The sequence below is a fragment of the Mesorhizobium sp. P2_D1 genome (assembly GCF_056404455.1).
In genome coordinates this window covers 1-57671 of record NZ_JBFUDZ010000016.1, presented here as the reverse complement: position 1 = coordinate 57671, position 57671 = coordinate 1, and the positions used below count along the sequence as shown (strand labels likewise).

Sequence of the window (57671 nt, the reverse complement as noted above, 5' to 3'; positions counted from 1 at the left end):
CCAAGCCCGCGCATACCGTGGCGCGCAACGTCGTGCTCGTGCACGGAGCGTGGGCGGACGGATCGAGCTGGGCCGAGGTGATCCCGCTCCTTCAGGCAGCCGGCCTTAGAGTAACCGCGGTGCAGAATCCGCTGACGTCGCTGGCAGACTCGGTCGCGGAGACGCGACGGGCGCTGGCGCTGCAGGATGGGCCAACCGTGCTGGTAGCGCATTCCTGGGCCGGCACCGTCATCAGCGAAACGGGGACTGATCCCAAGGTCACATCGCTGGTCTATGTGGCTGCACGAGCACCGGATGCAGGTGAGGACTTCGTCGCTCTTTCGGCAAAGTTTCCCGCAGGACCCGTTCGAGCCGGCATCCAGGTGAATGATGGCTTCACCAGATTGTCCGAAGACTCATTCCTGAAATACTTCGCGAACGGCGTCGCGCCCCGGCAAGCCAAGATCCTGTATGCGGTTCAGGAGCCCACCGCTGCGACCATCTTCGGCGGACGAACCACCGAGGCTGCATGGCATTCCAAGCCATCGTTCTATGCGGTGTCGAAGCAGGACAAGACGATCAACCCTGATCTCGAACGGTTTCTCGCCAAGCGCATGCATGCGACGACGGTGGAGATCGATGCGGGCCACCTGTCGCTGGTTTCCCATCCCAAGGAGGTCGCCGACCTCATTCTGGCTGCCGCGGGCCGATGACATTGGATTTGTCCCGGCGAAGCTATGCGGACGGGCCTGACGGCCTGGGCGGGCCGTCCCGGCGACGGCCCGCCTGCCGCGCGCAGCATCCACATGCTGGTCGCGCCCACTGCACTGATGTTGCCCAAACCAGCCCGCCATCGGGCGCCCGGCGATGAGCTTGGCGACGTCACCGGGCAACGCTCGGTGCCGACGCCTTTTGGGCGCAAGGACCGGACATTCGAGGCAATGGGCGCAAAGTCATTTCGGAGACACTGAAAGAAAATCCGGCAATACGGCGACGTTCATCGCTCGAGCCGTTCCGACTAACGTTGCCAGGAAGGTCATCGGCTGAGGCATGGGTATCGTTCGGTTCGCGTTGCGATTTCCGCACACGTTCTATGTGCTGGCTGCCTTGATTCTCTTTCTCGGCGGCGTCGCAAGTCGCGAGATGCGGTTGGACGTCTTTCCGGAAATCAACATTCCGGTGGTGACTGTAATCTGGAGCTATGGCGGCCTCAGCACGCCGGAGATGGAACAGCGTGTCACCACGTACAGCCAGTATGCGATCAGCTCCAACGTCAATGGCATCAAGAACATCGAGGCGCAGACCTTAGGGGGGCTGTCGGTCCAGAAGATCTATTTTCAACAGGATGTGAATCTCGATCTCGCGATCGCGCAGATCGTTTCGGCCACAAACGCCATTCGTGCCCTCCTGCCGCCGGGTATCCAGGCACCGCTCGTGGTGCAGTTCAATGCCTCCAGCGTGCCGGTCCTGCAGATCAGCCTGAGCTCGGACACACTCAACGAACAGCAGCTCTACGACTACGGCATCTATCGGATCCGCCAGCAGCTGGCCCCGATCCCGGGCGTCACACTGCCGACTCCGGCGGGCGGGAAATATCGCCAGATCATGGTCGACCTCGACCCGTCGAAGCTCCTGGCCAAGGGTCTGACACCGCTCGACGTCGTCAACGCGGTCAACGCCCAGAACCTGACTTTGCCGTCGGGCACGGCCAAGATCGGCAACACACAGTATGTCGTGCGCACCAACGCCACGCCAGCAACCATCGATGAGCTCAACGATATTCCGATCAAGGTCGTGAATGGCGCTACGGTGTTCGTCAAGGATGTCGGCCAAGTCCATGACGGATGGCTCGTTCAGCAGAACATCGTTCGCGAGAACGGCCGGCATTCGGTGCTGCTCAGCATCATCAAGAACGGCAATGCCTCGACGCTGGAGGTAGTCGATGCCGTTCGGGATGCCTTGAAGACGGCGCGTGCCGCGGCGCCTCCCGGCATGGAAATCAAAGAGCTCTTCGACCAGTCGGTGTTCGTCAAGCAATCGATCGCCGGCGTGCTGCGGGAGGGCGTGATCGCTGCCGCGCTCACCGCTCTGATGATCCTGCTGTTTCTGGGATCGTGGCGATCGACGCTGGTCGTCATGATCTCGATCCCGCTTGCGATCCTGTCGTCGGTCGTGGCGCTGTATTTCCTGGGCGAAACGCTCAATACGATGACGCTGGGGGGCCTGGCGCTGGCGATTGGCATCCTCGTCGACGATTCGACGGTGACGCTCGAGAACACCCATCGCCTGCTCACCGAGGAAAGACAGACGCTGCCGCAGGCGACGCTGCATGGAGCCGCCGGTATCGCCGTGCCGACCCTGGTGTCGACGCTGGCCATAAGCTGCGTGTTCACATCAGTGGTCTTTCTGGAAGGTCCGGCAAAATATCTGTTCACGCCGCTCGGTCTTGCCGTGGTGTTCGCGATGCTCGCATCCTATGGCCTTTCGCGAACGCTCACTCCGATCACCATCGGATTGCTGCTCAAAAGCGAACGCCACGGCGCCCCGACGGGCTGGTTCGGCAGGTTTCACACCAGGTTCGAACGTGGTTTCGAGACCATGCGCCTGCACTATGCCGAGTTGCTGGCCGTACTCCTCAGGCGCCGGTTCATCGTTCCCGTCATTGCAGCCCTGGTGCTCGCGTTGGGCGCTGTACTGACGATGCTCGTCGGTCGCGATTTCTTTCCCATGATCGACGGCGGCCAGATCCAACTCCATGTTCGGGCCCCCGCGGGAACCCGGATCGAGGAGACGGAAAAGATCTTCCAGGCTGTCGAGGACAAGATCCGCGAGATCGTTCCTGATCGCGACCTCCAGCTTGTCGTCGACAACATCGGCCTGCCGGCGCGTTCCTACAATTTGGCGTTCACGGATGGATCGACCATCGGCGTGAATGACGGTGTGATCCAGGTCGCATTGAAAGACGGCCACGCGCCGACTGCCGACTATGTGCGCAAGCTGCGCACGGCGCTGCCAAGCGCCTTTCCAGACGTTCTGTTCTACTTCCAGTCGGCCGACATCGTCACGCAGATCCTCAATTTTGGACTGCCGGCGCAGATCGATGTCCGTACGGTCGGCTATGACCGCGTCACCAATCTGCGGGTTGCATCGGAGTTGCGGCGCCGCATCGCCGCCATTCCCGGCGTGGTCGACGCACACCTGCAGCAGGAAGTCGACGCGCCGGCGTTCTATGCCGACATCGATCGCACGCGGGCGGCGCAGCTCGGCCTCAATGCCAGCACGATCGCCAACAACATCAATGTGAGCCTGAGTTCCTCCGAGCAGGTGTCGCCTAACTTCTGGACCGACCCGACCACGGGCATTCCCTACTACCTCGCCGTTCAGACACCGGAAAACAAGATCGCGTCATTGAACGATCTCGGCAACACGCCTGTGTCCTCAACCATCAACACCGCAGGCGCACAGGTTCCCGGGCAACTCAGCAACGTCGCGACGTTCAAGCGCGACAGTCTCCCGACAAACGCCAACCAGGCGAACGTCCAGCCAGTCTACGAAGTCTACGCAAGCGTCCAGGGTCGCGATCTGGGAGGTGTCTCCAGCCAGATCAGCACGATCGTCGCCGACCTGCAGAAGCAGCTTTCGCCCGGAAACACCATCCAGGTCATAGGGCAGATCCAGAGCATGAACGATGCCTTCTGGGATCTCGGCATCGGCATCCTGTTCGCCGCCGTGTTCGTCTATCTGCTGATGGTCGTGAACTATCAGAACTTCGGCGACCCCTTCGTCGTCATCCTTGCCTTGCCGGCGACCTTTTGCGGCATCGTGACGATGTTGTTCATCACGGGCACGACGCTCAACGTGCCCTCACTGATGGGTGCGATCATGGCGGTCGGGGTTGCTTCGGCCAATTCCATCCTGCTCGTGACCTTCGCCCGGGACCAGCAGTTGGCAGGCAAGTCCGCGTTCGACGCCGCGATCGACGCCGGCCACACCCGGATCAGACCTGTGCTTATGACCGCGGCCGCGATGATCGTCGGCATGGTTCCCATGGCGATCGGCGGAGCGGGCGAAGAGCAGAATGCCGCACTGGCGCGCGCGGTCATCGGGGGACTTTTGTTTGCAACGCCCACGACTCTCCTCGTCGTGCCGTACCTGTTCGCGATGCTGCGTAGCGGACAGGACGGCAAGACGGCTCACGGCGTCTTCGAAGAGGAAATCGCATGAAACCGAGGCACCGTTTGGATCAGGACGACGACACGGTGATGGATGATGCAATGAAGCGGCCGCCGCGCCGAGGCGGAGGCCGGCTGCTTGCATTGGGCGCGCTCGCTCTGCTGATGACGGGACTGGCCTATGGCGCCCAAGGGTACTATTCGCGCAACCAGGAACTCGCGGCTTCGGCCAAACAGGCGCGTGACTTCATTCCGCTGGTGCGTGTTGCGGCGGTAAGGCCGAGCGACGACATCGTGAAAGTCAGTCTGCCCGCCACCACAACTGCCTTCGACGTCGCCGACATCTTCGCGCGAGCCAGCGGCTATATCGAGACGCGCGAGGCCGATATCGGGGACAAGGTCAAGAAGGGACAGTTGCTAGCCAAGATTGCCGTGCCGGAACTCGATGACCAGATTTTGCAGGCCCAGGCAACCTTGGGACAGTTCAAGGCGGCGCTGCAACAAGCACAAGCCAATCTCGATCTCGCCAAGGTGACGTGGCAACGAGACAAACCCCTGGTGGACCAGGGCTGGATCACCAAGGAACAGGGTACGATCGACGTCCAAACCCTCAAGGCACAGGAGGCGGCTGTCGGCGTTGCGCAGGCCAACGTGAATGCGCAGCAGGACCAGTTGCGCGTTCTCGACCAGCAACAGGCCTACCAGCAGGTGGTCGCCCCGTTCGACGGCGTCATCACTCAACGCAACGTCGACATCGGCAGCCTGGTGCAGGCCGACACGACCAACAGCACTTTCCTGTTCGCCATCATGCAGGGGGATGTGATCCGTGCCCAGGTCTACGTCCCCCAGGACCAGGCCTTTGGACTGACCCCGGGGGTCAAGGCCGTGCTCCAGGTCCCCGAAATCCCCGGCCGTACCTTCCCCGGCACGGTGACGCGGATTGCCGATGCGCTGGCACCGGGCACACGGACCTTGCTGACCGAAATCGACATTCCGAACCCTGACGGTGTTCTCACGCCCGGCACCTATTGTACTGTCGAGCTCCAGATCCCGCGCAAGACACCCAGCTTTTCCGTGTCCGCAGATGCGATAATTTTCAACGCGGATGGTTTGCAGGTTGCCGTGGTCGAGAACGGCATTGCGCATATCCGGAAAATATCGGTGGCGCGCGATCTCGGAACGGAGGTCGAGGTCCGTGACGGCGTCAAACAAGGCGACCTTGTGATCCTGAATCCGCCGGTCGAACTTGCCGAGGGCAACAAGGTGCAGATCAGCCCGGCCGCCGTCGGGCCAGCTTAGTTCAGGTCCGGACGCCCGGGGTGCAAATGAAGTCCATTTCCCCCTTGGTGCCGTACATGCATCGCGAATTGGCGATCCATACTATGTCATACATCGATGATACCTTGATATACTACATATTACTTCCGCTAGTTGCTAGTTAAGCAGTGCRGGACGAGAACGGAAGCGGCGAGATCAACTTCGCAACCCGAAAGTTCCCGAGTGCCTGTGGCTCGGAATGCGCGGTGAACAAATCGCCGCCATCCTCATCGAAAAGGATATCTAATCATGCGTTCTATCCCTCTGAAGGCGGTGCTTGCCGCGATGATCGTCACCGTTCCGCTCACCGGCGCCTTTGCCGCCTCGTCGCACGGGGGAGACCGCGATGGCGGTCGCGACCGTGGCGATCACAGCAGCAATTACAGCGACTTCTCCCAGAATGGGTGGTTTGACGGCATCAATTCGTTCAAGGCCCATCCGGCTGAAGGCAAGAACTTCCTCCAGCAGCTCAAGGGTGAATGAGAAGGTTCCACCGTCTCGCCGCAGCCCCGCCGTCTCTCAGGAGCGGCGCGGGTCTGCAGCGTGAAGCCTCATGAACATGTCACAGGCGCGCCGCCTGTCGATCAAGGCAGGCATGTTGCTCGAGGCAGGCATGTTTTCCGACTTCCCACGCCGCCGAACGAGATCATCAAAATGGAGCGCCGCGATAAAGCCCTTCGACCTGGCGGTTCGTTCGCATCGTCCGCCGGCATCGACTCGATCCGACTGAGTTTGGCTCAACTGTCTTTGGGATGACGAATTGGAAAATGCTGCCATGCGGAACATCGGGTGTGGCCCAGAGCCGACCGCCGTGGGCTGCGACGATAGAGCGGCATATCCACAGCCCCAATCCCATGCCCTCGCGCTTGGTCGTAAACAGGGGATCGAAGATGCGATCGATAAGTGCTGGATCGAGCCCTGTGCCCGAGTCCCCGACTGCAACCAGCACATCGCCATTCTTGTCGAGTTGGGTGACGATGCGCAGCTTTCGCTGCCGGTCCTGCACCATGCTCATCGCCTCGATGCCGTTCGCGACGAGGTTGGCGACGACCCGCTCCAGTTGACAGCGATCGCCCCTGATGGGCTCCAGGTTCTCAGCGAGGTCCACCTCGACCGTGATGCGATGATGGCGCAGATCGAGGCTCACGAGATTGAGGAGACCTCTGATCAAGTCGTTGATGTCGAGGTTGTTCGGTACGGGCGGGGATTTTCGAGCAAGATCCCGAACGCCTCTGACGACATCGGCGGCGCGAAGGCTGTTGCCGATAATCCGTTCAATGGCCCGTTTCACCTCATCGAGATTCGCTGGATCTCTCGTCAACCACCGCAAGGCGGTTTCCGCGTTTGTCAGTATTGCGGTAAGTGGCTGATTCACTTCATGCGCAATGCACACCGCGCGCTCGCCTATCGTTGTCGATTGGGTGCTAAACATAAGCTGCGGACTCCTGCGCCAAGAGGGTTCGATTTGGTCGTGGGCGGTACCTAGGGCTGCGGGCGATCGATCCGCCTGACCTTGCAAACGCGCGCGCCAAGACTATTCCGCTGCCGGGGAGGAAATGTTCCGGAGCGTTCGGTGTGAGGAAGCCACGCGAATGTCCCAATTCTGACTCCCTCCAGCGTGCCGATTGCCGTACTCCATGCCATGGAACTATCCGCTCTATGAGCTGTGAGGCGAGTTCAGCGTTGCAAATAGCTGTAAATATTCGCGCCCAAGACAGGCTGTGAATAGGCACATGCTTGGGGCATCGCTCCAGGCGCCTGGCGCGAGCACGAAAGAGCCACGGGTTTGAAGGCGGACCGCGACTGGCTTGCAGAACTCAGTTGGTCGAGCTCAGTTCGTCGAGAAGTCGGCGCGCGGCAACCAGATCTTGGGTTCCAAATCCCTCTTTGAACCGCTGATAGATGTGGTCGAGCATGGAGCGGGCGTCCCCGCTCCGGCCGTGTTCCCGCCACACACGTGCCAGAGGAATTGCAGCTCTCAACTCCCAGCCCAGGGCGGATTGCTTGCGGGCACGATCGATCGAGCGGAGCAGCGAACCCTCTGCTGCAGGAAGGTCCGGTCTCGGCCGCGCCAGCAGGATTTCGCCTCGGGCTCGCAGCAGGTCGGGCAACCAGAGTATCTCTCCGACTTGCTCCGCATGCGCCACAGCCTCGTCTATGGTGGCCAGCGCTTCCTCCGGCCGACCGGAAAGGGCCAGGCCCTCGGCCAAGGCACGCGATGCCGGCAACGTCACGATGCGGTACCGATTGGCATCCATCGCTTTCAGTCCTGCCCGCAGGATTTCGACGCCCGATGCCGCATCGCCGCGCGCGACCATGAATTCACCTTTCAGCGCGAGGCCAACGGCGTGATAGGGGGCAAGGGAGTATTTGATAGCCTGCTCGATTACGATTTCGGTATGCTCTTCCGCTGCTTTAAGATCGCCACTCCAGTGGAGAACAGGGATGAGATAGATGAGAGCAATGCAAGATGAGACCGGGTGATCGTAGCCTTGCGCAGTCTTGATCCCCTGACGTGCAATTTTGCAACCCTGATCCGCGAAGCCGCACAGCCACAGAGACCTGGCGAGCGTTGCGAGCCCTGATGCACGGTGGTCGTGGCCAAAGAAGCTCACCCTCCCCAGCTTGAAATCTGACGCAAGCCTCATGCCTTGTTTGCAGTGACGCAGCGCAGCCGCCTGATTGCCGGTTAGATGATACGATCCACCCAAGATCCATTCGGTCATTGCGTTTTCGGTCGGGCCGCCGCTCGCCTTGGCAACGGTGTCGCTTCGTTTGGCCGCCGCCAAGGCGCCGCTGAAGTCGCCCTGGCGCGTGAGAAAAATGTAGAGTCCAGAAAGCAACTGGAGTTGACGTCCTCCATCCCGCAAAGTCTCGGAGAGGTCCAGGCCGCRCTCGATGCCGGCCCTGACTTCCAAGCTGTTGCCGCGGGCGTACATGGCTGACATCGCCAGAGCTCCCTGGAGCTCCAGTTCCAGTTGCATCCCGTGATCCGTCTCGTGCAGCGAGCCCAGTGCTCGCCGGCACCATTGTTGACACTCATCCAGCAGTGAAAGCCCCAGGAATAACGCAGCCCCATGAGCAGCCAGCTTAATGGCGATGGAACGGTCGCCCGAGCTTGAAAAACTCCACGCGAGCGCTTTGCGGACGTTGCCGATGTGCGGAGCGTAGGCGGCTACGTTGTGGGCATCAAAAGCCGACCCTTTGGCCAAGCCATGCTCCAGCAAGTCGACGAAGTGGCAAGCGTGACGTCTTTCGGCCGCATCCGCCTCCCCGCCTTCCGCGAGCTTGGCCGCGGCATAGGCGCGTGTTGTGTCCAGGAGCCTGTAGTAAGCAGGCCCGCTTGTCGACAATACCCCCATGAGAGACTTGTCGATCAGGCTGGCGATCGTGTTGGTGACCATTTGCGTCTCGCCATCGCCCCCGGCGACTGCATGCGCCGCCGCCAGCGTGAATTGGCCAACGAATACGGACAGCCTGCAGAGGGTTCTCTGCTCATCCGCTGACAGGAGCCTGAAGCTCCAGTCGAGCATGGCCTGCAGCGTCTGATGCCGGGGCGACGCGCATCGCCGGCCCTGCAGGAACAGCCCGGCGCCGCTGTCCAGGAGATCGGCGGTTCCTTGAATACCGTTGGTGCCCACACGACTGGCAACCAGCTCGATCGCCAGAGCAATTCCATCAAGCCGGCGGCAGATATTCGCAACGATTGGAGCTTCGGTGTCGCTGAGCTCGGCACGGTGCCCGCTCGATCCCGCCCGCTCCATGAAAAGCTGGACGGCGGGCGAAGCCAGCGCCTGAACGGCAGATGGCGTGTCGTTAGGCGGACTGTCGAGATGCATCAGCAAATGCACATACTCGCCCTCAACGCGCAACGACTCGCGACTGGTCGTCAACAAGTGCAGCGACGGCACTGCGCGAAAGAGGCGTTCGCACAGCGGCGCAGCCGTCTCGATCACATGTTCGCAATTGTCAAGAACGACAAGGGTCCGCTTATCGGCCAGGAAGGCGCTTATGTACGGCTCGGGGTCGGGCCCCTGGACAAAGCAGCCGAGTGCCGATGCGACGGCAGCGGGAACGTCTGCTGGAGCGGTGAGCGAACCGAGATCAACGAAGCAAACCGCATCGTCGCCTAATTCCCGACGCAGCGCGTGGCCGACCGCGACGGCGACGGTCGTCTTTCCTATTCCGCCTGGCCCGACCACACTGACGAAGCGTCGCGACAACAGCAGCGAGGAAAGGGTGGCGACGGTCTCGTCCCGTCCGACCAGCAGTTGCAAGGGCGCCGGGAGACTCGGAGGCAGCACGGGACCGGCAGGAGCGACAATCAGGTCGGTGCCGTCCGCGTTTGAGCGCCGAACCGGTGCAACGAAAGTGTAGCCCCGGCCGGGAACATTGACGATGTATCGAGACCCGTCTTTGCCGTCTGCCAGCACTCTGCGAATGGCGGCGATGTGCACACGAAGATTGGCTTCCTCGACGAAGACGCCCGGCCAAACGAGATCGATCAGTTCTCGCCCGCTCACGATCTCCCCCGCTCGGTCGGTCAACGCAATCAGAACGTCAAGCGCGCGGCCGCCAATAGCGACCGGTGTGCCATCCTTGACCAGCAATCGCTCAGCCCCGATCAAGCGGTACGAGCCGAAAGACAGGATTTCGCCGATCCCTAATTCACCGCCACTAGCCATGACAGTCGTCCTGGGCGCTGCCAGCCTCATGCTCGAAGATCCGGGCGATCTTCTTTGCATCTTTTTGCGACCTTTAACTCGCCGGGACCGGCGCTCCGGGATCATATTGGGCCGTGTCCGAAAGACGTGGCGAACCGGAGGCGCCAGCGCATCTTGGTGCCGTGCTCTGCGCGAAGCGAAGAAACCGCAATTCTCTCGGCGGCAGCATGTGCAATGTCATTGTGCCTAGTTCCTTGTTGATGGACTCCATTCGAGGCTGAAAGGCGCGACCGGCGGCAAGGGATCTTGCTCCGGCACGTCTGCATTGGACCGATCCTGTCGCTGGCAGGTCCACTTTCTGACGATGTCTTCGGCGGAAGTATAGGCATTGAGCTTGCCGCGATCGACAAGGATCATGGCAGCGGTCGCGAAAATCGATGTCGATATCGAGAAAATACGGAAAAGCGCGTCCTCCGTGGCCCTGCCCAGCGGAGACGCTTCACTGGCTGAGCCGGAGCAGCGAACGCCGTTTCGGTCACCCACCAAGCCGAAAACGAAGGGCAAATCTCCTTCGGCCACGCTCCAGTCGAGAATGTCCTGCAACATCGACACCGATGATACCGCTCCCAGCCCCCCTCTATTGCGATCGGGCAGAATGTCTTTCTGCGCGCTGCCGCGGAGAGAAGCGCAAGGATAAAGGAAGCGTGTCCGAGCCTCCATTCTGGCTTGGTACAGTTTCGTATTCGTTCGGCGGGTTGGACCACTACTTAGGTCTATCCAAAATAGCCCTGAGGCTAGTTGTGGGAGCAGGTGCCGAGCGCAGCAACTCGGCCATTCTGACCAAATCGGCCAGGGATTGCGCGCCCATCCTTCTCATGACTTGAGCACGATAAATCTTAACCGTGGATTCTACCACGCCAATCCTTCCAGCAACCTGCTTGTTCATCAATCCTGCTGTCACCAGATCCATCACCTCGCGTTCGCGCTCGCTCAGCGTCTGAAATCGGGTGAACGTCTCGATCGCCCGCCGATTGCTATCGAGGCGCATGCCGTCCAGCTCGATGGCCCTTGTGACGGCATCCAGCATTTCCTGTTCGCGAAACGGCTTCGTCAGAAAGTCGACTGCACCAGCCTTCATGGCTCTCACCGCCATCGGCACGTCGGCGTGGCCGGTCATGAATATGATTGGTATACGGACGCCGGCTGCGACAAGGCGAGCCTGAAAGTCGAGACCGCTGATGCCGGGCATACGAATGTCCAGCACGAAGCAGCTCGCAAGGTCGGGCAGTTCCATGTTCAACAGCTCGGTCGGAGACGAGAAGGCCTGGCTCTGCAAACCGACGGATTCCAACAAGTCGACTAGCCCTTCGCGCATCGCAACATCGTCTTCGACGATGAAGACGAATGCATTTTGGGTAGTCCCAGCATAGATGGGGGCAGCCACCGGACGGGCATATGACTGCGTCGGCTCCAGCAGCAGGCGTTCATAATCTCTGGTCATTAGATCACTTGTCATCATTACTCCCCATGCGATGAGGCCAAAACGGCCAGGGCAACCGCCGCAAGCAATGCTGAAGCATCGAAGGGCTTTCGAAAGAACCCATGATGACCTTCAGCAGCTGCGCGCCTTTGGTCTGCGGCTTCATGGCGCGCCGTTATGAAAATGACGGGCAAGTCGGGGCGCACAATTCGCGCACGCCGGCGAAGCTCGAAGCCGTCGACAACTGGCATGCCGATATCGGCAATCAGGCAATCTATCTTACGCAACTCGTCGCGTTCGAGGAAAGACTGAGGGGATGAGAACAGACGCACCGAGTGCCCCGCCGACTCCAGGAGATCCTCGATCGACTCGAGGACCCGAACGTCGTCATCGACAACCGCGATCGTTGATTTCCGTACAGTTTTCATTTCGAAGATGTTCCTGCGCGCCGAGAATGGGTTACTGGTACTTGCAGCCTTTGGGCGATCCTCACGAGATCGGCCAGCGATGCTGCCTGCATCTTGTGCATGATCTTGCCGCGGTGGATTTGCAGCGTCACCTCACTGATCCCAAGTTCGGCAGCTGCCTGCTTGTTGAGCAGACCGCTGACGACCAGCGGCAGAACCTGGCGTTCGCGGGAGGTCAAGGAGGATAGCCGGCGCTGTAGCGCCACAAGCTCGGCCCGCTCCAGGCGGACGCCGCAATCCCGATCGATTGCCGTGTGGATGGACTTCATCAACTCGGTTTCGCTGAACGGCTTGGTGAGGAAGTCCACGGCGCCGCGCTGGATGGCGCGTACAGAAGATGGAATGTCGCCGTGTCCGGTGATGAAGACGATAGGCGGATGTTGCTCGTGGCCGGTCTGTTTCTGGAATTCCAGCCCGTTGATGTCCGGCAGTTCGACATCGAGGATCAGGCAACCGGGCAGGTCCGGCCGGGGAAAAGCTAGATATTCGGCAATCGAGTTGAAGGCAACGGAAGCCAGGCCTCTTGCCGCCAGAAGGTCGCACAGCGCCACGCATATGCGCTTGTCGTCATCAACGATGAAAATGATACAGTCGTCCTGGGTCATGCCGCATCGCCCGATTGGATCGGCAGCGTAAACGAGAACACCGTTCCCCTTGGCTCGATGCTCTCTGCCCAAAGCCGGCCGTCGTGTGATTCCAGTATCGAGCGACAGATTGCCAGGCCCATACCCATCCCCTCCGCCTTCGTGGTGAAGAACGGTTCGAAAATTCGTTCTGGTTCGGCAATTCCGTCGCCGTTGTCGCGGACGTCGACCAGGATCGCGTTCTCCCCATAGCGACGTGATCCAAACTTCAGTGATTTCGACACGTCGGTTGTCGACTTCATTGCCTCGATCCCGTTGCGGACCAGATTGACCAGCACCTGCTGCATCTGCACGCGGTCGGCGAGCACCAGCGGCAGCGCCGGATCGAGATCCGTCCCAACGAAGATGTCCTGCGAGACTATTTCGTCGAACAAAAGCTGACGCACCTCGCCGATCACCTCGTTGAGATTGATTGAAGTTCTGGACGAGGCGGTCTGTGTGAAGAGTGCTCGTATTCGGCTGACGACCTCGGCCGCGGCCATGGAATCGCGAACGATTCGCTCCGCGGCAATGCGTGCCCGCTGCAGGTTTGGAGGATCCGCCGACAGCCAGCGTTGGCAGGCATGACTGTCGGTGATGACAGCCGCCAAGGGCTGATTGACCTCATGCGCGATCGAGGCCGACAGCTCGGCGAGGCTCGCAAGCTGCGAAGCGCGCGAAAGCTTTTCCTGGGTCGCACGAACGGCGTCATGTGCTCTCATCTCGTCATCGATGTCGATGATGACGCCGTACCATTTCACGATGCGGCCATCGTCGTCCCGAAGTGGCAGGGCGCGATTGTCAACCCAGCGATAGACGCTGTCGCCCCGGCGGTTGCGGTACCGCATGGCGAAAGGCTCCCCGGTCTTCAATGAGTGCATCAGGTTTCTCTTTACAGCCTCCAAGTCGTCGGGATGCATAAGGCGTCCAAGTGCCCCATCCAGCCTGGAACCCTCCTTGGGCTGACTGGGGTCGATCTTGCGGCCGTAGTAGGTTTCCAACTGCTTGTTGATGTAGGCTGGTTCGCCCTCGGGAGTGACGGACCAGACGAGCGTCGGTATGGTGTCGATAAGTTGCTGGAGTTCATACTGTCTGGCTCGCAATGCCTCCTCGGTCCGCTTGCGATCGTCGATGTCGGTGTTGCTCCCGAACCACTGGACCACAGTGCCGGAGGCATCGCGCACTGGCTCGCCTTGGAAAAGGAACCAGCGGTACTGGCCATCGAAGCGGCGTAGCCGGGCCTCGATCTCGCCCGGCGCACCAGTTGCCAGGAGAGATCGCCAGTATTCGACAAGCCGGTCCCGATCGTCCGAATGTATGGCGGCAGTCCAACCCCAGCCGGCTGCCTGCTCCTGAGACAGCGCCGTGTATTCGTGCCATCTCCGGCTCAGGAATTGGGTGGAACCGTCTGGGCGGGCGGACCAGACCAGTGTCGGAAGGGTGTCGATCAGCCGCTGGAGCTGGAACTCTCTGGCCTCCAAAGCCTGTTCCACTTTCTTCAAGTCATCGATATCGAGCAGGACACCATACCACCCGATGAACTTGCCGTTCCGATCGAACCGGGGCCGAGCCGCGACACGGAACCAGCGATAAGTCCCATCGTGGCGACGAAGCCGGCATGCGCCATGGAATTCCTGGCCATTCTCCAGGCATTGCGACATGAGGCCTGCAGTTCGGTCGAAGTCCTCCGGATGAATAACCTGCCGGCAAGGGAGATTGCTGGTGTCGACGGTGCCGAGATAGGCCCGAAGGCTCGTGCTCACCTCGGTTAACCGGCCTTCCGTGTCGACGATCCATGCCGGTCCGGGAATGCTCTCCAAGAACTCATGCGCGTCATACCCAGTGCGATCCAACGCACCCTGCCCTTGCGGCCCTTGAATGAGAAAGCCGGTCAAGATCGCAGTCGCGGCGAGGAGGGTCAAACTCACGTAAATATTGGGTCCGGCGGTCTCAACCAATTCGCTGGACAGCCAGAATACCGACAAGCCGGCGCCGGAAATGGCTATTGTCGAGCCATACTTCCGCAGCGGCGGCTTTGCTTTCATTTTTGGACACCTCCGGACGCAGCTACTGCTGCCGCGTAAATCGGCATCAGGACCTCGCCCTGCCAGAAGACGACACGATCGGTCCCCCGAGATATCGGACTTCTACCACACTATATCAGAACAGCATGCCACCCAGGCATAATGGAAAGATGTGATAGACGGCCGGTCGCCCGCCGCTGCCGTAACACCAGGGGTGATAACCGCAAGGAAGGGCCAGCCGCAGCAAAGCAGACAAAGCCGTCCACAAACCAGCGGGTATGCTGCTGTCGAACGCGATGGAAGGCGGCCCAAGAATGGCACGTAGATGAATGTCGGGCTGGCGGCGACCTGTCGGAGTCGGTCACGATGTGAACGTCTACGACTGACGTCTTCCAAGATCGAAGCCACCAATTTTCTGCGGTAGCGGTTGCCGGCGGAATACGAAGAGGAGACTACACAAATGGGCTGCAATCGAGCGCTGGTGCAGATTTCATCCATTGGCGCCGGCGTTTTCTTGTCGATCTGTCTCGCCGGCACCGTAGCGACCGCTGCAGCCAAAGACCAGGACACCGTGGCAAGCGTGGTTGCCGACCAGGTGCGAAGCCAAGGCTTCCCTTGCAGAAATCCAAGTTCTGCCAAGCGCATTGCGGCCGAGTCCGTACCAAATCAGACCGCCTACCTGCTCCGATGCGAAGGGACAACCTACCGGGTGCTCTTGATTCCAGATCAGGCAGCTGAAGTGGCCAGAGTTGACTGAAGCCTTACGCGGGCCTCCCGCGAGGTGACATGTCGACAATCGACGTGGTCGATCTCGAAAGCCACTGCGTCGCGCCGCTAGTAGCCTTCGCAGTCTTGCCGACAAAGGCACAAACCGGAAGCAACAAGTACCAGCCTAGTAAATCGGCTTGATCGGAAGCTAATCAGCGAGGCTAGCGCATCCGATCGGCCGTACGCCGGATAGACGGTTCCGCACGAGGAACACGCCACGGCGCCAGGACCAAAGCCTCGCACGGGTCGCGACCATGTCAACTTTCAACATCCTCCGCAGGCACCGCGCCGTGCTGCTTTTCTCCGCCGTCCTCGTAGCGCCGCTCGTCGCTGGGGTCGCTCTGAACGCGAGTTTGGCCGATACGAAAATGGCCTCCTCCCCGGATGCCTCCGCCAATCGCGCTCCGGCCACCTCCTATGCTCCGATCGTTGCGGCCGACAAACCGGCAGTGGTGACGATCACGTCGATCATGAAAACTTCATCGGCGCCCGATGGCCAAGCCCAGCCCTCGGACAGCGGTCTGTCGTCCGATGAACGGCTGCCTCGATTCTTCAGCAATCGAGGGATTCCGGCGCCCAAGGCACCACCGCAGGGAGCGACGCAACTGGCAGAGGCCCTCGGCTCCGGCTTCATCATCAGTTCAGACGGCACCATCGTCACCAACAACCATGTCATCGACGGAGCTTCGGATATCATGGTGACGCTGGACGATGGAACCGAGCTGCCGGCAACCCTTGTCGGCCGCGACGCAAAATCAGACCTTGCGGTCCTGAAAATAAGGGCTGGGAAGCCTCTTCCCACTGTTGCCTGGGGCGATTCCGACAGACTCAGGGCAGGCGACCCGATTCTGGCGATTGGCAATCCGTTCGGCATCGGAACGACAGTCACTGCGGGAATCGTTTCCGCCCGCGGGCGCGACCTCAACAGTGGTCCCTACGACGATTTCCTTCAGATCGACGCGCCGATCAACCACGGCAATTCGGGTGGACCTCTCGTCGACACCAACGGCACTGTCGTCGGTATCAACACCGCGATCTACTCGCCCAATGGCGGCAGCGTCGGCGTCGGATTTGCGATCCCTTCCAATGAGGCCGAAAAGATCGTCGCCAAGCTGGTGAAGAACGGTTCGATCGAACATGGGCTGCTCGGCATCGAGATGCAGCCGGTCACAACGGACCTCGCCAACGCCCTCGGCCTGCCGACGCCTGAAGGTGCTTTGGTCGCTGATGTCGGCGACGGATCGCCCGCCGCTCATGCCGGCATCGAGACCGGCGACGTCATCACCGGATTTGCCGGTCAAACCATCAACGAGCCCAAGACCCTGTCTCGAGCCGTGGCGGATCTCGTGCCGGGAAAAAGGGAGGTACTGTCCGTTTGGCGCAATGGGAAGACAGTTGCGTTGTCGGTGGTCATCGGCGGCAATGACGCCAGCGTCAAACCGGTGGCCACAATCAACTCTGCACAGCCGCTGCATTCCAGTTTTCCAACACTTGGTCTGGCGCTTGGTGACCTCGATCGAACCGTTCGCCAGGCCTTGAATGTGCCTTCACAGGTTTATGGTGCCGTGGTCGAGGGTGTCGATCCGGACCAGCCGGCAGCCACCTCCGGCATCGAATTGGGCGACATCATCATCTCGGTCAATGGCGTGCCGGTGAAGACGGCGAAGGACACCAGCCAAGCCATTAGTGTCGCAGCAAAATCCAGCAAGAAGTCGGCGCTGCTGCTGGTCAAGCGCGGCGACCAGCAGACGTTCATCGCTGTGCCATGCGGCAATGGTTGAAATGTGCGGATGCCAAAACCGCCGGAATGGTACGTCATATTGACGCGAAACGATTTCAGTCTCCTGAGGGGACGAAATGCGGTCACCGAGTTGCCCCCTCGGCGAGAGCGATCAAGCGGAAGTGGCGGATCGGGCGGAGAAAACTCGCCCGTCAATTGCGCCAGAACCCAGATCTCCGATCAAGGCCGGGGAAGGTGAGAGCCAGAACGAAGTCTCGATCGAAGAGCGCCGACTTCAGGGTCGAATTTCAAGGACTGCGCAATTCCCAGCCAGGCCGGGTCCCAGCCAGCCGGGCCGTCCAGGGCCTATCCAAGGCTCCGCTGGTAAGCACTCGGCGTCAGGCCGGTCGCCTTGCGAAAAGCGGCCGTGAATGAGCTGGTTTCGCTGTATCCGACAGTCAATCCGATGTCCGTCACCGAATGAGCCCGCGTCGCAAGGAGACCTTTGGCATGCTCGATTCGACGGTTGATATGATACCGATGCGGAGGCATCCCAAAAGAAAGCTTGAAGGCGCGGCAAAAATAACATGGGCTCAACCGGGAAAGCTCCGCGAGAGTGGCGAGCGGTACCGGTTCGCCCAAATGGGCCTCGATATGGGCCTTTACTACCCGCTCCTGCCAAGCCGCAAGTCCCCCTCGAAGCTGAGGTTCGGCTCTCGGCGTTCTCTCGTGGAAACGGACCAACTCATGAGCCAGGACGATGCCCAGTGCTTCCAGGTAACGCCAATTCTCCAGGTTTGGACTTTCGAGCGACCTCATCAGTTTGAGGGCGGTGCCCAAAAGCGTTGCGTCCTCAAAGAAGAGCTTCGCAACGAACGTCACATCGGTCATGCCAGCGTTGGACGGAACTTGCAGCTTGGCAGGATCAAGATAGACAAACATGAGACGCGCAGCCGTCCGCGGCGCATGCCATTCGAGATATTCGCGACCGGCGGGCACCAAGGTAAGCCGGCGACCAAAATCCCGCAGTTTCGACCGGGGCAAACCTTCGACGAAGGTGTCACCGTCTCGGCGCGTGCCCTGCTCGTAGACCACCAGCAAGTGCATGGGCGCGCGAAACCGGAATTCGAATTTGTCATGACCGGCGGCTTGGACCACCTCGGCAACTATCCCATCCGAAATCACCGTGCGACTGCTCACCGCGTCGCCTGAAGATATCTCGACACGGCAATCGGCCCCATCGGCGCTCCGGCGCCCGAACTGCGCATGCGCCACGGAGTTGGTACGCTGTGCCTTTCCGCCGTTGAACGGAGCGCGCCAATCCGCCGACAAGAATGGGTCCGTTTGCTCCGGTCGCCGAGCATTGGCCGCGAAGGCAGCAATCGCGGGTAAATCGATGTCGCGGGAGGCAGGATTCATCAACATGGCTTGGCGCACATCCTTCGGGTTATCCCATCTGATGTCAGCGTAGAGCGCCGGTGATGATTTACTCCATTCTACATCCGTAGGTGGACTTAGAGTATTGGTCTGAACTGCTCATACTTTGGTTTGTGATTGGACGTCGCGATCGATTGTAATGGTGCATGTACCGAGCGGACCAATGGGCCGGTTCTTCAATTGCGGCCGATCCCAGGTGATTGGTCGATTTGGCGCGGCTGTGCGTCAGGTCTTGATGACCTTGAGCGGGGTCCCCTGCTTGGCCTGGGCTTTTTGACGTTCCGCGCGAAATCCGCAAGCTGGATGCAAAGCCGGCAAGAACGACGAAGCACCGGCAGCAAAAGCCACTAGGTTGTGGGTGGGCGTTGCGATCGGTGGTTTCGATCCGTTTTCGTCACCATCGTGGCAGCGCTCCAACTCGTGCCAGATTGGTTCTCCGGGCCCCTCCCACGCCCGCCGATCGATTGTGAAGGCGCTCCTCCCCCCGGGAGCGTTTCTCACCGCTCGAGTTCTTGGGCCGATGACATGTCGTCATCGGCCCATTTTTCCCTCCTGTCTTCCGAGCAGGCACCGATTCACGGTCGATCGCCGGAGCGTTGCCGGCGTCGGGACCTTCGGCGATGCGACTTGCTTGCGGCGCGATGCATCGCGCGGTTTCGGAGACAAGATCCGACGTCGCAACTGACGCTCGTCTGTCGCAGGTGGGGCCAACTCAAGTCGACGGGGCGGTCAAGTCAGCCTCAACCGCAATCACCGCGTCGTGAGGGGCGCAACACCTCCCATCAAAACCGGTTCATGCCTGAAAAAAGATCGGTCGGGGGATACTTGTCCCCGTCGTTATCGAGCTGCGATGCCGGCTTCTTGGCCGATCCGGTTGTCGGTACTTCACCGTGCCTCGGCAACGAAGTGTGGTTGCCGTTCGTTTTTCGTTCGACACGATCGAACTTTGCCTGCATGCGTCCTGGAGGCGAGGCTGCGGCAGCGGCCCAAGCGGTTGACAGAAGGACTGCCGCGATTGCAGCCCCTATTGAAAGAGAACCCATGCGATTCACCTGTTGTGTCGTTCTGTTGCACAGCGCGGCAAAATTCGAATTGGCGATAGAGATATCGCTCATGCCCGCAATCCTTATATAGGTTTCGAAATACGCTATGAACCGCTATACAAAACACATTAGGCATGGTTGCAATTGTTTAGTTACTTAATCTTCAAGTATCATTCCACACATAAGAAATTATCTGGCGCATAAGGCCAGCAGTTATTCCTGCCGCCAGCTTTCGCCGATTGGCCCGCGGTCCTCGCGTGGCGGCTTCGTCCCTGGCCGCGGGGCCTGGACAGACCCATGCACGGCGCGGCGCGCGATCAGTCGAAGATCGGCTTTCCGATTCCGTTCGAAAAAATGTTGCCGAGATAGAAGTGGAGTTGTGCACGCACGCCGATGTCGCGGCCCGAACTCGCATTGATCGGAACGATCGCCTCCACCCCGAGTTGAGCGTACTCGCCCACCCAGATCACGCCAGGATTGATCGTGCCGGTGGTCTGTCCAGCCGACGGCCCGTTCAGCGGCGTCTGCATCGCGAATTCCACCAGCGGCACCAAACCCTCGGCGAAGCGATGAGCATTACCCTTGTCAGTGGAATGCACATTGGTCAGCAGGCTGTATTCCAGGGCAAAGCCCCATTGCAAGATGTCTGGGTTGTCGACCGTGGTGGCGCCGGTCACCGTGGTGGATTCGGTTGGCAGTGCGACTCCTAGGGTCGCGGTAACGTTGACCGGACGCAGCCATGCCAGCGAATCCGACAGATCGCCGAAGCCCTTGCCGACGTAGAGGGTCGGTGTMAGCGTCGAGAACGACTTGGCACCGACGTCGGACGATCCGGTGCCGCCCAGCGCCAGCGTACCGCCTGCCGAGAACACGAACTCGTCCTCGGCACTGGAATAGAGTTCATATTGGGTGCCGAGCACCAAATCGTCGAAGCCCGAGCGCGTGCTCCCCCGATCGACCATGCGGTAGTTTGCGGTGAACGACACCGACCAATCCGGGGTGATGAGCTTGCTGTAGGAGAAAGGAAAGTCGATCTCGCGCGAGCCGGTGTCGGGCAACTGCATCAATTGGGGAAAATTGACGAAGTCAGCCGGGGTGGGAACCACGGTCGCAAGCGTTGAGGGGAAGAAACGGTCCCCAACGTAGGACGCCGATGCTTCCGAACATGCAACGAGAGGCACCAGGAAGCTGGGCACCACAAGGTACCACGCCCGGTTAGCCATCCCACTCTCCTGCTTGACGCGCCCGACGCCGGTCGCATCGTCGACTATGGGCTTCGCTTGCATCCACTGGCTGTAGGAACTGGGGATGATCATCCCTTTGGCCCTTCACGCAAGGAACGATGCGCTTGGGGCGTGGATGAGACTGGGTCGGTTCAGTCCGGGCATCGTCTTTCTCCGCAAACCAAAGCAAGGCGATCACCAGGTCTGAATAGATGGCGAAGAAAATCAGAAACGATCTGGCGACCACGTCCGCGGTTGAGGCCGCGAGCACGGCGAAAAGGCACAGCGGTCCCGTCATGGCGAGGAACTCGAACCAGTGCGTCTTGCCGATACGGTCGCGCCACGACAACGCTTCGATGATCGCCGAGTCGAGTGGGTCGGTGCCGGCAGAGATCGCGGGGCCAGGCACCGAAGCATGCCAACGGCGGCCCAGAGGGAAGAAGCATCCGAGTTGGACTGTGCCCATTGCTCTCGGCTTCCAGGCCGTCGCCTCGCGAGCTGCGGGTCTAACTGGTCGAACCGCAATCCCCTTCCAGGGTGGCGTGAGATTCACGTGCGTCGTCGAGCCGCCAATGGCGATGCCCTGCTCCGTGAGGGCTGTTCCGGTCGCCAGCAGCGCGCGCCCGCCTCCAGCGGCGGACTTGTGAGGCCGCATCGATTTCCAGGATGCCATGCGTTCAAATCCTCGGATTGAGCGCCGAATGTTGCGTCCAAGCAAAGAAATGTCTTTTGCAAATGCCGCCCCAATTCGAACTTCGCCCGTTGCACCGATTGGCTTCTTCAATTGGTTTCCAGGCGAAGCCGGGGGCAAGCGTGCCCAATCGCGGATCGCGCAGCGACCCCAACTGTGTTCGTCGTTCTCGTCAGAAACGGTGTCCGTCGGACGCCTCCCGACAGACAATCCAAAGTAACTTCTTTGCCATTTGGGTTATGCAGCCATACCAATGGATTATTCATGCCAACGGCAAAATCTATGCATGCTTCCCCGACCGCGAAGGAGCAAAAGAATGAAATGTTTGAACTGCGTAGGTGCGGTGAAAATACCTCACCAGTACTACTTCTGCTCCCAGGAATGTTTCGGAGAGACAACCCGTAACACCAATTGGAGGATGTTGAGCGATGGCCTTCCGCCTACTGGTTTTCCTGCTGGTGGCCAGCCCCGCACTGGCCCAGGACCACAGTTCCCACGTCCCCATTGGCCCTCCCGAGGGCAATTACGGCCAGGGGCACGAGAAGTGGCACAGCATCTACATGGGGATGCATAACACGCTGGGTGGCTCATGCTGCAACGGCGGCGACTGTCGGCCAACGGTTGCCAAGTTTGAGGAGGGAAAGTGGTGGGGCAAACTCAACGGAGTATGGACGCCGATCGAGCCATCCAAAAGGGTGCCTGAACACCCGTACTCATGGAACGAAACGGCCCACATTTGCGCGGCTGGGAACAGCGTCTACTGCTTCATACCCCCTGACAACGGGACCTGAACCTCTCGCCTAGCTGGCTGGGTGCCTCGTTTCGGAGAAGAGGTCGCCCTGCTCGGGTTCCACAGGCGGTGTTTTTGCGCCTCGCAAGCCACCCAGGAATTTGCCGAGCCGCTCAAGATACAAGTAGACCACCGGTGTCGTGTAGAGTGTGAGAATCTGCGACAGCGCCAAGCCACCCACGATCGTGTAGCCGAGCGGCTGGCGGATTTCCGATCCGGCGCCGGTGCCCAGCATCATCGGCACGCCGCCGAGCATCGCCGCCATGGTGGTCATCAGGATCGGCCTGAAACGTATGGTGCAAGCGCGGTAGATTGCCTCCTGTGGGCTGAGACCTTCGGTCCTCTCGACCTCGAGCGCAAAGTCGACAAGCATGATGCCGTTCTTCTTGACGATGCCAATCAGCAGGATAACGCCGATCATGGCGATGACGCTGAAATCCATATGGACCGCCATGAGCAAGAACAAGGCGCCGATAGCGGCTGAAGGCAGCGTCGATAGAATGGTGATCGGATGGATCAGGCTCTCATAGAGCACCCCAAGGATGATGTAGATCACCACCAGCGCCACTCCGATCAGGATTGGTGTGCCTGACAGCGCCGATTGAAAGGCTTGCGCGTTGCCCTGGAGGCTGGTTGCAAGCGAAGCAGGCTTTCCGGCATCGCGTTCGAACTGCTGGATAGCTGCGACCGCATCTCCAAGCGCCGCCCCGGGTTTTAGATTGAAGGAGATCGTGACCGCCGGAAACATGCCTTGATGATTGATCACGATCGGCGCAGCCTTCGTCATGCTGGTCACCAGGGCGCTTAATGGCACCTGCTGCCCTGTCGAAGAATTCAGATAGATATCCTTGAGCGCCTCGGGACCGTACTGGAATTCCGGGCTGACCTCGAGAACAACGTGATACTGATTGAGCTGTGTGAACATTGTGGAGACGATGCGCTGGCCGAAAGCATCGTCGAGCGTGTTGTCGATCGTCGACGGGAGGATTCCGAAACTCGACGCGACTTCGCGATTGACGGTCACATCGAGCAGTGGTCCTGCATTCTCCTGATCGGTGGCCACGTCAACGATTCCCGGCATGGCTCTAAGCTTGTCGAGGAATATCGGTGCCCAATGGTTGAGCTCGTTGGAATCGGCATCGGTCAGAGTATATTGATACTGCGTCTTCGAGACCCGACCGCCGACAGTGATGTCCTGTGCCGCTTGCATGTAAAGCGTTATGCCTTGAATCTTGGCGAGTTGGGATGACAGCCGGCTGATCACCTGATCGGCGCTGACGTCACGTTGGTTGTTTGGCTTCAAGGCAATGTACATTGTCCCGCGATTGAGCGTGCTCCCGCCAGTCGCTCCTATCGAGGCTCCGACCGAAGCTACCGCCGGATCCTTAAGCACAATGTCGGTTACCGCCTGCTGACGCTCGGACATGGCCGGGAACGAAATATCCTGGTCGGCCTCGGTGACGCCGATAATCAAGCCGGTGTCTTGTTGCGGGAAGAAACCCTTCGGGATGATGACGTAGAGATAGCCGGTGACAGCAATCGTTCCGAGCATGACGAGCAGCGTCACGAAAGTGTGCCGCAGGACGATCCTTAGGCCCCGTTCATACAATCCAAGCAGCGCGTCGAAGCCGCTTTCGCAAATATTATAGAGCCGCCCGTGCCTGACGTTGGCCTCATTCTTGAGCAGACGCGCGCACATCATTGGCGTCAGCGTGAGCGAGACCACCAGCGACAGGATCAGTGAAACGCTCACCGTTACCGCGAATTCCTGGAAGAGTTCGCCGACATAGCCTCCCATCAGAAATAGTGGAATGAACACTGCGATGAGCGACAGCGTAATCGAAATGATGGTGAAGCCGATTTCGCTCGAGCCCTTGAGCGCAGCTTCCATCGGAGTGAGGCCATCTTCGATGTGACGGACGATGTTCTCGATCACGACGACTGCATCGTCGACGACGAACCCGACCGCGATCGACAAGGCCATGAGCGACAGATTGTCGAGGCTGTAACCAAGCACATAGAGCACGGCGAAAGTACCGACGAGCGAGAGGGGCACGGTTATTGCGGGAATGACCGTTGCCCAGAAATTGCGCAGGAACAGGAATATCACCATCACCACCAGGGCGACGGTCAGCATCAACGTGAACCGCACGTCCGCGACCGAGGCACGGATGGTTTGGGTGCGGTCTGAAACGACCGATACCTTGATGCCGGGCGGGATCGACGCCTGCAGCTGGGGCAGCAGAGCCTGAATGCGGCCAACCGTCTCGATCACATTGGCACCGGGCAGACGCCGGATAGCCAGCAAGATGGCGGGCTTCTTGTCGTACCAGGCGGCGACAAAGTGGTTCTCCGGCCCGTCTATCGCGGTGCCGATGTCGCGGATGCGTACAGGGGAGCCATTGCGATAGGCGACGATAACATCATTGTAGGCGTCAGGTTTGAGCAGTTGGTCGTTTGTGTTGAGCGTGAAGGTTTGACGCGGGCTATTGAGCGTGCCCTTCGCAATATCGACATTGGCCTCGCCGAGCACGTTGCGAACATCTTCAAGGCCAATGCCGCGGGCCGCGGCCGCTTGCGGATTGACCTGCACACGGATCGCCGGCTTCTGCTGGCCGCCAATGCCAACAAGACCCACGCCGGAGATTTGCGAGATCTTCGGCAGCAGGATGTTTTCCGCGTAGGCATCGACCGTCGTCAGTGGAAGGGTGTCGGATGTCAGCGCGAGCACCAGGATCGGAGTATCCGCCGGATTGACCTTACGGATGGTCGGCGGATAGGGGATGCCCAGCGGCAGATCTGGGCTTGCGGCATTGATCGCCGACAGCACGTCAACCGCGGCGCTGTCGACGCTGCGGCTGAGGTCGAACTGAACGGTGAGTTGTGTGCTGCCTAGCGCGCTGGTTGAAGACAGCTGGGTCACGCCGGGGAGTTGGCTTATCTGCTGTTCAAGCGGGGTGGCTACCGACGACGCCATGGTTTCGGGATCGGCGCCGGGCAACTGGGCTGACACCTGGATCGTCGGAAAGTTGACGTTCGGCAATGATGCGACTGGCAGAAGCCGGTAGGTAGCCAGCCCACACAGCAGCAGACCCGCCATCAGCAGGCCTGTCGCGATCGGCCGGCGAATAAAAGGGGCCGAGACATTCACGGGATTGCCTGCTGCACTGCGCTTTGCAGGGCGGCTTCATCAGCGGCTTTGCCCCGCAGCACTTGAACGGGGACGCCCTCCACGAGCTTGTATTGCCCGTCGACCACGACCGTTTCGTTCGCCTCGAGACCCGAATCGATAAGGGCTTGTCCCTCGGTCAACTGGGCAACAGTGACAGGCCGTATCCGCGCGGTTCCATCAGGTGCGATCACGTAGACATAGGAGCCATTTGGACCTTGCTGCACTGCCGACCCGGCTACCGTCAGCCCCCCAGTGCGGGTATCAAGAAGCAAACGTACATTCACCAGTGCACCCGGCCAGAGTTGGTTCCCAGCGTTCGGAAACGTGGCTCGGAGGCGGATCGTGCCCGTCGTCTGGACAATCTGGTTGTCGAGAAGCAAAAGTTTGCCTTCGTCGAGCTTGGTCTTGTCGTCCTGGCTGTACGCAAAGACCGTTAGCTGCCCCTTGGCCATCTGCTTCTGGATTTGCGGGAGCGTTTCCTCGGGCAGCGTAAAGATCAACGAGATCGGCTGGACCTGCGCAACGTCGACCAGACCAAAAGTATCGGTCGGGTGAATGATATTGCCTTCATCGATTTGCCGGATACCCGTTACACCGTCGATCGGCGAGGTCAGACGGGTGTAGCTCAGATTGATCTGCTCGGCCTGCAGCAGAGCCTCGTCTGCCTTGATTGTCGCCTGGAGCTGGATCACTGCGGCCTTCTGCGTGGCTACCAGTTGGGAAGTGGCAAAGCCCTTCGCCAGCAGTGGCGTGTAACGGTCCAGGTCTGCCTGCGCATTGACGAGCAGCGCCTGGTCGCGATCGCGCGTGGCGGTTATCTGATCGATTTGTGCCTGATAGGGATCTGGGTCGATCTGCGCCAGCAGATCGCCTTTTTTCACGGTCTGGCCTTGCGTGAATGTGATCTTCGTAATCGGTCCTGAGATCAGGCTGTGCACGACCACGTTGTTGTAGGCGATCACCGTTCCTACGCCGCGAAGGTAGATCGGCACATCGTGACTGGCTACCTTTCCGGCAATGACCGGAACCGCCGAGGCAGGAACGGAGACCGCCGCAGGTTCGGAATGGTCGTAGACGTGTTTGGCTGCAAGCCCAACGCCGCCGATCATGATCAGCAGCGCAGCAACAATGAAGGGTCGCTTGCGCATTGAGGGCTCCTACGACAGCGGCTCTTAAGGGATCAGTTCTTTCAGCAGCCGGATGTCGACGGCGTGCCGCTCATGCCCGTCAGCCCCGTGCTGCCACATGATGTGCCTGATACATTGAGCATAGGAATCGCTACCTGTGGATTTGTTACCGGATCGGCCAACGCGGGTGTTGGAATGCCAATTGGCGAACTCACTCCCAAATTGCTGAGTTCCGAAGACCCAAGCGGAATCCCAACTGCGGCCCCAAGGCTCGTGGACGATGTCCCGGTGGTCATTGATGGTGTCGCTGTGGTGCCGAAAGACGAAGCGCTCGACGCCGTCGAGTTGCAGGTGCCCGACGCTGTTGAAACCGTCGGGTTCACAAACGACGTCCCGCTCGTGGATGTGGTTGCGTTCATGCCTCCGCCGTCGAAAGTGGAAAGGGCGGAAGTCGCTGCCGCAACTTCGGAACTTGACGCCAAAACACTTGGCGCCAAGACATTGGTACACCCGGAGTTGTTGGAACTATCCCCGATGCCCACGGTGCTACCCGTCAAGCCACCCGGATCGAGCTCGACCGCGCCCAAGGGAATAGCGACCGGATTGAGGGGCGAACCAATTGCAGAAAGCGGCGATGTCAGTCCTGTCGCGGGCGTGGTGCTGATTTGCGCCAAGCTCGGCCCGCTGAACAAGAGAGCGACCGCAACGGTAATCAGCAAGATTGGCATCGCAACGTCAAACTCATTTCGCATTGGAACTACCGTCGTTTCATGTGTCTAGGTAGGGGCGGAGAACATCGTACTAATCCCACCGCCCTGACTGCCTGAGGCCAAGGATTTCATGTGTGCAAGCAGCACTTCCTCGGGTCGTTGGGAGGGTCGGATTTCGCCCGGTCAGATCGAGATGATGCCAGATGGAGGGGAAGCGCTCTTCCCTAAAGGCGGCTGGATTTCCCTATTCGCACGCCGACCCCGAGCATTTGTAAGATTTGGACAAGGTCGCGCTCCTTGTCGGAGTGGGCCTCGCCCTTTCATCAACCCTACGATGCGCTGGCTGCCCAATACGCACATGTGCCAACCGCGACAGGGCGCGGGATCGGACCATGGATTGGCGGCCGGAAAGGTCTACGAGAGCGGCGCCGAGCCTGCCGGCATTCCTTCCGATCTCGCGCGACGACGCCCGGATATTCACGCGGCCACCGCCGACATCGGGGTGGCGGTGGCGGAATTCTATCGATTAAGTTGAATGGATTGGCGGGCTTCGACGCCCAAGGCTGGGAACCAGCTGACGGCCAATGCGATCACAACCAATCTCGGCCCAAGCATTCGATACCGATTTTCCAGGACGACCGGCTGAATTGGGTTACAGGCAAGAGTGCCAGATTCCATTGGATCCGTAGTAACTCGGGTTCACGGCGTCGAACGAGCAGTAGGCAGTATCGGTGTCGTCGTTCAACCAGAGCTGGCTATCATATTCCCGGTCGCCAGATTCCCGACCGCCAACAAAGACCTTGTGGTGCTGGCGGTTGCCAAGGGCACCGCTGCTGAAGTGTACGGTAGGACCATCTCCGCCGCCGCTGCGCGCCATGGAGACCGTCGCCGAGCCGGTCGCCAGCATCACGCCCAAAGTAATCTTTGCCAATATTGTTGCTGATTTTCTCACGATAGACTCCTTCGGGTTAAGAATTCATGGACTCTTTGAAAATATTTGCAGTCAGGCCGTAGTTCGGCAGACGTGCGAGCCAAAACCTTCAGTGTTCGAATCCGGTCCCCACTCGCACCGTGGAGTCCGGATTCGAAGAGGCCGTGGTGGTTCACGGACAAAATGGGTAAAGGGTGCGATACTCATTGTATGGGTACGGGTAACCGCAGTAGCCGTCGTCAYAGAAATCACTGCCGAAACCGCGGTCCCTTCCGAACCTATGACCGTCGCCGACATGGACACCACGGACATGGCCGCCGCCGCCCAGGATTGCGACACGACCGCCATTGCCAAAGCCTACGCCATGGCCACCGCCAAAGCCTTCGGCATGGCCGCCACCGCCCATGCTCATACCATGACCGCCGCCGCCAAAGCCGCCGCCACCGCCATGGCCGCCGCCACCGCCGTGCGCCATCGAGACCGTCGCTGAGCCAGCCGCCAGCATTGCGCCCATGACGATCGTCGCCAAGAATGATGTTGATCTTTTCATAATACGCTCCTGTAGTTGAAGCTTTCTTAGTTACTGAAAGCAATATTAATATAGATACGGGAGACGCTCTTCAGCATGATACGCTTGTTTGATTTTTGTATATCTTATAACTACAAACAATCTCTCTTGATTGCATGGGAAGCCGTCAGTGCGCTCTGCGGGCAGTCCTTCGCGGCCTAGGATGCAAGGTGTCCTGCGCACTTTTGGGCGACAGGAATTTGGTGCCGGCTTGATTGGCATTGCTCAGCGCCGATTTGCGCTCCGCAGCCGACCCCTCTCCCGTCGTGTCATTTCACACCGACAGCGACCTGGGGGCGTCCCGTTTCGCATAGCTAACCTTCACTGCGTTTTGCAATTTTTCGAAGGCGCGCATCTCAATCTGGCGCACACGCTCGCGCGAAACGCCGAATTCGCTGGAGAGATCTGCCAGACTCCTCGGATCATCCGCAAGACGACGCGCCTCGAGGATGCGCCGTTCGCGTGTGTTGAGCACGCCAAGCGAGTCGATCAGCGCCCTGTGCCGGCCGGAAGCTTCCTCGAACTGAACGAACTTGTACTCCTGGCTGTCCTCGCCCTCGACCAGCAAATCCTGCCATTGGCCCTCAGCCTGGCCTCGCAGGGGCGCATTGAGCGACCTGTCCCCGTCCATGCGACTGTTCATGTAAACAACTTCTTGCTCCGTCACGCCAAGGTTGCTTGCGATGAATTCCACGTGCTCTGGACGCAGGTCACCGTCGTCCAGTGCCGAGAGACGAGCCTTGAGTCGCCGCAAGTTGAAGAACAGCTTTTTTTGATTGGGGGTCGTACCGACCTTCACCAGTGACCAGGAGCGCAGGACATATTCGCGAATGGACGCCTTGATCCACCAGATCGCATAGGTAGCCAAACGAAAGCCGCGCTCCGGTTCGAAGCGATTGACCGCCTTGATCAGGCCGATGCTGCCCTCTGATATCACCTCTGACATCGGCAGCCCGTACCCGCGATAGCGCATGGCAATTTTGGCAACGAGGCGAAGATGCGACAACACCAGCTGGTGAGCGGCCTCCGGATCGTTGTCGTCGCGCCAGCGTTTTGCCAGCGCTTGTTCCTGCCCCAGCGTCAGCATGGGGAGATGTTTGATCTCGCCGAGATAACGGCGAAGCCCGTCTTCGTTTGCCAAATTTGTTATTGCTGCGCGCGCCATGAAGCACTCCTTGCCTACCTCGCAGGGGATCAATAGTTTCTCGACGCCCATAGACGTTCGATGTTGGCTTCTCTGTTCAGCGCTGCCGCTGCTTGCGGCGTTGTTCGCCTGAAGCGCGAAGGTGCATCAGGTGCTGCTAACGCGCGTCATGAAGCGCAGAATCGATACAGTTGATCATGGCCTGGCTGTCCAACGGCTTGCCGAAGAAGCCGATGGCGCCCGTTTCCCGAGCGCGTTTGCGGACACGCTCCTCTGGATAGGCGGTGATCAAAATTGTCGGTATGTGATAGCCATGTTCGATCAAATGATCCTGCAGTTCTATTCCTGTCATTCCGGGCATCTGGATATCGCAGATCAGGCACGACGTAGTTTCCAGATTAGATGACATCAGGAACTCCTCGGCCGATTCGAATGCAAATGCGATGAAACCCAACGATCTGACGAGGCTTGCAGTGGCAAGTCGAACGGACTCATCGTCATCGACGATCGAGATCATCGCGCTGCGGGTCAATTCACTATTCCTCCGTGCTTGCCGATGACCCAAACATTGCTGCTTCAACGACTGTTTCTCGGCGAGATATTGCACCCGCGCTTGCGAAAGCGAAAGTTATACAGAGGTGTAACAAGCTTATTTACCGGGAGCGTCTATCCCCAGGGCGCCGGCCATCTTCACCAGGTCGGCCAGAGTTCTGGCGCCCATTTTCTTCATCAGGCGGCCGCGGTGGATTTTCACCGTGATTTCACTGAGTTGCATCTCGCCAGCGATTTGCTTGTTCATCAATCCAGTCGCGACAAATGCCATCACCTGGCGTTCCCGAGGGGTCAGGGTGCTCAGAAGGCTCTGCAGCTCCGACAGCGCCCGGTCTTTGTCTCGCCGTTGCCTGTCGCGCTCCAAAGCGCCGGCGACTGCATCCAGAATATCCTGATCTCGGAAGGGCTTGGTGAGGAAATCGACCGCTCCGGCCTTCATGGCTCGCACGGACATGGGAATGTCGCCGTGGCCGGTCATGAAAATGATCGGCAAGTGAATGCCTGCCTTGCTCAATTGCGTTTGAAATTCGAGTCCGCTCACCTCCGGCAGCCGGATATCGAGCACAAGGCAGCTTGGACCGTCGGGAAGCCGACTGTTCAGCAGTTCGGGAGCAGAACCGAAAAGCTCGACACGCGTTCCAACAGATCGGAAGAGGCTGCTTAAGGCTTCACGCAACGACGGATCGTCGTCCACGACCAGAACAGTCGGAGGCATGGCGCCGTTGCCGACTTGTGGTTGAGAGGAAGAGGCGGGGCGTTGGATCATGAGCCGGCATCCTTTTCGACGCGTGGCAGAGAAAATTGGAATATCGCGCCGCCGCCTGGATTGGGCTCGATCCACACACGGCCTCCATGTGACTCAACGATCGACCGGCAGATCGACAGTCCCATGCCCAATCCCTCCGCCTTAGTGGTGAAGAAGGCCTTGAACAACTGACGCGCACTATCGGGATCGATGCCTGGTCCCGTATCCTGGACCCTCACATTTGCCTGGTTCGATTCATCGATCGAAGTCGTAACGAGTATTTCGCGCACGTCGCTGTTACCAGAGGCCATTGCCTGAATCGCGTTGATCAAAAGATTGATCAGGAGCTGTTGAAGCTGGATACGGTCGCCAAGTGCGGGCAGCGCCCGATTGGCTAGATCCAGTTTCAGGGTGATGCGATTTGCAGCGAACTCACGCTGCACCAACGTGAGCGATTCGTTGACGATCTCGTTCACGTCGACAAGGGCCATCTGGATGTCGCCCTTCTTGGACAACGCCCGGATTCGATGGACGATATCGCTGGCGCGTTGGGCGTCGGCGATGCTCCGCTTGACCGCACTGCGGACCTCATCCAGATCGGGCTTGTCTCGATCCATCCATCGCAGGCACGCCTCGCCGTTCATAACGATGCCGGCAAGCGGCTGATTCACCTCGTGCGCGATCGAGGCCGTCAATTCACCCAATGTGGTGAGGCGTGTCACATGGGCGAGTTCCGCCTGGGCCTTCAGGACCTCGGTTTCGGCTCGCCTGCGCTCTGATATGTCCGTATTCGTTTCGAGAACCGCCAACGGTCTGCCGTCGGCATCCGTCTTCAGCGACCACCGGCTGGAAACGACAACGACGGATCCGTCGCGCTTCGTGTGCAAGAGCTCACCTTCCCAGCGGTTGGAGCTGAGCAGTTCCCGATTGATCTCGTCGAGCCTGGCTGGAAAGACCGTCTGCAGGAGTTGATGGGTGGACTTTCCCGCCGTGTGTTCGGCCGACCAGCCGTAAATGGCTTCTGCACCACGATTCCAATAGGAGATCAGACCGCCCATGCTGCGTACGAAAATCGCGTCATGCGTCAAATCGAGCAGTTGGGCCTTTTCGGATAGATCGGTCGAGGTCGACTGGTTTTTGAGCACCAGAAGGGCGGTAATGACAATAGTCGCGATGCTCATGACACAGCGGCTGAGGGCGCCACCACTGGCTTCGTGTCCGTGGACAAGCCAGAAGCTCAGCACGGTGAGCCCAACACAGGCGAGCGAACACAAGACGATGCCACGCCTGCGAAAGGCGGTGGACGCGAGCAGAACGACGACCACATAGAGGACCGAGACGGATCCCGCAAATGGATCAAGAGTATCGACAGCGAATATTCCGGCGGCAAGAAGGTTGGCAAGAGGCGCCACCAGCCGCGAATTGCTCGGTGTTCGCGGAAATAGTCTATGCCGCATAAGGTCTCTGCCCAGCTTCTGGTCGACGCTTGCGCGCTGATCGACCTCCGTGTCGCACAGTGTCCAGCTCTAACTTAAGCGACGAAATCCTTTCTGCTTGTTCGAAATTGCGGTCGTCGGTGCCTGATTGCACCTTTGTCACGGCAACCGCGCCGCGAACCAATGCTGGGGATGGAGCGACCCATCAGCGGCACAGGCTTGAGAGCGAGCCTACAGCATCCGATCCGGCGGAAAGCATGCAGGCAAAACGCAACGCCCAAGCTCTGGCGGCGACACGATGGGTATGACGACACAGGCTCGGGTGAGCCACGGCCACGATCATCGTGCGATTCAGCTATACCATGCGTCAACAGGAAAGACCTCGTCAGCGCCCGATCAATATCGTGTGCCGTGCGTGCCAAGCGGACACTCATGCGGTCCGAGGCCGAACCAATTCGCGCAGTCGAGAAGCCCACCGCAGCAAGGAATGAAGCAAAATGAGCATAGCCACCGATAAGATATCCCGTCGAACCATGTTGGCTGCGACAGCTGCTGGCGGCTTGCTCACGACGGCGACACTGGCCCAGGCGCAAAACGGTGACCCGCTAGCCAACGGCCGCGGCGGCACTAACCCCGGTCCGATGAATCCTTCCCGAATAGCCCAGAATCCGGACCTGATGATCCCACCGAGCACGGATGCGGGCAGCCTGCCGAACCTGCGTTTCTCGTTCGACGATGCCCATATCCGACTGTCTGGCGGCGGCTGGACCCGGCAGGTGACCGCACGCGAGCTCGGCGTCTCCAAGGACATTGCCGGCGTGAACATGCGCCTGAATGCCGGCGGCGTGCGCGAGTTGCATTGGCACAAGGCCGCCGAGTGGGCCTATGTCCTCTACGGGAAAGCACGCATCACGGCAGTCGATGCCAATGGCCACAATTTCGTCGACGACGTCGGCGCGGGTGACCTTTGGTATTTCCCGCCGGGCATTCCACATTCGATCCAGGGCCTTGATCCAGACGGGACGGAATTCTTGCTGGTGTTCGATGACGGCGACTTCGACGAGGATAACACCTTCCTGCTGAGCGACTTTCTGAAGCACACTCCTCCCGAAGTGCTCGCCAAGAATTTCGGCGTTCCGGCATCGAGTCTTGCGAACGTCCCCGATCCCAGCGAGCTTTACATGTTTCCCGCGCCGGTTCCGGGGCCGCTCAGCGCAGACAAGATCGCGGGCGCGGTCGAGGTCCCGCAGAGCTTCAGCCACCGCATGACGGCACAGGCTCCGATGAGGATGAAACACGGAACGGTGCGAATTACCGACAGCGCCGTGTTTCCTGTTTCCAAAGCAATCGCCGCGGCCCTTGTCGAGGTCGAACCGGGCGGGATGCGCGAGCTGCATTGGCATCCGAATACAAACGAATGGCAGTACTACATCCAGGGCCAGGCCCGCATGGGCGTGTTCGCGGCGTCGGGCGAGGCCCGAACATTCGATTTCCAGGCCAACGACGTCGGCTACGTACCCTTCGCCATGGGGCACTACATCGAGAACACAGGCAATACGACGCTGCGATATTTGGAGGTATTCAAGAGCACCTACTTCGCCGATGTGTCACTAAATCAGTGGCTCGCCCTCACACCGCCGGAATTGGTCCGCGTCAGTTTGCGCGCCGACCCGCAGTTTCTGCAGGCCTTGCGTAAGGGGAAGTCTCCCATCGTGCCGACCTAAAGCGCGTCGCGTTGAACGGATCCAATCGACGCATCGTCCCAAAACCGCTGCGCACCCCGGTTCGAGAGCGAGCGTATGCTTTTGTCCCTGCAAGTTGATGGCGAGGTAGCCGCCCAGCACCGTCAAAATAGCTGCGCCATGGCACACCGACGTCTCGATATTCACTTGCTTGAGTGATCTTTAAGCCAAGCGTGGGCGCCCTGAAGAGTTCTGAAGTCTTCCAGGCTTCGTGCTGGGATGTCGCGATACGCGCCGACTGCCATTTCGCTCAGCGCCCGCCCGGGCCCGAGTTCGAGGAAGGCCGTTGCGCCGCCTTCGACGCAACCCTGCAGGCAATCGGCCCATTGCACCGTTTGCGATATTTGCGCCGCCAGCTTGTCGAAACCTGCCTTGGTGTCGATGACAGGAGAGCCGTCGACTCCGCTCAAGACACGCGCGCCGTCAGTCGGAGAGCGCATCAGGCGAACATGGCACAGGCTCGCGCGAAACGCGGCAGACGCCCCGGCGAGTCGCCTCGTATGGGAAGCAACCTCCACAGGTAACCCGACAACCCTGGCTGCGTCCGCCTTCGCTTCGCCGGCAAGGGCTTCCAAAGTCGCGCGGCTCCCGCCGAGGACGAAGGCGTTACCCGGATTGACGATAGCGATTGCGGCATTGTGCCGTTCGCATAGTCTCTCGATGGATTTGCGGGAAAGGCCACGGACGAAAAGCAGCCCGTCTCCACCGGGGGAAGCAGCGTCCATGGCTTCCGCGCGACGCGCGACGAGGTCCAGCGTGTCGGTCGCGCTGAACAGACCTGCAACACCCCAAGCCGCCACTTCGCCGACGCTATAGCCGGCGACGGTCAGCCGGTCGGGCAGCGTGTCCCGCAGCGCCGCCGCGGCTGCCAGCGCCTGCAGCGAGCAGAGGATCTGCCCAATGCGGTTGCGGTGCAGGGCGTCGCCGGATCCGGTCCGCACGATCTCGCGCGGATCCCGGTCGCCGAGCAACGTTGCGGCATGGGCAAATAAACCGGCAGCTTGCGGCGCATCGGCGGTCAGTGCGAACATGTCCGGATGCTGCCGCCCCTGTCCGGAGCAGAGAATTGCAAGGACCATCGCCGCTATGGAAACATAATGGCGATGGCGATCGCCATCGTCACGATGCTCACGATGGTGCTGCCAATGACCATGGAGCCGACCGTCGAAGAGTCGAGCCGATAGCTCACGGCGAAAAAGATGCCGAAGAACCCTGCCGGCAGGGCAGCGAACAAGATCGCCGTCCTGGCGATCTCAAAGGGAACCGGTAGCAGGAGCACGATCGCGACCATCAGGAGAGGTCGAACAATGTCGGCCAATGCGGTCGCGCCCACGATCTTCCAGTTGAACTCGAACGATTGAGCCGACAAGACCAAGCCGGTCAGGAACAGCGCTACGCCGGCTGCGGCCTGCCCTATCACCATCAGACAGGCTTCGATGACAGGATTGAGCGTCACGCTGCATAGCGAGAGCAGGATTCCAAGCGCGGGGCCGAGAACAATGGGCTTTGTCAGCGCGCGCCTCAGCGCGTCGAACATCTGAGCGCCTGGCGTCTTGACGGCGCCGTCCTCCTTCAGGCTGCCCATTTCGGCGACAACAAGTGTGATCGGAGTGACCAGGATCGAACCCGCGGCCATGGCAACGGCGACCGAGACCGGCCCCGTCGCTCCGAGCAGCGAGGATGCAATCGGAAGTCCGACACCGCCAAGGTTTGGGAAGGCAACGGTCAGAGCCTGTACCGACGCGCCCACCTTTCCCGTCGCCAGAAAAAGCCGCGCGATGGAGTACCAGGCAAGATAGATCAGCAGCATGACCCCGCCGAAAATGGCGAAAAGCGGCGCCTGGACAAGCAGCTCGCCACGCGGGGCCGACGCGGTCGCCGCGAACAGCGATGCCGGCAGCGCGAAGCTCATGACGAGCGTGTTGAAGCCGTCGACATGATGGTTTTCGACGATGCCGAATCTTCCGGCTCCATAGCCGAGCGCCATCACGAAAAAGACCGGGGCGAGCGCCAGCAGGATTGTATTGGCCATCAGGCAAGCATCCTTTCCTGCGCGTCGACGAACAGGGTCATGGCAAGGAGGTCCGCTGAGCCCCCGGGACTGAGCCGACKGGCAACGAAGCTCTTATGCACAAAATGGGCGCGGTCTCGCCAGCCGGGTGCGCCGACGCCGCCCTGATCGAGGAAGCGGCGCGCGGCTCGACGCGCAAAGCCGAGACCGGGGAGGCCGCCGCGGTGCAGCAGAGTGGTGTCCTCGACAACCGCAATGAGCGCGAAACATGTTTCGATACGCTGGGCTTCGGCGTCGTCGGGAGCCTCAAGGACGCTCTTTCGCAGGGTAGGCAGGCCAACATGATAAATGCTGGGGTATCCGAGGGCAGCCTCGATCCGCGCACCACCAGCGCCGAAGCGGCGACGGGCCAACTGACCGTGGCTCTGCGGAACCATCGGTCCTTCGAGTATGCCGCGGGCCCACAGCCGCAGGACCACAGTTCCCAACGACAGCGTGGGATCCACCTGTCCGCCGATCCTGGCGCCGGCGGCCGCGCATAGCAGGCCCAATCCGAATATGGCGCCGCGATGCGTGTTGACCCCCATCGTCGCCGCAAGCATGGCTGCCTCGGCATCGAGGCCGATTTCCCTCAACGCGCCCATCGCGCAGCCAGCGGCGCCGGCTTCCGCCAAAGCCTGGAAGTACGGCCCGATGGCCGCGGCGCTGGCGCGAAATGTGCCGGCATCCATGTCTTCATGGCTGCCGGAATCGATGTGGCTGACAAGGCCCGGCTTGGGCCACGTCTCCAGCTCGTCGAGAAGGCAACGCACCGCGCTCGCGGCGATGGCCCCGGCATCCGGAAAACGTGGTACCAGCACCTTTGACGCAAGCGGCCGCTCCGTGCCGAAAGCAAAGGCGACGGTCACGATGGCATCCCTTCAGAAAGAAAAAGCTGGGCGTCGAGCAACGCCACATCGCTGACGGTCTTGACCAGAACCTCGCGCGGGCCGGCGTGAAGCTCCCGCCAGTTCGCGGCCACGCCGTCATGGCGGATCAGCTCACCATCCAGCCGCATCGGCGCGGCCGCCTCGATCCGCGCCAGATCGGCGGTCAGGCGGCTAAGATCCGTGTCGCGATTGACCTGCAGCAGGAGGTCGAGATCGGAGCGGTCGGTCAGATAGTCCAATCCTGTGACGACAGCCAAGGCAAGGCTGCCGAACACCCTGGCTTCCACACGATGCCGTGAGGCGAGATCCTCAAGCTTGGCGAGCGTGGGTCGCCACGCGCGTGGCGCCGACGGGCCGGCGGACCGCAGCGAGGGCGGCGGAGACGTCGACAGGATATCCTCGTGCCGCATGAGAAACGAAAATCGCTTCTTTCCGGCGAAGTACGGCAGCGCAAGGCCCAGAGGCACGCCATGCCCCTCACCCGGCATGGCACGTCGTCTAATGAGCGGCCAGCCTCTATCGGCCCAACATGAGACGAGCGCGTTCGCGGCGACATCGCTGCGTGTTAGCAACAGCGAATGCCACGCCGCCGGCCCGACGAATATCAGATCGTGACGCCGCATCGGCAGTTCACAGAGCTTGAAGTGCGAGTTCACGGACGCGCTCCGCGATGGCGTATGCCTTCGGCCGACCGCCGCGCTCCAAGCCGAGCGCATCTCGGCGGTCGGGCGCATCCGGCATGTTCGCCAGAAGTGTGTCCAGCTGCTCAGCCAGCGGGGTGGCCTCGTCCCAGGTGAGATGAACCGCGCCTGTCTGAGCAAGATTTCGCAAGCCCGGAGCAAACACCGGCGTGGACTTCGCCTTTTCCTGCAAAACCTCGATCGACAACTTCGTCACCCTGGCCATGGATGGCAGATCCATCACCGCCGGATCGGCGGACGGCAGCCCTACCAGCACGCGGGTGGCCAGCGCCGTGGCGAGAAGGGCGCCGGCTGCGGAGTGGCCGTAGAGAAGACCGATGGCGGGTCGTCCGTGCATATCCGCATAGATGAGGGACTTGGCGAGATGAGCTAGGAACTCGTTCAAACCCAAAAGCTCGTCCCGCTTGCTCATGCGCTGGCTGTCACTATCCGCCAGGACGAGGATCGGGGCGTTTCCGCTTTCAACCGACGCCAGGACGTAGTTCGAAAGGCGGATGGCCTCGTCCACGCCGAGCGCGGTCCGGTCCGCGACGCCGATGACGAGCGCCCGGCCACCCGATCGCAGTGCGCCCGAACCAGACAGAACTCCGCCGCTGTTTTTCACGTCGTGGCCGTCGGGAAACAGCGAGGCGAGAATGTCATCGAGCGTCACGGCTGGACCTCCGGACTTTGTCAGCGAGAGCAATGAACTGGTCCGCGGGCAGCGCAGGAATGGAAACGGCGTCAGGAATGCCCTCTGCCGTCCAGATATCGACTGCATCCGGACAGGCGCCGAAGCGCTGCAACCGATCTTCAAGGCGGGATTGCTCGGCCTTCAAAGTGTCGATGCCGAAGGCACGGATTGAACTGAGCAGCTCCAGCGCGGCGTCGCGAAAGTCCTGGACAGTATCATCGACGAAAACTTCGGCGCCGCCGAGGAGCCGGCGATGCTTGCCGCCCATGGTCCGCCAGACCAGCGCATGGTCACGGGAGTCGAACTCCTCGACACCGCGATTGGTCTCGATCACCTCGGGACCAGACACCGAAATGCGACCCTGCTCGGAGACCGCCAACGCCGAACAGCAGCCAGCGATCAAACCGCCGCCGCCATAGCATCCGGACCGGCCGCCGATCAGCCCGATCACTTTCACACCCGCGGTTCGCGCCTCGATCACTGCGCGCATGATTTCGGCAATGGCAAGCTCGCCTGCATTGGCCTCCTGCAGGCGCACGCCACCCGTATCGAACAGGATCAGCACCGGAACAGACCCAATATCGCGCGCGGCGCGCAACAGGCCGGTCAGCTTCGCTCCGTGAACTTCACCGAAAGCACCGCCCATGAAACGGCCCTCCTGTGCTGCGACAAACACCGGCGAACCGTCGAGCCTGCCGAGTCCCACAACGATGCCATCGTCGAACTGCTCGGGAAGATCGAAGAGCTTGAGATGCGGACTGACCTCGCGCTTCTCCGGTCCGATGAACTCGACAACGCTTCCGGGATCGAGCAGCAGCCGGACCCGTGTCCGCGCCGAGGACTCGTACCAGCTTGCGGTGCGATCCAGTTCCACCGAAGACTTGGTTCTCTGTGTGCGAGAGGCGCTCATTGGTCGTCCTCCTCCATCAGCCGGGCCGCTTGCGCCAGCCTAAGGGACACGGTGTCGGGACGCGCTCCGCCGTCATTGATGGAGAACCGGAGCCCGCCAGGCGAATAGCCTTTGACGAAGTCTGCGATCACGGCATCCCACACTTCGCCGAAGCCCGCCGCAGCAGTCCTGATCTCCACCAGGCATTCGGAGTCGGGCAGCACGCGTTCGGCCAGAACTTCGAGATTGCCGGACGCAACAACGCCGATGACGGCCAGTTTCCTCGTGCCGGGCCCCCGCTGGCGGGTGGTGTGGCGGAAGCTCAGGTCCTCCATGGTGGCTGTCCTTCTCACCAGTTGCGGAATCTTGAGGGCGGCGCGTAGAGCCCGCCCGACCAATGGACAAGATCCTTGATGGAGCGCGCCGCCAGCATGCTCCGGTCGGCGTCGAGCGGATTGATACCGATATCTTCAGGACGGCGGATGGCACCGCGCTCGCGCAGATGCTGGACCATCTTAGCGTCGCGGCCACGGCCGACGTCGGTGTATCCCGCCACCCCGCGGATCGCCTGCTCGCGCTCCCTGGCATCACGACAGAGCAGCAGATTGGCGATGCCTTCCTCGGTGACGATGTGCGTTACGTCGTCGCCGTAGATCATCACCGGCGCCAGCTCGAGATTCAGCCTTTCGGCGAGTTCCAGAGCATCGAGCCTCTCGACAAACAGCGGCACGTTCTTTTCGCCGAAGGTCTCGCCGATCTGCACGACCAGCTTGCGGCCACGGCGCAGCAGCGTTGACCCCTCGGGATCGGCTTCCCTGCCAGCCTGCAGCCAGGGCTCGCTCGGATGTCGCCGCCCGCGCGCATCAGAGCCCATGTTCGGCGCTCCGCCAAAGCCGGCGATGCGCGACGTGGTGACGGTGGAGGAATTACCTTGAAGATCGATCTGCAGCGTCGAGCCGATGAACATGTCACAGGCATAAAGTCCGGCCGTCTGGCAGAAGGCCCGGTTAGAACGCAGCGAACCGTCGGACCCGGTAAAGAAGACGTCGGATCGGGCGCGGATGTACTCATCCATCCCGACCTCGGAACCGAAGCAGTGGATCTGCTCGACCCAGCCGGATTCGATGGCCGGGATCAACGCAGGGTGAGGGTTTAGCGCGAAATGGCTCGCCACCTTGCCCTTCAGTCCGAGTTTCTCGCCATAGGTCGGCAAGAGGAGTTCGATCGCAGCGGTGTTGAAGCCGATCCCGTGGTTCAATCGCTTGACGCCATAGGGCGCGTAGATGCCCTTGATCGCCAGCATGCCGGTCAGGATCTGCGACTCGGTGATAGCAGCGGGATCGCGCGTGAACAGCGGTTCGACGAAGAATGGCTTGTCGGCCTCGACAACGAAATGCACCCGGTCCCCCGGTATGTCGACGCGCGGAACCTTGTCGACGATCTCGTTCACTTGGGCGATAACGACGCCGTTCTTGAAGGCTGTGGCCTCCACGACGGTCGGCGTATCTTCGGTGTTAGGCCCGGTGTAGAGGTTGCCGTCACGATCGGCGCTGACTGCAGCGATCAGCGCGACGTTCGGCGTGAGGTCGATGAAATAGCGCGCGAATAGCTCGAGATAAGTGTGGACCGCACCGAGCTCGATCTTGCCGCCGAACAGCATCTTCGCAATGCGCGCCGACTGCGGGCCGGAATAGGCATAGTCGAGCTTCTTCGCCACGCCGCGGTCGAATAGGTCGAGATGCTCCGGCAGCACGACGCCGGACTGCACCATGTGCAGGTCACGCACCTTGGCTGGATCGACAGCAAGGAGGGCGGCGCAGAGCAGATCGGCCTGCTTCTGGTTGTCACCCTCGAGGCAGACGCGATCGCCAGGGCGGACCACCGCTTCCATCAGTTTGGTGGCGTCGCGCGCATCGACGACCTTGCCCTTTGCCAGCCTCGCGCCGGCTTGGATACGGGCGTCGCGCGCTTCCCGGCCACGCTGCCAGGTCGTCATCGTCTTTGCTCCTCCAGCAGGCTCCGGATTGCTGGCCGAAATTAGTCGCGGAGCTCCCTGGAGTATTTCCTCAAGCAACCATGTTTTCGACTTCGCACGCTACCGAACCCGGCAATTGCATGACAGCTCGAACGTTGTCCGGTTCCTCCACTTCGCAACCGTCTTCTGATCGATGCCGCAGCGCTTGGCGACGGGGGCTGAAGGCCGATCAAAAGCATGCCATTGTTAGTCTGAGTGGAGCGATCACCGTGGAAATGGCAGCGCTTTCGTCTTGCCTGACAGTCTGGCTCCGATCGCCAGACTTTCGGGAAACCAACTGACGAAAGCTCTCATCGCCGCAGCGGATTGAGGGAGGGCTGCAATGCGTGCCAAAACGGCGGCGGTGCGAATGCGGGTTGCGAATTGTCTGTTCCAGGCCTTTGAGTAGCGGCTGCCGGCGGCAACGCGCGCCTCGCGATCCCACCGGTCAAACCTGGCCAATTCGGTGGCCAACAGCCAGCCGGACTGCAAGGCCATGGAGATGCCTTCGGCGATGATGGGATGGGACTCGCCGGCAATGTTGCCGACCCGAAATATGTCGTCGGCAAAACGCGGACGAATGCCAGGGCGTATAGGCCCAGCGGCCAGCCATTCGCCATCGAGCGTTGCGCTGCCGATGGCGGAAACCGTACCAGGACAGGATGCCACGATGTGCGCGTGAACGGCTTGGCCTGCCGACAAGGCACCACTCTTCTCACGCAACCTGGCCAATACGTCGCGGCGTATGCAGCAGGACAGCGACATCCTGTCCTGGTCCGTCCACACCATGCCGCCATAGCCGCCCGGAAACACCAGGAGAGGCATGAGGTCTCGGGCGAGCGAAGCTCCTTTGAAATGAGCCTTGAAGCCAAACAGATCGTGGGGCGCACTGCTTTTTGGGAGGTTGGTTGAAAGCTTTCCCTGCTCCCAAGAGCCATGCGCGGCTATCACGACTGGCGCAGCGAGAACCTTCTGATCGTCTTTGCCGCTGATCCGGACTGCGGCGTTCTCTCCATCGCTGATGATCGTCACCGCGCGGCAAGGCTGAAAAACATCGGCTCCGGCATTGCGGGCGGCGTCCAAGAGGATGCCATCAAGGACGTCGCGCCCAAGTGCACGCCCAAAAGCGTCTCCCGCCGCCCGGGGCATGCCCGCGTCTATACCCGGGCCCGACGCAAACAATGCAACTCGCCTGACTTCCGGGCCTGCCTTGGCGCGAATCGCGGCGCCCGCCCCCAAACGGTCCAACAGCTCCAGATTGACTGCCGACATGAACTCGCCGCAGACTTTTCGGCGCGGGAATTCGCTTCGTTCGATGATGGCAACCGCGCGCCCCTGGCCGCACAAAGCCAAGGCCACCGACGCGCCACTTGGCCCGGCACCTATGACAATGGCATCGTACATCGCGGGAGCGCTTCCTCGGGGATGACGCTGAAAGCGTGGGTAAACGGGCCAATCCTGCGTTCTTCACACTGCTGGCTGGAACCCGATGGCCACAGACTGGAAAGTTCATTGCCCGCGAACCCCGCGCGGACGCTCGCTGCTGCATCGTGCATGGTCACCTCGTTTGCGCCAATGATGCGTAGGAGCGAGCACATTCTCAAGGCACTGGCGTTTCGGCTTGGCTCGGTGGCGAGGAACACCGGTGCCCGTGAACGGAGCGCTGCAAACAGAACCTTCAAGTCCGCGTCGGAAAAATGGTGGAGGAACAGATTGGCCGAGACAACTTCGTACGCGCCGGCGCCGGGCTTTGCGATCCAGTCAAAGACGTCATCGGTGACGGTTTCAACTCGCCATCCGAGTGCGGTGAAGTCCGCGCGCCGTTTGTCTGAGATGAGGTTGACCTGGTCAAGCATGACCAGATCCACGTCGGTCCAGCTCCCGGCCAAACGTTTTGCAACCGAGAGCATGAATGCCCCGTCGCCGGAGCCGAGTTCCAGAATCCTGGTAGGCGTTTTGCGCACGTTCGCCTTGAAGAGACCAGCCATGATCGCGCTCTGAAACATCAGCGCGTTTATCCAAACGAGGTCGCGCCGGGAGCCGATTGCCCTGGGATCGCCGGGGGGCAGGCTATCGAGCAGTTCCGGCTCGATCCGACGGCGGTCGAGATCTTTGGTCAACTCAGGCATTGCCGGCCGTATGGAACATCATCGTCTCAGCCGTAAGGCCGGGTCCGAATGCCATGGCACAACCCACGCGGTCTTCCGTGAACCCGCGCAGCATTCGCTCAAGCACGAACATGACCGTGGCTGAAGACATGTTTCCGTTTTCGCGAAGGACCTCGCGCGACATCGACAAAGCACAGGGATGGAGATTCAGCGCGCGCTCCACAGCATCGAGTATCGAGCGCCCGCCTGGGTGGACAGCCCAAAGATCAACGCCTCCGACGCTGCTGGCTCCCAGAATGCTGGCGATACCTGCGGCGAGCACACCTTGAATTGCGCCAGGGACTTGTCCCGACAAAACCATGTCGAAACCGTCGTCGCGAATGCCCCAGGTCATCAGGTCGCGGCTGTCGGCGGCGACGATCGCGTGAAAACTATCCAGGCCGATCCCGAATGGGCGGGCAGTCACCGACGCGGCCGCGCAACCATCACCCCAGAGGCAGAAGGACAGCAGTTTTTCGAGATCGCTGGTCTCCCTGAGATGGAGCGTACACAGTTCAATACATACGATTACGACGTGAGCCTCGGGTTCGGACCGGATGATGTGCCGTGCCAGCTTGAGCGCGTTGATTGCCGCGTAGCATCCCATGAAGCCTATGATCGTGCGCTCAACGTTGGTCGGCAAATTGCATCGAGCAATTATCTCCAGATCGATACCGGGGGCGGAGAAACCGGTGCACGTTGTCACGATCAAATGCGTGACGGTCGTCCTGTCCTTATCCTGGAGGAGCCGCTCCACGGCTTGCTGGGCCAGAACCGGCGCAGCGGCGGCAAACATTTCCATGCGTGTCGCTGTTCCTGGAAATGCACCCCGCTTGAAAACGCCCGCCATGTCCACACTCGGACCCTCGGGATCTTCGGCAGGCGCAAAGCACGAATAGCGATGCTCGATCCCGCCCTTGTCTGCCATGCGATTGAAAATCGCGCGGCGACGGGGGTTTGCCGTCAACTGAGAGCCAGCAAACTGCAGGAAGAACCTGTGAACGCTGTGGTCAGGGACGGCCGTCGCAATTCGGTTGATGAAAGCTTGAGCGCACATTTTCTTCCTTGGCTTGCCGCCGCAAGCCTGTGGTCACCGAGGAAAGCGCCACGTGTTGGAGGCTCGCAGCGGATCTGCGCCTTCGACGGCAATGGCAAACTCTATTGTGGTAAACGCTCAGAACAGGAAATGCTTCCCTTGGACCCCTGCCCTTCGCCAAATTTCAGGCCAATGCGGTTGGACCGCAACCGAAACCTCGCTGGACAACGAATGTTTTGCGCCGCTTGCCCACAAGCACCGTGAAGCCGGGCAGGTTGGTGAGTGCGCGATGTTCGATCTGGCTCGATCGGTTGGCTTGTCTACGCCATCATAGCCGCGCAGTACGAAAGCGAAGGGCTCCGATCTTTGTACTAAAGCCTTTACCCGCCTTTTTGAAATTGTCCTCAACGCGGCCCGTGCCTTTCAGGACGGGAACACCAATTTCCAGTCCTGCTTCATGTCCACGACGGTCCAGCGTTCCTTCATCGCTTCGTCCCAAGCTTTGTCGAGCTTTCCGACTGAGGATTTGCGATCGTACGCATATTCACGATCGGCGTCGGTATGATGCACGATCCCCATGAACCGCGCGCCGCTTCCAGCGGCGGTCCATTGCAACATCTCCAGATCGCCGTCGGAATTACCGAACGCAAAGATGGGTCGGCGGCCTATGAACTTGTTGATGCCGACAGGTTTGCCCGGTCCGTCGTCGACGAAATCGATCTTGGCTTCCTTGATCAAGGCCGGCTTGCCGTCGGCACCCACCACRTATTTGGTTGCTCCCGATGACCCGACGACCCTCTCCGGCGGGATGCCGTAGACGGCTTCCATCCAGGGGCGCATGAAATCGATACCGCCGCCCGACACCACAAATATCTTGAAGTCGTTCTGCCGCAAGAACTCCAGCAATTCCAACATCGGCTGGTAAACAAGTTCGGTATAGGCACGATGGTAGCGGGGATGATGCGCCGTCCTGGTCCAGTTGATGACCGCGCTGTTGAATTCGTCGGTTGTCATGCCGGCGTGCGTCACAGCCAGGATCTTGAATATTCCTTGCTCGCCAGAGCGAACCAGACCTGACACGTCGTTTGACAGGACAGATTTGAACGGTTCCTGCGTCTGCCACTCCGGATGGGTTGGGGCGAGCTGCTTCACTTGGTCCAATGCGAAGGCGAGTTGCGAGTAGATCGGCTGTTCGCACCAGAGCGTTCCGTCATTGTCGAAAACAGCGATACGTTCGTTGGCCATGACGAAATCCTGGCCGTCCGGCGTCGCGACCTTTGCAACGAAGTCCACGATCGAGGCTTTGGCAGGCCCTTCATGCCACGAAGCGAGAGGCGCAGCTTGAGCACGCGCGGACACGACGCTGGACAGCGGCAGGCTGGTGGCTAGCATGCCGGCGAGCACCTTTCGTCTGTCCACGGCCGGACTCATCTATCGAACCACGACTTCGACGTACACGCCGCCTGTTCTAGCACAATAGATCCTGGACAGGGCATCGCGAACTCCAGCGGTTTGGTGCGTCGCGCCGGCACGGACTTCAACCTGCGAAGTCGATGACTGCGGTTGGATGCGCTGGTTGATGAGGGGATGCAAGCCGCGGAGAGGCCCCATTCGATTGACCGAGCGCGTCAGGCAGTCAGAATAGGAGCTGGCCTTGCAGGCACAAGACTTGGCGGCCGCACATACCGATACGAAACGGTAACAGCCCACCGATAGAACCGATGGGAGCGCCGTTGGAGCTTATGCCGGTCGCTTGGTAGCAGCCAAATCGCGCCGTCGAACGCCAAGGCGGTGACGCTTGCAGGCCCCGGACAGAACCCGGCTGTAACAGTAAAGTGCTGGCGCGCCTCCCCTCACTGTGACGATGCTTGCTGGAATGCTTCCGCACGAGGTCATTCATTCGGTTTGAAACATATGGCCATGCCTTCCGAAACCGCCCACGACCGTCGGGGCTTGCTAAGGCTCATGTTGAAGATGCCGGCCTTGCGCGGCACGCTTCAAATCCTCAGCGCGACGAATCCCGATCTGCTCGGCCTGTGCGGCGCCTACGAGGATGCCAGCACGGCCCTTGAGCGCTTGAGAAAGGAAAGAGGAAACGCGAACCGCGCCGCGATTGCTGAATACGAAGAGCTTTGCACCGATCTGGAGACCGACATTATCCGCATGTGCCAGTGACACCCGGCGGCACGTGAGCGTGTCCGGCCTTTGTAACTGTAACGTACTTCGCTTTCCGGCATTCCGATTCAATTGTGTGACGCGCCGAAAGCTTCGGGCGCGCAGCAGAGGGTCGTGACCAGGGATGTTCATGGGACGCGTTCGCCCTGGCGTAGAAGCATTCCCGCTGACTGGCACCTTCCGCCCTCAGAGGCTTGAAGCAGCAGTTCCAACGTCCGGCTCAACGTCCAGTGCCCTCGCCATAGCCTTTGCTGTTGCGCTACCCCTTGTCAGTGGCGCCGAGGCCCAGGAGGCCAAGGATACTTCGGGGGACGAACCCTGCCGTGCTGACAAGGACCCTGTCATTCTCGAACGAGTATCGATTCCTGCCGGGGGACGAGTACTACGATATTACGAATGTCCGTTACACCGAGCCGTTTTTCGACGGAAAGGCTTCCGTTCGTCTGACCTTGCCGCTCGATGCAACCAATCTGACTGGCGACGACGAATTCGGCCTCGGCGACATTGCAGCGAAGTTCCGTTGGATTCCCTATTTGAGCAGGCGGCAGGCGTTTATCCTAAGCACCGAAATTTACGCGCCGACCGCCTCCGAGGACGTGCTCGGCACGGGCAAATGGGTCGTCGCACCCGGGCTGACCTGGGCCTATTTCGCAAGCCCGGAGATCATCATTGCCCCCGCTTACATGCAAAATTTTTCGTTTGCCGGTCACAGTGACAGGGCCAACGTCAATCGCGGCGATTTCGATCTCTACCTCGTCTACAAACCTCACGCCAAACGCTGGTGGCTGACGTCCGACGTGACCGCAAGTTACGATTTCGAAGCCACGACGGCACCCATGTCGTGAGAGGTTGCCTTGGGCTTCAATCTGGGCAAACTGGCAAATGGCGGTGCCATCAACGGCTACGTCAGGCCAGGTGTCGGGATCGGCAACGACCGGCCCCACGACTTCAATATGGAGGTCGGCGTTTCGTTGGTCAATTTTTAGCGACCAATGAGACCTTGGTACAGAGAGGGAGACGATGACTGAATCAAGATCACCTGCCTGGCTCATTACCTCGACAGCTGTTCTTGTGGCATTCGCTCCCACAGGGCAAGCAAATGCCACCGAGGCCGTTGCCGGACGCTATATCCCCGGCGCCTTCGCGGGCCCCGGTGCGGGCATTGTGCCGCCCACGCCGGGCGCCGGCTATTGGGCGATGTCCAACATCTATTACCATGGCGAAGCCAGTGGTGAGGTGCCATTCGGCAAGGGCTCGGTCGCGGCGGGCCTTACAGGTGATACCTATGCCGCGATCCTGGCGGGGGTCTACGTGCCCGAGTTGCACTTGCCGGGAAACTGGACTTACGCCGTCCAGCTCGCTGTCCCGCTGGGCTGGACCGGGGCCGAGGCCGATGTCGGCCCCTTGGTGGCGGATCAGCATGTCACCGGGCTCGGCGACATCGCTTTCGCACCACTCGTGTTTGGCTGGCACAACGACGCCATGAACACCTGGTTGTCGGCGTCCCTGACGATCACCGCGCCTACCGGCGAATGGAAGGAGGGTGACCTCGCCTTCATCGGCATGAACTACTGGACGTTCACTCCGGCGATCGGGTTCACCTATCTCATCCCTCAACACGGGCTGGACCTCTCCGCCAAATTCGGCGTGGACATCAACACCACGAACCCGGACACCGATTACTACAGCGGTGCGATGGCCCACCTCGATCTTTCAGTCACGAAGGCCGTAACGGAGAACCTGTCCGTCGGGGCGATCGCTGGCTTCCTGGACCAGATCGAAGATGACCGGGGCGCGTTCGCCGACACCCACGATGGATTCAGGGGCCGCTCGATCGCGCTCGGGCCGCTGGTCAAATACAAGGCCAAGTTCGGAGAGAAGACCGAGGTCGATCTCACCTTGAGGTGGGCTCACGAGGTCGAGGTCGAAAACCGCATGAAGGGCGACGCGGTATTCTTCGACGTTTCCGGGAAGTTCTGAGCGGCAGGACAAACCAAGAGCTAGTCAATGTGCAAGCGGGTTAGCAAAATTGTCGCGGCTTTATGCCTGCTCACGCTGACGGCGTGCGGAGGGGGACCGGAGGGCGTTCTGGCGCCGGTAGCCGTTAATATGCGGTCAGCGTCGGCATCTGACGTAACGATGTTGGTGGCGACCAGCCGCAAACCTTCGGGCGATCCTGCAACGCTGTTCACGGGCGAGCGCAGCCCGACTCTTTCCTTGACCGACCTGACCATTTCAATTCCGCCGAACCGTGAATCCGGCACGGTCGAGTGGCCGAAAAAACTGCCGCCGAATCCCCAAAAGGAATTCGCGGTCGTTGCCGCGAAGAACCTTTCAATCCCGCAGGCCGGCGACTGGCTGCACTCCCACAATTCGAACGGTCATGTGCTCGTCTTCGTCCACGGCTTCAACAACCGCTACGAGGATTCTGTTTTTCGCTTCGCGCAATTTGTCCATGACTCGGGGGCGAAGGTCACGCCCATCCTCTTCACCTGGCCATCGCGCGCGAGCGTCCTGGACTACAATTACGACAAGGAAAGCACCAACTTTTCCCGCACCGCCTTCGAGCGAGCATTGAAGGCTTTGGCCAATGATCGCACCGTCACGGACATTACCGTCATGGCCCATTCGATGGGAACCTGGCTCGCCATGGAAGGGCTGCGGCAAATGGCTCTGCAGGATGGTCAAGTCTCGCCCAAGATCAGGAATGTTATTCTTGCATCTCCCGACCTTGATGTGGATGTCTTCGGGCGCCAGTGGACAGAACTCGGGCCTAAAAAGCCGAAGTTCACGATAATGATCTCGCGCGACGACCGGGCGCTTGCGATCTCGCGTCTGATTTCAGGCGATGTCGACCGGGTGGGCCAGATTGATCCGTCAAAAGAGCCGTACAAGTCGAAGCTGCAAGCAGCGGGAATAACGGTCATCGACCTGACCAATGTAAAGACGGACGATCGCTTGAATCACAGCAAGTTCGCTGAGAGTCCTGAAATCGTGGCGTTGCTGGGATCTCAATTGGCCTCCGGCCAAATCCTGACCGACTCGAGAACAGGCCTTGGCGACGGACTGGGCATGATGATTGCGGGCACGGTGGGGACGATCGGCAAGGTCGCGGCAACGACGGTCACCGCTCCCATTGCGATGATGGAGGGAAAGGGGAAAACCCCGGCACCCGATCAACTCGGAACGATCCTGAAGGCCGATCCGACGGCGGAGTGATCGGAGGCTCTGCCTGAACAATCAGAAATCCAGCAGTTCGGCCCTTCCCGCACGTATCGTTACCGTAACGTACTTCGAAATCCTGCGCCGCGACCCGAGAGTGCTGGTCGACTTCGACACTGCCCCGTTCGCAGGACCCTGCAATGAGCGTTGCACCCGTATCCGGCAAATCCGGCTCCGATAGCATCTCCGTCGAGCTGTCGTCACGGCGAACCGGCATGTCGTTCCAGCGCACCCGCATGAGCGCCGATCGGACGCTGATGTCGGTGATCCGCACCGCGCTGTCCCTGATCAGTTTTGGCTTCACCATCTTCCAGGTGTTCCAGAAGCTGCGGGACGCAGGCACGCTCGCGCACGCCGCCGCACCGCGCAATTTCGGGGTGACGCTGGTGCTGCTCGGCATCCTGATGCTGGTCGTCGGCATCATCTATCACGTGCTTTTCATGGCCGGGCTGCGCCGCGAACGCGATGCCATGCGCGATGCCGGTCTGATCCATGCCCAAAGCGGGTACCCGGTCTCCTTCACGCTGATAACGGCAGTGATCCTGTTGCTGATCGGTCTCGTCGCCATCAGCAGCATGGTTTTCAACGTCGGTCCGTTCACGGACGCGTCAGCGACATGAGAAAGGATGGACAACCTTGAGATGGAAACTCCCCGCATCATCGCGCTGCGAACCGCGCTTCGTGAACTGCGCAAGGCGCAGGACAGCGCAATCGCCGGACTCGCCGATGAAAACAGCTCCGAGAACCGCAAGGCTCTCCACGACATTGCCGACACTCTGAAAACACTCCGATCAATCCAGAAGGAAGAGCAGGGCATCGTCACGCGGATTTTGAAATGGCTGCACGTGATCCCGTGAAAAGGCGCTTCAGCCATTCGCGATCATGCCACTGAGATAGCGGTAACCAAGGAGAAACAGGATGGCGAAATCACCGAAATCCGGCAAGCCGAACATCCTCGTCATATGGGGCGACGATATCGGCACGGCCAATCTGAGTTGCTACACGCACGGATTGATGGGCTACAGGACGCCTAACATCGACCGCCTCGCCAAGGAAGGCTTGATGTTCACAGACGCCTATTCGCTATTCGTCAAGGGTGGGAAGCTGTTCTACGTCTACAACTTCCTCGGCATCCCGCCCGAGCAGCGGCTGGTTGTCGAAGCGCCCAAGCTGGGCAAGCACATTGTCGGCGTCGAGTTCGTCAAGGAACGGATCACCAAACAGCTCGAGACCCTGGGCCAGATGACGCTCTACGTCGATGAGGAACCGGTCGCGCACGCGGCCTTCCGCACCCAGACGGGCCGTTACATCCTCTGCGGCGAGGGGCTTTGCGTCGGCTACGATGGCGGCGATGCGGTCAGCAGCGAATACAAGCCGCAGTTCCCGTTCGCAAACGGGCGGGTGGTCAAGGTCGTCTTCGACGTCGCCGATGACGTGTATCTCGATCTGGAGCGGAAGTTCGCCGCCGCGATGGCCCGGGACTGAGGGAGCACGATGACGATCGCGCAGCTCATTCCCATGGCCATCAACCTCTCGATGGGGCTGATGGTGTTCGCGCTTGGGCTCCAGGCAAGCTGGYGGGATGCGGCATACTTGTTGCGGCAGCCGGGGCTTTTTGCCAGATCCCTGCTTTCCATGAACGTCATCATGGTTTTGCTGGCGATCGCGATGGATGCGCTGTTTGCCCTCAACCCGGCAGTCAAGCTCGCCTTGGTGGCGCTCGCTTTGTCGCCGGTGCCACCGGTCCTACCCGGCAAACAAACCAAGGCCGGCGGCTCGGTTTCCTACACGGCCAGCCTGCTCGTTACCATGGCCGCACTTTCCGTCATCATCGTGCCGTTGGGTATCGCCCTCATCGGTCGCACATTCGGGTTCGGGATCGCCGTGCCGGCCAGCCAGATCGTATCGATCGTGGCGACAGGCATTGTCCTGCCGCTCATCATCGGGCTGCTCGTCCGCCAATTCGCTCCCGCCCTCGCATCCCGCCTGGCGCGCCCGCTGTCCCTATTTGCAACGATCCTGCTGGTCGCGGCCTTCATTCCGGTGCTCATCAGGATCTGGCCGGCCATGGCGGCGATGATCGGCAATGGATCACTTGCCGCGCTGGCTTTCTTTGTCGTGGTTGGCGTCCTTGTCGGTCACGGTCTTGGGGGTCCGGAAGCCGACAACAGAACCGTGCTGGCCCTCGCCACCGCAACGCGTCATCCTGGAGTGGCCATCGCGATCGCCCACGCAACCTTTCCCGACGAGAAGGCCGCCATGGCCGTGGTACTCTGGCATCTGATCGTTAGCGCGATCCTATGCATTCCCTACGTGAACTGGCGCAAGCGCGCCCGCGCAGCAACGCAGTCAAAGACCGCATTGTGACGAAGCTGTTGAGAATTTGCCGGAAAAGCCGGATGATTGAATGATTGCGACGCTTCTTCGTCGCCGCCGGCAATTGTCCGGGATCGACGCTTGGAGGCATCTTCTGGTCGCCGCGGTGACGGGAGCGGACGAACGAGGCGAGTTCATTCAGCAGAAGCCCAAATCCGGCAGCCCTGTCGCCGGCACAATCGACAGCCGCGGTCTGTCCGTGACGACGGCGCAAAGAGGTTGACGGATGGACGAAATAGCAAGAGCTGATGACCTGCTGGTCGGAAAACCGGAGACGATCCCGCAGTCTGTCAATTCACCGACTGACGGCATGATCTGGATACCAGGCGGCTCGTTTCTGATGGGCTCCGACAAATTCTATCCCGAGGAGGCGCCGGCCCATCCCGTGAAAGTCGACGGTTTCTGGATGGACCGATTTACCGTGACCAATGGCGATTTCGAAAAGTTCGTCGCCGCGACGGGCTACGTCACGCTGGCCGAAAAGCCGGCCAACCCGGACAATTACCCAGGCGCCTTGCCGGACATGCTTTCGCCGTCCTCGACCATGTTCAAGAAGCCGGCAGGACCGGTCGACATGCGCAACCACTACAACTGGTGGGTCTATGTGCACGGCGCCAACTGGCGCCATCCGAGAGGCCCCGCCAGCTCGATCAAGAAGCTGGCCGATCACCCGGTGGTGCATGTCGCCCATGAGGATGTCGAGGCTTATGCGCGTTGGGCAGGCAAGGAATTGCCGACCGAAGCCGAATGGGAGTTTGCGGCGCGCGGCGGCCTCGACGGCGCCGACTACGCATGGGGCGATGAATTCACGCCCGGTGGCCAGCACATGGCCAATACCTGGCAGGGCGAGTTTCCTTATCGCAACTCGCTGGACGATGGTTACGAATACACGGCGCCGGTGGGCTCGTTCCCGCCCAATGGCTACGGTCTCTTCGACATGGCCGGCAACGTCTGGCAGTGGACGACGGACTGGTATCAGGAGCACGGCAGGATCGACAGCCCTTGCTGCACGGCGGAAAACCCGCGCGGCGCCGCACGCGAGGCAAGCTACGACCCGCGCCAACCGGACGTAAAAATCCCGCGCAAGGTGACCAAGGGCGGTTCGCATCTCTGCGCGCCAAACTATTGCCGGCGCTATCGTCCCGCGGCACGCATGGCACAGCCGGTCGACACGTCGATTTCCCATCTTGGTTTCCGCTGCATTGTCCGCATCACCAGGGACGGCAACCCATGATCGTTGCACAATGGCTGAACCAGCTGGCTGAACTCAGCGCCCCGATCATCGATCTTCTGGCCCTGGTCCTGATCCTGGCAGGGACGCTCGAGGCCTTCGTAAACGGTGTCAGGGTGATGCTCAGCCATCCGGACGGGCACTACGCCATTCGCGCGGTGTGGATGCGTCATGCCAGATGGCTGATCGCCGGCCTTACATTCCAGCTTGCCGCCGATATCATCGAGACCTCCGTCGCGCCGAGTTGGGACGACGTAGGCCGTCTGGCGGCGATTGCCGTAATCCGGACATTCCTCAATTTCTTCCTCGAGCGCGATCAACGGGAGGCTCGCGAACTCCAGCAGGAGAGCGAAGCCAGAAAGATGGCAATGACTTGATGCATGTCGCCCAAAAAGAGGCCCCGGTTTTGGAGCAACGACATGCATAAGCGCGTCGCCGGAATCCGTTTCAACGCAGCGCGCTTTAGCCCTACTGGAGGCGAAGGCCGGCGAGTTGGAGCCCTTGTGCAAGCTCCGTGGTCAACTGCGGATCAAGGTGACGGCGAGACATATCGGAATGGAAATTCTGCTCGAAATCGGGGCGCTCTTTGCGTATGTCGGAGATGATTGCGGATGCATCTCCCTCTCGCCCCAAGCGTGCCAACGTTGCCGTCAACAACAGGTCGGTGAGATAGCATCCGTTGGCCTCGCGCTTCAAGCGGAGCAACACGTCACCCAATTGTCCCTGGCGATAGGCGTCGAACGCCAGCGTCCACTCAGCGTCCGGTAACGGCAACCCGTCGACCTTCAGGGCCTCGTTTGCAAGCCTTATCCCCTCGCCCCGCTCGCCGGTGGCGTAGAGAATCCGGGCGAATGTAGCTGCGACCCTGGTGTTGTAAGGGTTGAGCGTAATTGCCCTGCGCCCCGCGGACACCGCTGCTTCGACGTGGCCTGTCCGAAACTCCGCCATCATCTTGGCCGTGAAGCTGCGGGAGGATTCCGGGGCCAACGCTACTGCACGATCGGCATGTTCGTGAGCGGCCGCGGTCAAGTCGGTCGACGCATCTGGCTGATCGATCGACAGGAGTATCGAGACCAACATCGCATGCGCATCCGCATCGTACGGGCGTTGCTGCAACGTCCCCTCGAGGCATTGCCTCGCTTGCTCCAAGACTTGCGGCGTCTGCATCCCCAGCGCGAGGTTGGCCCGCAGAACGCAACCATTGCCCAGCGTAGGATGCTCCAGGTCCCGGTTAGCTTCGACGGTGTTGATCGCGCCATCCAACGAGGCGATGCGTGCAGCCAGCCGGGAAACCAGCAATTCGGCCGGGTCGGCCGACGAGGCGGTATCGACGTGAACGCGCTCTTTCTCGGATTGAATCGCTTCCCCTGTCTGCTGGTCGACGACCTGCCACCAGACCGACTTCTGGATCGAATCCGAGCTGTACTTCAGGATCAGTCGATAACGGCTAAGAGGCGAGGCAGCGGGGGTGCCTTCGGCGGTACTTGAGGTGTAGGCGTCGGGCGCCGAAAGCCTTAGCGTATTGAAGTCTGAAAGCGCGCTCATGAGCAAGTCACGCAGGGCGATTGCTTCGTGATCGTTGACACCGTCCAATTGCAGATCGACGGCGACCGACGGCCTTTCCGAAATGGTCATGGTGTTCAGACCACTGAGCAGATTGTAGCCAAAAAATAGCGCGACGCAGGACAAGGCCACTCCAGCGAGGCCCGTCCTTCTTAGGGCGACGATGGCTTTTCGCCTCATCATTCGACGTTGATCTGATCTGGTCGCGACAACCCGGGGACGAGATTGCGCGCGACCAAGGTGATCGCTCCCCTCAGGGGTCCTCCCGGATGTGCCGGGAAAACACTGGCACATACCTGCCTTTCGGGAGTTCGATGCTGATCTCTCGGTCCGACCCGTATAGTTCATAGTAGCGGGCGAGAGCCGCTCGAAGCCGGGTTGCTTCGATTCGGACGATCGGATCGGTCGAAGCGTCGAAGGACGGCGGACGGCCGAAGACGTCAACGGCTATGGAGTATGCCTTGAGCGCGCTCTCGCGTCCGGCGAAAAGCTCTTCGGAAACAAAGCGCAAGAACTTTCTGTTGCGCTCGGAACATTGAAACTGAGGGTCTGAAAGGATCGCTTCGAGCTCTTCGTGAGCCTGCGTATAAGAGACTGCTAAATATCGACCCGAATCGATATCACCTTCGTGGTTGGCTTCCACTGCACGCTCCCTCGGATCTTTTTGACAGCTCGCGTGCTGCATTCCAGCGTCTCAGGCTAAACCGCTGCTGTTGTTGACGCTATGCAGTTTGTGCCAGCGGTGATCGGGTAGACGGCGAACAGGCGACTTGGCTGCCTCTTTTCGCTGAAAAACGTCAAGTTTCGGCATATTGTGATTTTCCCGTTATTTTGAGAAGCAAGAAGCCACCCTTCGTTTGGTGGGATCGTTGGCAAGTACATTCGATTCTAAACTTAACCATCGGTAATTTTTCACGGTACGCTTGCGCCGCGAGCTGCTATACTTATAGCGCGGGGGGAGGGTCTCGCGGATCATCCCATGGTCAATGACGCTTCTGAGGAGAGGCAGCCTGGCGATTGCAGCGGTCAGTCTTTGCCTGCCAGTTCGGCTGGTCGGATGAATTCCGTTGCGCTCAACGTCCACACCGTCAAGCTTCAGACCGCGGAAGATCTTCGAGAGGCGGTGCGTGGTGCGGATTTGAAGATCGTCCAATTGGCGCCGGGCATATTTGACGGCCATTTGATGCATGCCCAGATCGGTGCGCTGTCTCTGAGCACTGGCGATTTTGGACCGGATATCCGCGCACGTGGCGTGATGAATCAGCACTTGGTGACAATCGGCATGATGCTGGAGAGCAGCGGTGCGGTCTCGCAATGGGACTACGACGTCGTTCCTGGCGACGTTATCGTGTTTCCCAAATCGGTCGAGCAAGAGGGGCGTTTTACCGGTCACTCCCGCTACGCGACAATCACACTCAGCGAAGACGCACTTGCTGCCTTCGCGGCAGGTGAGCCGGTTCTGCAGGACCCGCAGTTCTGGACCAAGATCTCGAGGTTTCACCGGTCACCGTCCCTGCGGGCATCTGCTCGCCGTGAGATTGGGGAAATGGTTTCGCAATTGCGTGAGGGTTTAGTCCCTGACGATGAAGCAGGGATACGCTATTTCCAGCGATCTCTTGTCGAAGCCTTCATCACAGGCATTGTCGATGAGGTGTCGAACGAGAGCGACGAACGGCATTGCTCTGGCGCGAAATTGGTCCGCGATGTCGAGGATTTTGTCGACAGCATCGAAATCGATCGTCCGGTGCATATCTCGGAATTGTGCTCATCTCTCATGGTATCACGGCGCACTCTCCACCGTGCCTTTCAGCATACCCTGGGGATAGGTCCGGTCGCCTACCTGCGCCTGAGGCGCTTATCGGACGTTCATCGCGTGCTGAGCAGCGCGAACCCAGCCTGTGTCGGCGTTACGCAAGCTGCCCTTGATCAAGGGTTCACCGATCTCGGGAGGTTTGCGGCGTTCTACAAAAGGATTTTTGGCGAGGTCCCTTCAGAGACACGCTTCAAAGCGACAAGCCCGCTTGGTCGCCGGTCACGCTCACGGCGCGGTACGGCCTTTCCGCCTGTCCAAGATCAGGCTGCTCCGGGATTAGATGTCAGTGGCTTTGGGACGGCCTTAATGCCGTTTTCCTGAAATGCCTGGTGCACGGCGATCAAAGCGGCGCGGCGGATCATGAAG

53 protein-coding genes and 1 pseudogene (1 of these 54 running past the window's edge) are annotated in these 57671 nt (G+C 60.3%); 22 read left to right on the top strand and 32 right to left on the bottom strand.

The window, feature by feature from the left end; genetic code table 11:
- The 4 genes from AC1D0I_RS14200 to AC1D0I_RS14185 all read left to right on the top strand — a co-directional run.
- Positions 1–692, top strand: partial view of an alpha/beta fold hydrolase gene (locus AC1D0I_RS14200; RefSeq protein ID WP_477300178.1) — the 3' portion only. 37 nt of this gene lie to the left of the window's left edge; only the last 692 of its 729 coding nucleotides appear in the window; its start codon lies beyond the left edge, outside the window; it ends in the stop codon at positions 690–692.
- A 337-nt stretch (positions 693–1029) separates the two neighbouring features.
- The gene (locus AC1D0I_RS14195; protein WP_477395791.1) at positions 1030–4203 is read left to right on the top strand and encodes an efflux RND transporter permease subunit; all 3174 of its coding nucleotides are present in this window, start codon (positions 1030–1032) and stop codon (positions 4201–4203) included.
- Positions 4204–4217: 14 nt separating this feature from the next.
- Entirely contained in the window at positions 4218–5450 is a 1233-nt protein-coding gene (locus AC1D0I_RS14190; protein ID WP_477395789.1) for an efflux RND transporter periplasmic adaptor subunit, read from the top strand.
- 267 nt (positions 5451–5717) lie between these two features.
- Complete coding sequence (locus AC1D0I_RS14185; protein ID WP_477228366.1) at positions 5718–5951, top strand: hypothetical protein; 234 nt, start codon at positions 5718–5720, stop codon at positions 5949–5951.
- 166 nt (positions 5952–6117) lie between these two features.
- On the opposite strand, the gene AC1D0I_RS14180 is transcribed toward AC1D0I_RS14185, so the two are convergent.
- From AC1D0I_RS14180 to AC1D0I_RS14150, 7 genes are all read right to left on the bottom strand, one after another.
- Positions 6118–6900 (bottom strand): sensor histidine kinase, encoded by a 783-nt coding sequence (locus tag AC1D0I_RS14180; RefSeq protein ID WP_477395787.1) that lies wholly within the window; start codon positions 6898–6900, stop codon positions 6118–6120.
- 385 nt (positions 6901–7285) lie between these two features.
- The gene (locus AC1D0I_RS14175; RefSeq protein WP_477395785.1) at positions 7286–10153 is read right to left on the bottom strand and encodes an ATP-binding protein; all 2868 of its coding nucleotides are present in this window, start codon (positions 10151–10153) and stop codon (positions 7286–7288) included.
- A 225-nt stretch (positions 10154–10378) separates the two neighbouring features.
- Positions 10379–10744 carry a hypothetical protein gene (locus AC1D0I_RS14170; RefSeq protein ID WP_457154227.1) on the bottom strand — a complete coding sequence of 122 codons (366 nt, stop codon included), beginning with the start codon at positions 10742–10744 and terminating at the stop codon, positions 10379–10381.
- Between the two features lie 151 nt (positions 10745–10895).
- On the bottom strand, positions 10896–11633 hold the full coding sequence (locus AC1D0I_RS14165) for a response regulator transcription factor (protein ID WP_477299836.1): 738 nt from the start codon (positions 11631–11633) through the stop codon (positions 10896–10898).
- Positions 11634–11650: 17 nt separating this feature from the next.
- Positions 11651–12040: a response regulator gene (locus AC1D0I_RS14160; protein ID WP_095089082.1), complete on the bottom strand. Its 390-nt coding sequence runs from the start codon at positions 12038–12040 to the stop codon at positions 11651–11653.
- The gene (locus tag AC1D0I_RS14155; RefSeq protein ID WP_477395783.1) at positions 12037–12684 is read right to left on the bottom strand and encodes a response regulator transcription factor; all 648 of its coding nucleotides are present in this window, start codon (positions 12682–12684) and stop codon (positions 12037–12039) included. The genes AC1D0I_RS14160 and AC1D0I_RS14155 overlap by 4 nt, the downstream gene beginning before the upstream one ends.
- Positions 12681–14747: a PAS domain-containing sensor histidine kinase gene (locus AC1D0I_RS14150; protein ID WP_477395781.1), complete on the bottom strand. Its 2067-nt coding sequence runs from the start codon at positions 14745–14747 to the stop codon at positions 12681–12683. Before AC1D0I_RS14150 ends, AC1D0I_RS14155 begins: the two co-directional genes overlap by 4 nt.
- Positions 14748–15186: 439 nt before the next feature.
- Between AC1D0I_RS14150 and AC1D0I_RS14145 the strand changes: the two genes are divergently transcribed.
- Together AC1D0I_RS14145 and AC1D0I_RS14140 are read left to right on the top strand one after the other, a co-directional pair.
- Positions 15187–15483 (top strand): hypothetical protein, encoded by a 297-nt coding sequence (locus AC1D0I_RS14145; RefSeq protein ID WP_457155554.1) that lies wholly within the window; start codon positions 15187–15189, stop codon positions 15481–15483.
- A gap of 265 nt (positions 15484–15748) precedes the next feature.
- Entirely contained in the window at positions 15749–17275 is a 1527-nt protein-coding gene (locus tag AC1D0I_RS14140; protein WP_477228360.1) for a DegQ family serine endoprotease, read from the top strand.
- A 305-nt stretch (positions 17276–17580) separates the two neighbouring features.
- Here AC1D0I_RS14140 and AC1D0I_RS14135 read toward each other — a convergent pair whose 3' ends face one another.
- The 6 genes from AC1D0I_RS14135 to AC1D0I_RS14110 all read right to left on the bottom strand — a co-directional run bounded on the left by AC1D0I_RS14135 (position 17581) and on the right by AC1D0I_RS14110 (position 26718).
- Positions 17581–18639: a helix-turn-helix domain-containing protein gene (locus AC1D0I_RS14135; protein ID WP_477228359.1), complete on the bottom strand. Its 1059-nt coding sequence runs from the start codon at positions 18637–18639 to the stop codon at positions 17581–17583.
- A 794-nt stretch (positions 18640–19433) separates the two neighbouring features.
- Complete coding sequence (locus AC1D0I_RS14130) at positions 19434–19766, bottom strand: hypothetical protein (protein WP_457155176.1); 333 nt, start codon at positions 19764–19766, stop codon at positions 19434–19436.
- A 245-nt stretch (positions 19767–20011) separates the two neighbouring features.
- Positions 20012–20917 carry a hypothetical protein gene (locus tag AC1D0I_RS14125; protein ID WP_477395779.1) on the bottom strand — a complete coding sequence of 302 codons (906 nt, stop codon included), beginning with the start codon at positions 20915–20917 and terminating at the stop codon, positions 20012–20014.
- Entirely contained in the window at positions 20910–21701 is a 792-nt protein-coding gene (locus AC1D0I_RS14120) for a hypothetical protein (protein ID WP_477228357.1), read from the bottom strand. The genes AC1D0I_RS14125 and AC1D0I_RS14120 overlap by 8 nt, the downstream gene beginning before the upstream one ends.
- Positions 21702–22408: 707 nt before the next feature.
- Entirely contained in the window at positions 22409–25549 is a 3141-nt protein-coding gene (locus AC1D0I_RS14115; protein ID WP_477395777.1) for an efflux RND transporter permease subunit, read from the bottom strand.
- The gene (locus tag AC1D0I_RS14110; RefSeq protein ID WP_477395775.1) at positions 25546–26718 is read right to left on the bottom strand and encodes an efflux RND transporter periplasmic adaptor subunit; all 1173 of its coding nucleotides are present in this window, start codon (positions 26716–26718) and stop codon (positions 25546–25548) included. The genes AC1D0I_RS14115 and AC1D0I_RS14110 overlap by 4 nt, the downstream gene beginning before the upstream one ends.
- A 63-nt stretch (positions 26719–26781) precedes the next feature.
- Here AC1D0I_RS14110 and AC1D0I_RS14105 point away from each other — a divergent pair, with 63 nt between their 5' ends.
- The gene (locus AC1D0I_RS14105; RefSeq protein ID WP_477395773.1) at positions 26782–27477 is read left to right on the top strand and encodes a hypothetical protein; all 696 of its coding nucleotides are present in this window, start codon (positions 26782–26784) and stop codon (positions 27475–27477) included.
- 327 nt (positions 27478–27804) lie between these two features.
- Entirely contained in the window at positions 27805–27942 is a 138-nt protein-coding gene (locus AC1D0I_RS14100) for a hypothetical protein (RefSeq protein WP_477395772.1), read from the top strand.
- A gap of 117 nt (positions 27943–28059) precedes the next feature.
- Here AC1D0I_RS14100 and AC1D0I_RS14095 read toward each other — a convergent pair whose 3' ends face one another.
- Positions 28060–28359 carry a hypothetical protein gene (locus AC1D0I_RS14095; RefSeq protein WP_477395770.1) on the bottom strand — a complete coding sequence of 100 codons (300 nt, stop codon included), beginning with the start codon at positions 28357–28359 and terminating at the stop codon, positions 28060–28062.
- A gap of 259 nt (positions 28360–28618) precedes the next feature.
- Here AC1D0I_RS14095 and AC1D0I_RS14090 point away from each other — a divergent pair, with 259 nt between their 5' ends.
- Positions 28619–28828 carry a hypothetical protein gene (locus AC1D0I_RS14090; protein ID WP_477395768.1) on the top strand — a complete coding sequence of 70 codons (210 nt, stop codon included), beginning with the start codon at positions 28619–28621 and terminating at the stop codon, positions 28826–28828.
- Positions 28829–29180: 352 nt separating this feature from the next.
- On the opposite strand, the gene rpoH is transcribed toward AC1D0I_RS14090, so the two are convergent.
- The 4 genes from rpoH to AC1D0I_RS14070 all read right to left on the bottom strand — a co-directional run bounded on the left by rpoH (position 29181) and on the right by AC1D0I_RS14070 (position 32759).
- Complete coding sequence (gene rpoH, locus AC1D0I_RS14085; RefSeq protein WP_477395766.1) at positions 29181–30071, bottom strand: RNA polymerase sigma factor RpoH; 891 nt, start codon at positions 30069–30071, stop codon at positions 29181–29183.
- 136 nt (positions 30072–30207) lie between these two features.
- Positions 30208–30582, bottom strand: coding sequence for a response regulator transcription factor (locus AC1D0I_RS14080; RefSeq protein WP_457155772.1), 375 nt, complete (start codon positions 30580–30582; stop codon positions 30208–30210).
- A gap of 117 nt (positions 30583–30699) precedes the next feature.
- Positions 30700–31368: a response regulator transcription factor gene (locus AC1D0I_RS14075; protein ID WP_477228352.1), complete on the bottom strand. Its 669-nt coding sequence runs from the start codon at positions 31366–31368 to the stop codon at positions 30700–30702.
- Positions 31365–32759 (bottom strand): sensor histidine kinase, encoded by a 1395-nt coding sequence (locus AC1D0I_RS14070; RefSeq protein WP_477395764.1) that lies wholly within the window; start codon positions 32757–32759, stop codon positions 31365–31367. Before AC1D0I_RS14070 ends, AC1D0I_RS14075 begins: the two co-directional genes overlap by 4 nt.
- A 521-nt stretch (positions 32760–33280) precedes the next feature.
- Between AC1D0I_RS14070 and AC1D0I_RS14065 the strand changes: the two genes are divergently transcribed.
- Positions 33281–34507 carry an oxalate decarboxylase family bicupin gene (locus tag AC1D0I_RS14065; protein ID WP_457152904.1) on the top strand — a complete coding sequence of 409 codons (1227 nt, stop codon included), beginning with the start codon at positions 33281–33283 and terminating at the stop codon, positions 34505–34507.
- Between the two features lie 161 nt (positions 34508–34668).
- Here the strand turns inward: AC1D0I_RS14065 and AC1D0I_RS14060 are convergent, their stop codons facing one another.
- From AC1D0I_RS14060 to AC1D0I_RS14005, 12 genes are all read right to left on the bottom strand, one after another.
- Positions 34669–35604, bottom strand: coding sequence for an acyltransferase domain-containing protein (locus tag AC1D0I_RS14060; RefSeq protein ID WP_477395762.1), 936 nt, complete (start codon positions 35602–35604; stop codon positions 34669–34671).
- A gap of 5 nt (positions 35605–35609) precedes the next feature.
- Positions 35610–36557: an AEC family transporter gene (locus tag AC1D0I_RS14055; RefSeq protein WP_342586874.1), complete on the bottom strand. Its 948-nt coding sequence runs from the start codon at positions 36555–36557 to the stop codon at positions 35610–35612.
- Positions 36557–37444 (bottom strand): triphosphoribosyl-dephospho-CoA synthase MdcB, encoded by an 888-nt coding sequence (mdcB, locus tag AC1D0I_RS14050; protein WP_477395760.1) that lies wholly within the window; start codon positions 37442–37444, stop codon positions 36557–36559. The genes AC1D0I_RS14055 and mdcB overlap by 1 nt, the downstream gene beginning before the upstream one ends.
- Positions 37441–38121, bottom strand: a complete 681-nt coding sequence (mdcG, locus tag AC1D0I_RS14045) for a malonate decarboxylase holo-[acyl-carrier-protein] synthase (RefSeq protein ID WP_477395758.1) — start codon at positions 38119–38121, stop codon at positions 37441–37443. Before mdcG ends, mdcB begins: the two co-directional genes overlap by 4 nt.
- Complete coding sequence (gene mdcE, locus AC1D0I_RS14040; RefSeq protein ID WP_477395756.1) at positions 38096–38818, bottom strand: biotin-independent malonate decarboxylase subunit gamma; 723 nt, start codon at positions 38816–38818, stop codon at positions 38096–38098. The genes mdcG and mdcE overlap by 26 nt, the downstream gene beginning before the upstream one ends.
- Positions 38805–39749 (bottom strand): biotin-independent malonate decarboxylase subunit beta, encoded by a 945-nt coding sequence (locus AC1D0I_RS14035; RefSeq protein ID WP_477395755.1) that lies wholly within the window; start codon positions 39747–39749, stop codon positions 38805–38807. The genes mdcE and AC1D0I_RS14035 overlap by 14 nt, the downstream gene beginning before the upstream one ends.
- Positions 39746–40063, bottom strand: a complete 318-nt coding sequence (mdcC, locus tag AC1D0I_RS14030; RefSeq protein ID WP_477395753.1) for a malonate decarboxylase acyl carrier protein — start codon at positions 40061–40063, stop codon at positions 39746–39748. The genes AC1D0I_RS14035 and mdcC overlap by 4 nt, the downstream gene beginning before the upstream one ends.
- A 14-nt stretch (positions 40064–40077) precedes the next feature.
- A complete protein-coding gene (mdcA, locus tag AC1D0I_RS14025) occupies positions 40078–41724 on the bottom strand; it encodes a malonate decarboxylase subunit alpha (RefSeq protein ID WP_477395751.1) in 1647 nt (548 codons plus the stop codon).
- Positions 41725–41967: 243 nt separating this feature from the next.
- Entirely contained in the window at positions 41968–43146 is a 1179-nt protein-coding gene (locus AC1D0I_RS14020; protein ID WP_477395749.1) for an NAD(P)/FAD-dependent oxidoreductase, read from the bottom strand.
- A complete protein-coding gene (locus tag AC1D0I_RS14015) occupies positions 43125–43862 on the bottom strand; it encodes a methyltransferase domain-containing protein (RefSeq protein WP_477395747.1) in 738 nt (245 codons plus the stop codon). Before AC1D0I_RS14015 ends, AC1D0I_RS14020 begins: the two co-directional genes overlap by 22 nt.
- A gap of 1 nt (position 43863) precedes the next feature.
- Positions 43864–44946 (bottom strand): type III polyketide synthase, encoded by a 1083-nt coding sequence (locus AC1D0I_RS14010; protein WP_477395745.1) that lies wholly within the window; start codon positions 44944–44946, stop codon positions 43864–43866.
- 402 nt (positions 44947–45348) lie between these two features.
- A complete protein-coding gene (locus AC1D0I_RS14005; RefSeq protein WP_477395857.1) occupies positions 45349–46317 on the bottom strand; it encodes an HAD family hydrolase in 969 nt (322 codons plus the stop codon).
- 573 nt (positions 46318–46890) lie between these two features.
- On the opposite strand from AC1D0I_RS14005, the gene AC1D0I_RS14000 reads away from it, so the two are divergent.
- From AC1D0I_RS14000 to AC1D0I_RS13950, 11 genes and pseudogenes are all read left to right on the top strand, one after another.
- The gene (locus AC1D0I_RS14000) at positions 46891–47100 is read left to right on the top strand and encodes a hypothetical protein (protein WP_477395743.1); all 210 of its coding nucleotides are present in this window, start codon (positions 46891–46893) and stop codon (positions 47098–47100) included.
- A gap of 323 nt (positions 47101–47423) precedes the next feature.
- Positions 47424–47945 carry a transporter family protein gene (locus tag AC1D0I_RS13995; RefSeq protein ID WP_477395741.1) on the top strand — a complete coding sequence of 174 codons (522 nt, stop codon included), beginning with the start codon at positions 47424–47426 and terminating at the stop codon, positions 47943–47945.
- 9 nt (positions 47946–47954) lie between these two features.
- On the top strand, positions 47955–48086 hold the full coding sequence (locus AC1D0I_RS13990; RefSeq protein WP_477395740.1) for a hypothetical protein: 132 nt from the start codon (positions 47955–47957) through the stop codon (positions 48084–48086).
- 34 nt (positions 48087–48120) lie between these two features.
- Positions 48121–49080, top strand: coding sequence for a SphA family protein (locus AC1D0I_RS13985; protein WP_477395738.1), 960 nt, complete (start codon positions 48121–48123; stop codon positions 49078–49080).
- A gap of 27 nt (positions 49081–49107) precedes the next feature.
- The gene (locus tag AC1D0I_RS13980) at positions 49108–50319 is read left to right on the top strand and encodes an alpha/beta hydrolase (protein ID WP_477395736.1); all 1212 of its coding nucleotides are present in this window, start codon (positions 49108–49110) and stop codon (positions 50317–50319) included.
- Positions 50320–50462: 143 nt separating this feature from the next.
- Positions 50463–50942, top strand: a complete 480-nt coding sequence (locus tag AC1D0I_RS13975; protein WP_477395734.1) for a YidH family protein — start codon at positions 50463–50465, stop codon at positions 50940–50942.
- A 6-nt stretch (positions 50943–50948) separates the two neighbouring features.
- Positions 50949–51179, top strand: coding sequence for a hypothetical protein (locus AC1D0I_RS13970; protein WP_477395732.1), 231 nt, complete (start codon positions 50949–50951; stop codon positions 51177–51179).
- A gap of 61 nt (positions 51180–51240) precedes the next feature.
- Positions 51241–51402, top strand: a pseudogene (locus AC1D0I_RS13965) (sulfatase-like hydrolase/transferase); the annotation flags it as partial.
- Positions 51403–51816: 414 nt separating this feature from the next.
- Complete coding sequence (locus tag AC1D0I_RS13960) at positions 51817–52689, top strand: bile acid:sodium symporter family protein (protein WP_477395730.1); 873 nt, start codon at positions 51817–51819, stop codon at positions 52687–52689.
- A gap of 319 nt (positions 52690–53008) precedes the next feature.
- Positions 53009–53932 (top strand): formylglycine-generating enzyme family protein, encoded by a 924-nt coding sequence (locus AC1D0I_RS13955; RefSeq protein ID WP_477395855.1) that lies wholly within the window; start codon positions 53009–53011, stop codon positions 53930–53932.
- Complete coding sequence (locus AC1D0I_RS13950; RefSeq protein ID WP_095089161.1) at positions 53929–54306, top strand: DUF1622 domain-containing protein; 378 nt, start codon at positions 53929–53931, stop codon at positions 54304–54306. Before AC1D0I_RS13955 ends, AC1D0I_RS13950 begins: the two co-directional genes overlap by 4 nt.
- Before the next feature lie 91 nt (positions 54307–54397).
- On the opposite strand, the gene AC1D0I_RS13945 is transcribed toward AC1D0I_RS13950, so the two are convergent.
- Both AC1D0I_RS13945 and AC1D0I_RS13940 read right to left on the bottom strand, forming a co-directional pair.
- Positions 54398–55618 carry a tetratricopeptide repeat protein gene (locus tag AC1D0I_RS13945; protein ID WP_477395728.1) on the bottom strand — a complete coding sequence of 407 codons (1221 nt, stop codon included), beginning with the start codon at positions 55616–55618 and terminating at the stop codon, positions 54398–54400.
- A 127-nt stretch (positions 55619–55745) separates the two neighbouring features.
- Complete coding sequence (locus AC1D0I_RS13940; protein ID WP_477395726.1) at positions 55746–56135, bottom strand: hypothetical protein; 390 nt, start codon at positions 56133–56135, stop codon at positions 55746–55748.
- A 336-nt stretch (positions 56136–56471) separates the two neighbouring features.
- On the opposite strand from AC1D0I_RS13940, the gene AC1D0I_RS13935 reads away from it, so the two are divergent.
- The gene (locus AC1D0I_RS13935; protein WP_477395724.1) at positions 56472–57626 is read left to right on the top strand and encodes a helix-turn-helix domain-containing protein; all 1155 of its coding nucleotides are present in this window, start codon (positions 56472–56474) and stop codon (positions 57624–57626) included.
- Positions 57627–57671: the final 45 nt, after the last annotated feature.

What these genes read in the sequence shown, in the direction of transcription:
- AC1D0I_RS14195 (WP_477395791.1), top strand. Translation starts at nt 1,030, where the DNA reads ATGGGTATCGTTCGGTTCGCGTTGCGATTTCCGCACACGTTCTATGTG.
- AC1D0I_RS14185 (WP_477228366.1), top strand. Translation starts at nt 5,718, where the DNA reads ATGCGTTCTATCCCTCTGAAGGCGGTGCTTGCCGCGATGATCGTCACC.
- AC1D0I_RS14180 (WP_477395787.1), bottom strand. Translation starts at nt 6,900, where the DNA reads ATGTTTAGCACCCAATCGACAACGATAGGCGAGCGCGCGGTGTGCATT.
- AC1D0I_RS14165 (WP_477299836.1), bottom strand. Translation starts at nt 11,633, where the DNA reads ATGACCAGAGATTATGAACGCCTGCTGCTGGAGCCGACGCAGTCATAT.
- AC1D0I_RS14160 (WP_095089082.1), bottom strand. Translation starts at nt 12,040, where the DNA reads ATGAAAACTGTACGGAAATCAACGATCGCGGTTGTCGATGACGACGTT.
- AC1D0I_RS14155 (WP_477395783.1), bottom strand. Translation starts at nt 12,684, where the DNA reads ATGACCCAGGACGACTGTATCATTTTCATCGTTGATGACGACAAGCGC.
- AC1D0I_RS14150 (WP_477395781.1), bottom strand. Translation starts at nt 14,747, where the DNA reads ATGAAAGCAAAGCCGCCGCTGCGGAAGTATGGCTCGACAATAGCCATT.
- AC1D0I_RS14145 (WP_457155554.1), top strand. Translation starts at nt 15,187, where the DNA reads ATGGGCTGCAATCGAGCGCTGGTGCAGATTTCATCCATTGGCGCCGGC.
- AC1D0I_RS14140 (WP_477228360.1), top strand. Translation starts at nt 15,749, where the DNA reads ATGTCAACTTTCAACATCCTCCGCAGGCACCGCGCCGTGCTGCTTTTC.
- AC1D0I_RS14135 (WP_477228359.1), bottom strand. Translation starts at nt 18,639, where the DNA reads ATGTTGATGAATCCTGCCTCCCGCGACATCGATTTACCCGCGATTGCT.
- AC1D0I_RS14130 (WP_457155176.1), bottom strand. Translation starts at nt 19,766, where the DNA reads ATGAGCGATATCTCTATCGCCAATTCGAATTTTGCCGCGCTGTGCAAC.
- AC1D0I_RS14110 (WP_477395775.1), bottom strand. Translation starts at nt 26,718, where the DNA reads ATGCGCAAGCGACCCTTCATTGTTGCTGCGCTGCTGATCATGATCGGC.
- AC1D0I_RS14090 (WP_477395768.1), top strand. Translation starts at nt 28,619, where the DNA reads ATGACCGTCGCCGACATGGACACCACGGACATGGCCGCCGCCGCCCAG.
- rpoH (WP_477395766.1), bottom strand. Translation starts at nt 30,071, where the DNA reads ATGGCGCGCGCAGCAATAACAAATTTGGCAAACGAAGACGGGCTTCGC.
- AC1D0I_RS14075 (WP_477228352.1), bottom strand. Translation starts at nt 31,368, where the DNA reads ATGATCCAACGCCCCGCCTCTTCCTCTCAACCACAAGTCGGCAACGGC.
- AC1D0I_RS14065 (WP_457152904.1), top strand. Translation starts at nt 33,281, where the DNA reads ATGAGCATAGCCACCGATAAGATATCCCGTCGAACCATGTTGGCTGCG.
- AC1D0I_RS14060 (WP_477395762.1), bottom strand. Translation starts at nt 35,604, where the DNA reads ATGGTCCTTGCAATTCTCTGCTCCGGACAGGGGCGGCAGCATCCGGAC.
- AC1D0I_RS14055 (WP_342586874.1), bottom strand. Translation starts at nt 36,557, where the DNA reads ATGGCCAATACAATCCTGCTGGCGCTCGCCCCGGTCTTTTTCGTGATG.
- AC1D0I_RS14035 (WP_477395755.1), bottom strand. Translation starts at nt 39,749, where the DNA reads ATGAGCGCCTCTCGCACACAGAGAACCAAGTCTTCGGTGGAACTGGAT.
- mdcC (WP_477395753.1), bottom strand. Translation starts at nt 40,063, where the DNA reads ATGGAGGACCTGAGCTTCCGCCACACCACCCGCCAGCGGGGGCCCGGC.
- mdcA (WP_477395751.1), bottom strand. Translation starts at nt 41,724, where the DNA reads ATGACGACCTGGCAGCGTGGCCGGGAAGCGCGCGACGCCCGTATCCAA.
- AC1D0I_RS14020 (WP_477395749.1), bottom strand. Translation starts at nt 43,146, where the DNA reads ATGTACGATGCCATTGTCATAGGTGCCGGGCCAAGTGGCGCGTCGGTG.
- AC1D0I_RS14010 (WP_477395745.1), bottom strand. Translation starts at nt 44,946, where the DNA reads ATGTGCGCTCAAGCTTTCATCAACCGAATTGCGACGGCCGTCCCTGAC.
- AC1D0I_RS14000 (WP_477395743.1), top strand. Translation starts at nt 46,891, where the DNA reads ATGTTGAAGATGCCGGCCTTGCGCGGCACGCTTCAAATCCTCAGCGCG.
- AC1D0I_RS13985 (WP_477395738.1), top strand. Translation starts at nt 48,121, where the DNA reads ATGACTGAATCAAGATCACCTGCCTGGCTCATTACCTCGACAGCTGTT.
- AC1D0I_RS13980 (WP_477395736.1), top strand. Translation starts at nt 49,108, where the DNA reads ATGTGCAAGCGGGTTAGCAAAATTGTCGCGGCTTTATGCCTGCTCACG.
- AC1D0I_RS13975 (WP_477395734.1), top strand. Translation starts at nt 50,463, where the DNA reads ATGAGCGTTGCACCCGTATCCGGCAAATCCGGCTCCGATAGCATCTCC.
- AC1D0I_RS13970 (WP_477395732.1), top strand. Translation starts at nt 50,949, where the DNA reads ATGGACAACCTTGAGATGGAAACTCCCCGCATCATCGCGCTGCGAACC.
- AC1D0I_RS13955 (WP_477395855.1), top strand. Translation starts at nt 53,009, where the DNA reads ATGATCTGGATACCAGGCGGCTCGTTTCTGATGGGCTCCGACAAATTC.
- AC1D0I_RS13950 (WP_095089161.1), top strand. Translation starts at nt 53,929, where the DNA reads ATGATCGTTGCACAATGGCTGAACCAGCTGGCTGAACTCAGCGCCCCG.
- AC1D0I_RS13935 (WP_477395724.1), top strand. Translation starts at nt 56,472, where the DNA reads ATGGTCAATGACGCTTCTGAGGAGAGGCAGCCTGGCGATTGCAGCGGT.